Origin of the sequence: Pigmentiphaga sp. NML030171 (assembly GCF_002188635.1) — a bacterium.
GTDB classification, from domain to species: Bacteria; Pseudomonadota; Gammaproteobacteria; order Burkholderiales; family Burkholderiaceae_B; genus Pigmentiphaga; species Pigmentiphaga daeguensis.
On sequence record NZ_NINX01000009.1, the window covers coordinates 1 to 53,092 of the forward strand.

The 53,092-nt window shown below is 67.0% G+C and carries 54 protein-coding genes and 2 CRISPR repeat arrays; of the genes, 36 read left to right on the plus strand and 18 right to left on the minus strand.

Going from position 1 to position 53,092, the window contains the following annotated elements:
- From CDO46_RS01295 to CDO46_RS01320, 6 genes are all read left to right on the plus strand, one after another.
- On the plus strand, nucleotides 1-737 hold a 737-nt coding region (locus tag CDO46_RS01295; protein ID WP_140416817.1), incomplete at its 5' end, for a Tim44 domain-containing protein.
- 135 nt (nucleotides 738-872) lie between these two features.
- Nucleotides 873-1,496 (plus strand): SCP2 domain-containing protein, encoded by a 624-nt coding sequence (locus CDO46_RS01300; protein ID WP_176400631.1) that lies wholly within the window; start codon nucleotides 873-875, stop codon nucleotides 1,494-1,496.
- Between the two features lie 3 nt (nucleotides 1,497-1,499).
- The gene (gene ubiB, locus CDO46_RS01305; RefSeq protein WP_087836771.1) at nucleotides 1,500-3,053 is read left to right on the plus strand and encodes a ubiquinone biosynthesis regulatory protein kinase UbiB; all 1,554 of its coding nucleotides are present in this window, start codon (nucleotides 1,500-1,502) and stop codon (nucleotides 3,051-3,053) included.
- 85 nt (nucleotides 3,054-3,138) lie between these two features.
- Nucleotides 3,139-3,897: a sulfite exporter TauE/SafE family protein gene (locus CDO46_RS01310; RefSeq protein WP_087836821.1), complete on the plus strand. Its 759-nt coding sequence runs from the start codon at nucleotides 3,139-3,141 to the stop codon at nucleotides 3,895-3,897.
- Between the two features lie 154 nt (nucleotides 3,898-4,051).
- Nucleotides 4,052-5,485, plus strand: a complete 1,434-nt coding sequence (locus CDO46_RS01315) for a sodium:solute symporter family protein (RefSeq protein ID WP_087836772.1) — start codon at nucleotides 4,052-4,054, stop codon at nucleotides 5,483-5,485.
- 145 nt (nucleotides 5,486-5,630) lie between these two features.
- A complete protein-coding gene (locus CDO46_RS01320) occupies nucleotides 5,631-6,470 on the plus strand; it encodes a ferritin (protein ID WP_087836773.1) in 840 nt (279 codons plus the stop codon).
- 38 nt (nucleotides 6,471-6,508) lie between these two features.
- Here CDO46_RS01320 and CDO46_RS01325 read toward each other — a convergent pair whose 3' ends face one another.
- The 3 genes from CDO46_RS01325 to CDO46_RS01335 all read right to left on the minus strand — a co-directional run bounded on the left by CDO46_RS01325 (nucleotide 6,509) and on the right by CDO46_RS01335 (nucleotide 10,282).
- On the minus strand, nucleotides 6,509-7,963 hold the full coding sequence (locus CDO46_RS01325; protein WP_087836774.1) for a DegQ family serine endoprotease: 1,455 nt from the start codon (nucleotides 7,961-7,963) through the stop codon (nucleotides 6,509-6,511).
- Between the two features lie 337 nt (nucleotides 7,964-8,300).
- Entirely contained in the window at nucleotides 8,301-9,626 is a 1,326-nt protein-coding gene (locus tag CDO46_RS01330; protein ID WP_087836775.1) for an ATP-binding protein, read from the minus strand.
- On the minus strand, nucleotides 9,623-10,282 hold the full coding sequence (locus CDO46_RS01335) for a response regulator (protein WP_087836776.1): 660 nt from the start codon (nucleotides 10,280-10,282) through the stop codon (nucleotides 9,623-9,625). Before CDO46_RS01335 ends, CDO46_RS01330 begins: the two co-directional genes overlap by 4 nt.
- Nucleotides 10,283-10,402: 120 nt before the next feature.
- Between CDO46_RS01335 and rfaE2 the strand changes: the two genes are divergently transcribed.
- Complete coding sequence (gene rfaE2 / locus CDO46_RS01340) at nucleotides 10,403-10,882, plus strand: D-glycero-beta-D-manno-heptose 1-phosphate adenylyltransferase (RefSeq protein WP_087836777.1); 480 nt, start codon at nucleotides 10,403-10,405, stop codon at nucleotides 10,880-10,882.
- Between the two features lie 6 nt (nucleotides 10,883-10,888).
- Here the strand turns inward: rfaE2 and CDO46_RS01345 are convergent, their stop codons facing one another.
- From CDO46_RS01345 to CDO46_RS01355, 3 genes are all read right to left on the minus strand, one after another.
- Nucleotides 10,889-11,758, minus strand: a complete 870-nt coding sequence (locus CDO46_RS01345) for an SPOR domain-containing protein (protein WP_087836778.1) — start codon at nucleotides 11,756-11,758, stop codon at nucleotides 10,889-10,891.
- Nucleotides 11,759-11,779: 21 nt separating this feature from the next.
- A complete protein-coding gene (locus tag CDO46_RS01350; RefSeq protein WP_176400632.1) occupies nucleotides 11,780-12,628 on the minus strand; it encodes a type III pantothenate kinase in 849 nt (282 codons plus the stop codon).
- A 239-nt stretch (nucleotides 12,629-12,867) separates the two neighbouring features.
- Nucleotides 12,868-13,707, minus strand: coding sequence for a biotin--[acetyl-CoA-carboxylase] ligase (locus CDO46_RS01355; protein WP_176400633.1), 840 nt, complete (start codon nucleotides 13,705-13,707; stop codon nucleotides 12,868-12,870).
- 219 nt (nucleotides 13,708-13,926) lie between these two features.
- On the opposite strand from CDO46_RS01355, the gene CDO46_RS01360 reads away from it, so the two are divergent.
- From CDO46_RS01360 to CDO46_RS01425, 14 genes are all read left to right on the plus strand, one after another.
- Nucleotides 13,927-15,009, plus strand: a complete 1,083-nt coding sequence (locus CDO46_RS01360; RefSeq protein WP_165963025.1) for a VanZ family protein — start codon at nucleotides 13,927-13,929, stop codon at nucleotides 15,007-15,009.
- Between the two features lie 33 nt (nucleotides 15,010-15,042).
- The gene (locus CDO46_RS01365; RefSeq protein WP_087836781.1) at nucleotides 15,043-15,360 is read left to right on the plus strand and encodes a ferredoxin; all 318 of its coding nucleotides are present in this window, start codon (nucleotides 15,043-15,045) and stop codon (nucleotides 15,358-15,360) included.
- A gap of 7 nt (nucleotides 15,361-15,367) precedes the next feature.
- The gene (locus CDO46_RS01370; RefSeq protein ID WP_087836782.1) at nucleotides 15,368-16,027 is read left to right on the plus strand and encodes an alpha/beta hydrolase; all 660 of its coding nucleotides are present in this window, start codon (nucleotides 15,368-15,370) and stop codon (nucleotides 16,025-16,027) included.
- A gap of 267 nt (nucleotides 16,028-16,294) precedes the next feature.
- A complete protein-coding gene (locus CDO46_RS01375) occupies nucleotides 16,295-17,455 on the plus strand; it encodes a D-alanyl-D-alanine carboxypeptidase family protein (RefSeq protein WP_254914538.1) in 1,161 nt (386 codons plus the stop codon).
- 153 nt (nucleotides 17,456-17,608) lie between these two features.
- Nucleotides 17,609-18,472, plus strand: coding sequence for a D-amino acid aminotransferase (locus tag CDO46_RS01380; RefSeq protein ID WP_087836784.1), 864 nt, complete (start codon nucleotides 17,609-17,611; stop codon nucleotides 18,470-18,472).
- A gap of 6 nt (nucleotides 18,473-18,478) precedes the next feature.
- Nucleotides 18,479-18,757 carry a DUF493 family protein gene (locus tag CDO46_RS01385; RefSeq protein ID WP_087836785.1) on the plus strand — a complete coding sequence of 93 codons (279 nt, stop codon included), beginning with the start codon at nucleotides 18,479-18,481 and terminating at the stop codon, nucleotides 18,755-18,757.
- Nucleotides 18,758-18,763: 6 nt separating this feature from the next.
- Nucleotides 18,764-19,450 (plus strand): lipoyl(octanoyl) transferase LipB, encoded by a 687-nt coding sequence (lipB, locus tag CDO46_RS01390; protein ID WP_087836786.1) that lies wholly within the window; start codon nucleotides 18,764-18,766, stop codon nucleotides 19,448-19,450.
- Nucleotides 19,451-19,510: 60 nt separating this feature from the next.
- Complete coding sequence (gene lipA / locus CDO46_RS01395) at nucleotides 19,511-20,515, plus strand: lipoyl synthase (RefSeq protein WP_087836787.1); 1,005 nt, start codon at nucleotides 19,511-19,513, stop codon at nucleotides 20,513-20,515.
- Between the two features lie 258 nt (nucleotides 20,516-20,773).
- A complete protein-coding gene (locus CDO46_RS01400) occupies nucleotides 20,774-21,766 on the plus strand; it encodes a tripartite tricarboxylate transporter substrate binding protein (protein WP_176400634.1) in 993 nt (330 codons plus the stop codon).
- Nucleotides 21,767-21,786: 20 nt separating this feature from the next.
- Nucleotides 21,787-22,155, plus strand: a complete 369-nt coding sequence (locus tag CDO46_RS01405; protein WP_087836789.1) for a cupin domain-containing protein — start codon at nucleotides 21,787-21,789, stop codon at nucleotides 22,153-22,155.
- Nucleotides 22,156-22,157: 2 nt separating this feature from the next.
- Entirely contained in the window at nucleotides 22,158-22,952 is a 795-nt protein-coding gene (locus CDO46_RS01410) for an HpcH/HpaI aldolase/citrate lyase family protein (RefSeq protein ID WP_087836790.1), read from the plus strand.
- Entirely contained in the window at nucleotides 22,949-23,881 is a 933-nt protein-coding gene (locus CDO46_RS01415) for a DUF6282 family protein (RefSeq protein WP_087836791.1), read from the plus strand. The genes CDO46_RS01410 and CDO46_RS01415 overlap by 4 nt, the downstream gene beginning before the upstream one ends.
- 8 nt (nucleotides 23,882-23,889) lie before the next feature.
- On the plus strand, nucleotides 23,890-24,756 hold the full coding sequence (locus CDO46_RS01420; RefSeq protein WP_087836792.1) for an IclR family transcriptional regulator: 867 nt from the start codon (nucleotides 23,890-23,892) through the stop codon (nucleotides 24,754-24,756).
- 38 nt (nucleotides 24,757-24,794) lie between these two features.
- A complete protein-coding gene (locus CDO46_RS01425) occupies nucleotides 24,795-25,847 on the plus strand; it encodes a hypothetical protein (RefSeq protein ID WP_087836793.1) in 1,053 nt (350 codons plus the stop codon).
- 41 nt (nucleotides 25,848-25,888) lie between these two features.
- Here the strand turns inward: CDO46_RS01425 and CDO46_RS01430 are convergent, their stop codons facing one another.
- The 4 genes from CDO46_RS01430 to CDO46_RS01445 all read right to left on the minus strand — a co-directional run bounded on the left by CDO46_RS01430 (nucleotide 25,889) and on the right by CDO46_RS01445 (nucleotide 29,705).
- Complete coding sequence (locus CDO46_RS01430) at nucleotides 25,889-27,163, minus strand: O-acetylhomoserine aminocarboxypropyltransferase/cysteine synthase family protein (RefSeq protein WP_087836794.1); 1,275 nt, start codon at nucleotides 27,161-27,163, stop codon at nucleotides 25,889-25,891.
- An 82-nt stretch (nucleotides 27,164-27,245) separates the two neighbouring features.
- Nucleotides 27,246-28,229, minus strand: a complete 984-nt coding sequence (locus CDO46_RS01435) for a tripartite tricarboxylate transporter substrate binding protein (RefSeq protein ID WP_087836795.1) — start codon at nucleotides 28,227-28,229, stop codon at nucleotides 27,246-27,248.
- 47 nt (nucleotides 28,230-28,276) lie between these two features.
- Nucleotides 28,277-28,555 (minus strand): muconolactone Delta-isomerase, encoded by a 279-nt coding sequence (catC, locus tag CDO46_RS01440; protein ID WP_087836796.1) that lies wholly within the window; start codon nucleotides 28,553-28,555, stop codon nucleotides 28,277-28,279.
- A 25-nt stretch (nucleotides 28,556-28,580) separates the two neighbouring features.
- Nucleotides 28,581-29,705, minus strand: coding sequence for a muconate/chloromuconate family cycloisomerase (locus tag CDO46_RS01445; RefSeq protein ID WP_087836797.1), 1,125 nt, complete (start codon nucleotides 29,703-29,705; stop codon nucleotides 28,581-28,583).
- Between the two features lie 97 nt (nucleotides 29,706-29,802).
- Between CDO46_RS01445 and CDO46_RS01450 the strand changes: the two genes are divergently transcribed.
- Complete coding sequence (locus CDO46_RS01450) at nucleotides 29,803-30,714, plus strand: LysR family transcriptional regulator (protein ID WP_087836798.1); 912 nt, start codon at nucleotides 29,803-29,805, stop codon at nucleotides 30,712-30,714.
- Between the two features lie 2 nt (nucleotides 30,715-30,716).
- Here CDO46_RS01450 and CDO46_RS01455 read toward each other — a convergent pair whose 3' ends face one another.
- On the minus strand, nucleotides 30,717-31,487 hold the full coding sequence (locus tag CDO46_RS01455) for a phytanoyl-CoA dioxygenase family protein (RefSeq protein WP_087836799.1): 771 nt from the start codon (nucleotides 31,485-31,487) through the stop codon (nucleotides 30,717-30,719).
- A gap of 478 nt (nucleotides 31,488-31,965) precedes the next feature.
- On the opposite strand from CDO46_RS01455, the gene CDO46_RS01460 reads away from it, so the two are divergent.
- From CDO46_RS01460 to CDO46_RS01530, 13 genes are all read left to right on the plus strand, one after another.
- On the plus strand, nucleotides 31,966-32,544 hold the full coding sequence (locus CDO46_RS01460) for a nucleotidyltransferase domain-containing protein (protein ID WP_254914539.1): 579 nt from the start codon (nucleotides 31,966-31,968) through the stop codon (nucleotides 32,542-32,544).
- A 556-nt stretch (nucleotides 32,545-33,100) separates the two neighbouring features.
- Nucleotides 33,101-34,533: a CRISPR direct-repeat array (repeat unit 29 nt; unit sequence GTGTTCCCCGCGAGAGCGGGGATGAACCG).
- A gap of 223 nt (nucleotides 34,534-34,756) precedes the next feature.
- The gene (locus tag CDO46_RS01470; RefSeq protein WP_254914540.1) at nucleotides 34,757-34,942 is read left to right on the plus strand and encodes a CopG family ribbon-helix-helix protein; all 186 of its coding nucleotides are present in this window, start codon (nucleotides 34,757-34,759) and stop codon (nucleotides 34,940-34,942) included.
- 26 nt (nucleotides 34,943-34,968) lie between these two features.
- Nucleotides 34,969-35,211: a type II toxin-antitoxin system RelE/ParE family toxin gene (locus tag CDO46_RS01475; protein WP_217896287.1), complete on the plus strand. Its 243-nt coding sequence runs from the start codon at nucleotides 34,969-34,971 to the stop codon at nucleotides 35,209-35,211.
- Between the two features lie 531 nt (nucleotides 35,212-35,742).
- Entirely contained in the window at nucleotides 35,743-38,499 is a 2,757-nt protein-coding gene (locus CDO46_RS01485; protein WP_087836803.1) for a CRISPR-associated helicase/endonuclease Cas3, read from the plus strand.
- A 238-nt stretch (nucleotides 38,500-38,737) separates the two neighbouring features.
- The gene (casA, locus tag CDO46_RS01490; protein ID WP_176400635.1) at nucleotides 38,738-40,366 is read left to right on the plus strand and encodes a type I-E CRISPR-associated protein Cse1/CasA; all 1,629 of its coding nucleotides are present in this window, start codon (nucleotides 38,738-38,740) and stop codon (nucleotides 40,364-40,366) included.
- On the plus strand, nucleotides 40,366-40,869 hold the full coding sequence (casB, locus tag CDO46_RS01495) for a type I-E CRISPR-associated protein Cse2/CasB (RefSeq protein WP_087836805.1): 504 nt from the start codon (nucleotides 40,366-40,368) through the stop codon (nucleotides 40,867-40,869). The genes casA and casB overlap by 1 nt, the downstream gene beginning before the upstream one ends.
- 59 nt (nucleotides 40,870-40,928) lie before the next feature.
- Nucleotides 40,929-42,026: a type I-E CRISPR-associated protein Cas7/Cse4/CasC gene (cas7e, locus tag CDO46_RS01500; RefSeq protein WP_087836806.1), complete on the plus strand. Its 1,098-nt coding sequence runs from the start codon at nucleotides 40,929-40,931 to the stop codon at nucleotides 42,024-42,026.
- Nucleotides 42,027-42,029: 3 nt separating this feature from the next.
- Nucleotides 42,030-42,743 carry a type I-E CRISPR-associated protein Cas5/CasD gene (cas5e, locus tag CDO46_RS01505; RefSeq protein ID WP_087836807.1) on the plus strand — a complete coding sequence of 238 codons (714 nt, stop codon included), beginning with the start codon at nucleotides 42,030-42,032 and terminating at the stop codon, nucleotides 42,741-42,743.
- A 1-nt stretch (nucleotide 42,744) separates the two neighbouring features.
- A complete protein-coding gene (cas6e, locus tag CDO46_RS01510) occupies nucleotides 42,745-43,404 on the plus strand; it encodes a type I-E CRISPR-associated protein Cas6/Cse3/CasE (protein WP_087836808.1) in 660 nt (219 codons plus the stop codon).
- A 72-nt stretch (nucleotides 43,405-43,476) separates the two neighbouring features.
- Nucleotides 43,477-44,364, plus strand: coding sequence for a type I-E CRISPR-associated endonuclease Cas1e (gene cas1e / locus CDO46_RS01515; protein ID WP_087836823.1), 888 nt, complete (start codon nucleotides 43,477-43,479; stop codon nucleotides 44,362-44,364).
- Nucleotides 44,364-44,663 carry a type I-E CRISPR-associated endoribonuclease Cas2e gene (gene cas2e, locus CDO46_RS01520; protein WP_087836809.1) on the plus strand — a complete coding sequence of 100 codons (300 nt, stop codon included), beginning with the start codon at nucleotides 44,364-44,366 and terminating at the stop codon, nucleotides 44,661-44,663. Before cas1e ends, cas2e begins: the two co-directional genes overlap by 1 nt.
- A gap of 64 nt (nucleotides 44,664-44,727) precedes the next feature.
- Nucleotides 44,728-45,794: direct repeats of the CRISPR family, unit length 29 nt; unit sequence GTGTTCCCCGCGGGAGCGGGGATGAACCG.
- Nucleotides 45,795-45,902: 108 nt separating this feature from the next.
- On the plus strand, nucleotides 45,903-46,160 hold the full coding sequence (locus tag CDO46_RS01525; RefSeq protein ID WP_087836810.1) for a type II toxin-antitoxin system RelE/ParE family toxin: 258 nt from the start codon (nucleotides 45,903-45,905) through the stop codon (nucleotides 46,158-46,160).
- A gap of 35 nt (nucleotides 46,161-46,195) precedes the next feature.
- On the plus strand, nucleotides 46,196-46,537 hold the full coding sequence (locus CDO46_RS01530) for a helix-turn-helix domain-containing protein (RefSeq protein ID WP_087836811.1): 342 nt from the start codon (nucleotides 46,196-46,198) through the stop codon (nucleotides 46,535-46,537).
- 68 nt (nucleotides 46,538-46,605) lie between these two features.
- Here the strand turns inward: CDO46_RS01530 and CDO46_RS01535 are convergent, their stop codons facing one another.
- Both CDO46_RS01535 and CDO46_RS01540 read right to left on the minus strand, forming a co-directional pair.
- Nucleotides 46,606-47,580: a tripartite tricarboxylate transporter substrate binding protein gene (locus CDO46_RS01535; RefSeq protein WP_087836812.1), complete on the minus strand. Its 975-nt coding sequence runs from the start codon at nucleotides 47,578-47,580 to the stop codon at nucleotides 46,606-46,608.
- 79 nt (nucleotides 47,581-47,659) lie between these two features.
- Nucleotides 47,660-48,622 carry a tripartite tricarboxylate transporter substrate binding protein gene (locus CDO46_RS01540; RefSeq protein WP_087836813.1) on the minus strand — a complete coding sequence of 321 codons (963 nt, stop codon included), beginning with the start codon at nucleotides 48,620-48,622 and terminating at the stop codon, nucleotides 47,660-47,662.
- Nucleotides 48,623-48,745: 123 nt separating this feature from the next.
- Between CDO46_RS01540 and pcaQ the strand changes: the two genes are divergently transcribed.
- Nucleotides 48,746-49,705: a pca operon transcription factor PcaQ gene (pcaQ, locus tag CDO46_RS01545; protein ID WP_087836814.1), complete on the plus strand. Its 960-nt coding sequence runs from the start codon at nucleotides 48,746-48,748 to the stop codon at nucleotides 49,703-49,705.
- A gap of 40 nt (nucleotides 49,706-49,745) precedes the next feature.
- Here pcaQ and CDO46_RS01550 read toward each other — a convergent pair whose 3' ends face one another.
- From CDO46_RS01550 to CDO46_RS01570, 5 genes are all read right to left on the minus strand, one after another.
- Nucleotides 49,746-50,630: a Kdo hydroxylase family protein gene (locus tag CDO46_RS01550; protein WP_087836815.1), complete on the minus strand. Its 885-nt coding sequence runs from the start codon at nucleotides 50,628-50,630 to the stop codon at nucleotides 49,746-49,748.
- Nucleotides 50,631-50,634: 4 nt separating this feature from the next.
- Nucleotides 50,635-51,174 carry a TlpA disulfide reductase family protein gene (locus tag CDO46_RS01555; protein ID WP_087836816.1) on the minus strand — a complete coding sequence of 180 codons (540 nt, stop codon included), beginning with the start codon at nucleotides 51,172-51,174 and terminating at the stop codon, nucleotides 50,635-50,637.
- 113 nt (nucleotides 51,175-51,287) lie between these two features.
- Complete coding sequence (locus CDO46_RS01560) at nucleotides 51,288-51,962, minus strand: BON domain-containing protein (protein ID WP_087836817.1); 675 nt, start codon at nucleotides 51,960-51,962, stop codon at nucleotides 51,288-51,290.
- Entirely contained in the window at nucleotides 51,962-52,552 is a 591-nt protein-coding gene (locus tag CDO46_RS01565; protein WP_087836818.1) for a phosphoheptose isomerase, read from the minus strand. Before CDO46_RS01565 ends, CDO46_RS01560 begins: the two co-directional genes overlap by 1 nt.
- A 163-nt stretch (nucleotides 52,553-52,715) precedes the next feature.
- Nucleotides 52,716-53,090 carry a YraN family protein gene (locus tag CDO46_RS01570; RefSeq protein WP_087836819.1) on the minus strand — a complete coding sequence of 125 codons (375 nt, stop codon included), beginning with the start codon at nucleotides 53,088-53,090 and terminating at the stop codon, nucleotides 52,716-52,718.
- Nucleotides 53,091-53,092 lie beyond the last annotated feature (2 nt).

A 53,092-nucleotide genomic window follows, 5' to 3' on the forward strand; every position in this document is an offset into this window, starting at 1 on the left:
CCGCGCGCAGCGGCATGTCGCGCTGGCTGGGCCCCATCGCCGGCATCGCCGCCGGCCTGGGCCTGGCGGCGCTGCTGTCGCACCTGGGCCTGGGCGCGGCCGCGGCCGAGTTCATCGGCAGCCTGCTGCTCATCGCGCTGGCCGTCTTTGCCGTGCTGTTCATCGTTCGCCGGCTGCGCGGCGTCGGTCAGCAGCCGGCGCTCCAGGGCGCGGGCAACAGCCGCTTCCAGCAGCGCAACGACCCGCCTGCCACCATGGCGCGCGAATCGGTGGCGCCGGTGAACGCCGCGCCGGCGGCCGCGCCTGCCGCCTCCGCGGCGGCCACGGGTGCCGCGCCCACCGGCGAGTGGGGCATTCCCAGCGATTTCGACACCGCGAATTTCCTCAGCCACGCCAAGAGCTACTTCGTGAAGCTGCAAGGTGTCTGGGACCGCGGCGACGTGAACGAACTGCGCGACCTGGTCACCGACGACCTGCTGGCCGAACTCAGCCAGCAGATCGGCCAGCGCCAGGGGCAGAACGTGACCGAGGTAGTGCTGCTGAACGCCGAACTGCTCGGCATCGAGACCGTCTCCGACGGCCACCTCGCCAGCGTCCGCTTCTCCGGCATGCTGCGCGAGGCCCCCGGCACCGAGGCGTTCCGCTTCGAGGAAGTCTGGAACCTGTTCAAGCCCAACGACGGCGGTTGGCTGCTCGCGGGCGTGCAGCAGATCCCGGTGCAGGAGCACAACCGGTAACGCGCCGGCGCGCCACCCGGTAAACTTGCGGGGTCGAACCCCGTGGAACGCCCGTCCTCGGACGGGCGTTTTTCATTGGCAGGCCGGATTGCCGGTCGATTCTCCCTACAGGTTTCCGCCTTCCATCCTATGCCCGTGTCCCTGCCGTACCCTTCCGCCGTCGCCATCCGGGCGCTCGACACGCTGCTGCTGCGCGAGCCCTGGGCCCGCGAGCGGCTGCGCCCGCATGCCGGCAAGACGGCTCGCCTGGCCGCCGGTGCCTTCAACGTGACGCTGACGATCACCCCGCAAGGCCTGGTCGAGGCAGCCGTCGCGGATGCCATGCCCGACGTGACCCTGACCGTCGATGGCGGCAGGCTGCCGGAACTGTTGTCGGGCGATGCCGCCCGCAGGATGGGGGCGGTGCGCATCGAGGGCGACGCGGCGCTGGCGCACGTGCTGGGCGACCTGGCGCGGGACCTGCGGTGGGATGTGGAGGAAGACCTGGCCGGGATCGTGGGCGACATTCCCGCCGCCCGCCTGGTCAGCACGGCGCGCGGCCTGGCGGGCGGGCTGCGCGCCGGCGCCTGGCGGCTGGCCGAGAACGTGGCGGAGTACCTGACCGAGGAAAGCGGTGCCGTCGCGTCCTCGCATGCCCTGCAAGCCTGGGGGGGCGAAGTGCGGCGCCTGCGCGACGACGCCGAGCGCGCGGGCAAGCGGGTCGAGCACCTGCGGGCCCGGCTGGCCCGGCTGGAAGCCCGCCTGGGCGCGGAGGGCTAGGCCATGTTCACCTTCCTGCGCCTGATCCGCATCATGTTCGTCAGCTTCCGCTACGGCCTGGACGAACTCGTGATCTCCGGCATCCAGCACCCCTGGACCGAGCGCCTGCTGGTCGTGATGAGGCTGGGCCGCAAGCTGCATGCGCCGCGCGGCGAGCGGCTGCGCCTGGCGCTGGAGACGCTCGGCCCCATCTTCGTCAAGTTCGGCCAGGTGCTGTCGACGCGGCGGGACCTGATTCCCGCGGACATCGCCGACGAACTGGCGCGCTTGCAGGATCGCGTGCCGCCATTCCCGTCCGAGGTGGCGATCGCCAGCATCCGCAAGGAGCTGGGCCGGCATCCGGACGAACTGTTCGCCAGCTTCGAGCGCGAGCCGGTGGCCTCGGCCTCGATCGCGCAGGTGCACTTCGCGGTGCTCAAGGACGGCCGCGACGTGGCGGTGAAGGTGCTGCGGCCCAACATGGCGCCGGTGATCGACAAGGACCTGCGGCTGTTGCGGGCGGCGGCCACGCTGATCGAGAAGATCTCGGCCGACGGACGGCGCCTGAAGCCGCGCGAGGTGGTGGCCGAGTTCGACAAATACCTGCACGATGAACTCGACCTGCTGCGCGAGGCGGCCAACTGCAGCCAGCTGCGCCGCAACTTCGCCCCGGGCGGGCCGCGCGGCGACCTGCTGATCGTGCCGGAAGTGATGTGGGACTATTGCTCGTCGTCCATCTTCACGATGGAGCGCATGCGCGGCATACCCGTCAACCACGCCGCGCGGCTGGTCGAGGCCGGCGTGGACCTGAAGAAGCTGGCGCGCGACGGGGTGGAGATCTGTTTCACCCAGATGTTCGCGGACGGCTTCTTCCACGCCGACATGCATCCGGGCAACATCTACGTGTCGGACGATCCGCGCACGCTGGGGCGCTACATCGCGCTCGATTTCGGCATCGTCGGATCGCTGTCCGAGTTCGACAAGAACTACCTGGCGCAGAACTTCCTGGCTTTCTTCCGGCGCGACTACCGCCAGGTCGCCCGCCTGCACATCGAGTCCGGCTGGGTGCCGCCCGGCACGCGCGAGGAAGAGCTGGAAGGGGCGATCCGCGCCTGCTGCGAGCCCTATTTCGACCGGCCGCTGGCCGAGATCTCGCTGGGGCAGGTGCTGCTGCGCCTGTTCCAGACTTCGCGCCGCTTCAACGTCGAGATCCAGCCGCAACTGGTGCTGCTGCAGAAGACCCTGCTCAACGTCGAAGGGCTGGGACGCGAACTGGATCCCTCGCTGGACCTCTGGAAGACGGCCAAGCCCTATCTCGAGCGCTGGATGAACGAGCGCGTTGGCTGGGCGGCGCTGCGCAACAACCTCCGGCGCGAGTCGCAGCAATGGGCGCAGATGCTGCCCGAGCTACCGCGCCTGGTGCACCATCAACTGGCCCGTCCGGATCGTTCCGCCGATACCCTGGCCGAGCTGCAGCGGCTGCGGGCCGCCCAACAGCAGACCAATCGCCTGATGGCGGTGATCGCGGCGGTGCTGGCGGTGGGCGTGGCCGTGGCGCTGTGGGCGGTCTCGAGGTAGCCCGGGGCCTGGTTCAGGATTTTCCGAAGGCTGGATCGGCGCAATCCGCATTTCCAGCCGGCGCGGCTTGCGGCAGCATGGCGCCATGGACTCCTTGCTCTCTCTCTATTCCGCGGCCAGCTGGCCCCTGATCCTGCTTATCCTGGGTACCTTCTTCGTGGCTGGCGCCGTGAAGGGCGTCATCGGCCTGGGCCTGCCCACCGTCGCCATGGGGCTGCTGGGGTTGGCCATGGTCCCGGCGCAGGCCGCGGCGCTGCTCGTGGTGCCGTCCATGGTGACCAACGTCTGGCAACTGGCCGCCGGCGGCCGCTTCGTGCACCTGGCCAGGCGGCTGTGGCCCCTGCTGGCGGGGGTGGTGGCCGGCACCTGGCTGACGGCGGCGCTGGCCGGTACGGGGTCCCAATCCTGGGCGGTCCGGGCGCTGGGCGTGGCCCTGGTGCTGTACGCGGCCTTCGGCCTGATGGCCTTCCAACTGCGCGTGCCGCCGGGCGCCGAGCGCCGGCTGGGCGCGCTGGCCGGCCTGGCGACCGGCGCGGTGACCGCGGCCACGGGGGTGTTCGTGATTCCCGCCGTGCCCTACCTGCAGGCGCTGGGCCTGGCCAAGGACGAACTGGTGCAGGCGCTGGGCATGGCCTTCACGGTCTCGACGCTGGCTCTGGCCGTGGCGCTGGCGCGCGGCGGCGCGCTGGGCTACCAGCAGATGGCGGCTTCCCTGGTGGCCCTGGTGCCGGCCATGGCGGGCATGTGGGCGGGCCAGTACCTGCGCCACCGCATCAGCCCCGCGGCGTTCCGCCGGGGATTCTTCACGGGGCTCGGCCTCCTGGGCCTGTATCTGTGCTTCTGAACCTGCCCGGGGATGCCGGCCGCGACGCTCCGGCCCCCACCGTGGCGCCCATGCCCACATGCCGTGACTCCCGCCCCGACGGACCTGGAAAGCCCTGGCCCGCTGTGCGATACTCGCGCGGTTTTGGCTTTTTTTCCCGGGTGGGCTCGGCATCATGGTGTTCTGGTTCGTCTTGCTCTACCTGCTGGTTTCCATCTGCATCGGCGTGGTCGCCGCCCGCCGGGTGTCGAACTCAGCCGACTACGCGGTGGCCGGCAGGTCGCTGCCCCTGTTCATCGTGGTCGCCACGACCTTCGCCACCTGGTTCGGATCCGAGGCGGTGCTGGGCGTGTCGGCCGTGTTCGTGCGGGAAGGGCTGGGCGGCGTGGTCGAGGATCCCTTCGGCGCCTCGATGTGCCTGGTGCTGGTGGGCGTATTCTTCGCCGCGCGGCTCTACCGGCACAACCTGCTGACGCTGGGCGACTACTACCGCGAGCGCTACGGCCCCATCGTCGAGGTCATCATGAGCCTGGCGATCATCATCTCGTACCTGGGCTGGGTGGCCGCGCAGGTCAAGGCCCTGGGACTGGTGTTCCACATGCTGGATCCCGGCGTGTTCTCGCAGACCAGCGGCATGATCATCGGCACCCTGATCGTGATGACCTACACGCTGTTCGGCGGCATGTGGTCGGTCGCGCTGACCGATTTCTTCCAGATGATCGTGATCGTGGCCGGCCTGTTCACCATCGCCTATTTCGCCACCGACCTGGCCGGCGGCGTGGGCGTGGTCGTGCACGAGGCGACCAGCCGCGACCTGCTCAACTTCCTGCCGCCCGCCACGACGCACGACATACTGTTCTTCTTCGCTGCGCTGGTCACGATGATGCTGGGCTCCATTCCCCAGCAGGACGTCTACCAGCGCGTGATGTCGTCCAAGGACGTGACGACGGCCCGGCGCGGTCCGGTCATCGGCGGGCTGCTCTACCTGATGTTCGCCTGCATCCCCATGTACATCGGCGTGGCCGCCTTCAGCGTGATGCCGGACACGGTCGGCTCGCTGCTGCAGGAGGACCCCCAGAAGATCCTGCCCACCTTCATACTCGAGCGCATGCCCACGCTGGCGCAGGTGTTCTTCTTCGGCGCGCTGCTGTCGGCCATCATGTCGACCGCCTCGGCCACGCTGCTGGCGCCTTCCACCACCTTCGCCGAGAACATCCTGCGCCACTTCCTGCCCGGCATGTCCGACAAGCATTTCCTGCGCGCGATGCGCGTGTCCGTGGTGCTGTTCGGACTGTGCGTGCTGACGTTCGCGCTCAGCACGTCCGACAGCATCTACGAGATGGTGGCCGGCGCCTACACCGTTACGCTCGTGGGGGCTTTCGTGCCGCTGCTCATGGGGCTGTACTGGCGGCGGGCGACCACGCAGGGGGCGCTGCTGTCCTCGGTAATGGGCGTGGCGGCCTGGCTGCTGGTCAGGGCTTTTGCCGCGGAGGATTTTCCGCCACAATTGGCGGGACTGCTGGCGGGTTTCGTCGGCATCTGGGCCGGCAGCCTCCTTCCCCAAGTGGTGCGGGCGCGCGAGCGGCCCGCACTGCATCCGGTCCTGTAAGTTCTGTTACAGGCGCCTTCCGCGCCACGCCCGGCCGGATCTGGAAGGAGTGTGTCATGCGGGGGTAAGACGCCCCCTGTATCGTTCGCCGACCTTCCGGCGACTTGAAACGCTCAAGCTGCCGGCTTCCATACAAGGGCCCATCATGCTGTACCCGGAACTATTCAAATCCCTGGAGTCCGTGCGCTGGGACATGGGGAAGGACGTGCCGTGGGACCAGTTCGACGCCAGTCTGCTGACCGACGAGCAGGCGCATACGATCAAGATGAACGCGATCACCGAGTGGTCGGCGCTGCCGGCCACCGAGATGTTCCTGCGCGACAACCGCGAGGACAGCGACTTCAGCGCGTTCATGTCGATCTGGTTCTATGAAGAGCAGAAGCACTCGCTGGTGCTGCAGGAATACCTGAAGCGCTTCCGCCCCGACATGCTGCCGACCGAGGAAGAACTGCACCACGTGCGCTTCGAGTTCGACGCCGCGCCCGCGCTCGAGACCCTGACGCTGCACTTCTGCGGCGAGATCCGGCTCAACCATTGGTACCGCCGCGCGGCGCAATGGCACAGCGAGCCGGTCATCAAGGCCATCTACAAGCTCATCGCGCAGGACGAGGCCCGCCATGCGGGGGCCTACCTGCGCTACATGAGGCGGGCCCTGACCGAGCGCGGCAAGGAACTGGCCGACCAGGCGCGCGCGGCCTTCGCCAAGATCGGCGTGCTGATGGCCTCGGCCAAGCGCACCTCGCAGGCGCTGCACCCCACGAACCTGCACGTCAACAAAAGCCTGTTCCCCAACGACACCGTGCAATCCCGGCTGCCCGAGCCGGGCTGGCTCGACCGCTGGCTGGACGACCAGATCCAGTTCGACCGGGAATGGGAAGGCAAGGTGGCCGACCGCATCCTGCACACCATGTCGACCCTGCTCGGCCGCAGCTTCGCGACCGTGCAGGACCTGAACCGCTATCGCAAGGAGCTGGCCGCTGGCTGAGCAGCGGCCAGTCGCGGGGCGATGCGAGGGGCTGGCGATCAGCCGAGCTGCACGGGCACGAAGATCTTGGCGTCGCCTCGCTGCACGAGCAGCGCCACGTTCTTGCCCGACTTCGCGATCAGCGAGCGAACCTGGTCGACGCTCTGTACCGGGACGCCGTTCAGCGACAGCAGCAGGTCCCCGGGCTCGATGCCGGCCTGTTCGGCCGGGCCGCCCACCTGCTCGACGACCAGTCCACCGCTGTCGCCGACGGCCATCCGTTCCTGCGGCGTGAGCGGCCGCAGGGCCAGGCCAAGCCGGCCGTGCGCGGCATCGCCTCGCGTATCGGCGCTGGCCGTGGCTTCGGCCTTGGCGCTGCCCAGCTTGGCGACGATGTCGCGCGGCGATCCATTGCGCCAGACTTCCAGCTTGACGTCCTGTCCCGGCGTGGCCAGGCTGATCACCGCGGGCAGGTCGCCCGAGGCCACCACGGGCTTGCCGTCGATCTTGCGGATGATGTCGCCGGATTTCAGTCCGGCCTTGTCCGCGGGGCTGCCCTTTTCCACGTTGGCGACCAGGGCGCCGGTGGGCGAGTCCAGCTTGAACGAGTCGGCCAGCGCCTGGTTGACTTCCTGGATGGTGACGCCCAGGCGGGCATGGTGGACCTCGCCATGCGCCACGATCTGGTCCTTGACCTTGGCCGCCACGTCGATCGGAATGGCGAACGACAGGCCTTGATAGCCGCCGGTCTGGCTGTAGATCTGCGAGTTGATGCCGACCACTTCGCCGCGCGAGTTGAATAGCGGCCCGCCCGAGTTGCCCGGATTGACGGCGACGTCGGTCTGGATGAACGGCACCGAGCCGTCGTTGGGCAGCGAGCGGCCCTTGGCGCTGACCACGCCCGCCGTCACCGTGTTCTCCAGGCCATAGGGCGAACCGATGGCCAGCACCCATTCGCCCACGCGCAGGTCGTTGGGATTGCCCACGACCACGACCGGCAGGTTGCGCGCGTCGATCTTGATCACGGCGACGTCGGTCTGGGGGTCCGAGCCGAGTACCTTGGCGCGGAACTCGCGCCGGTCGGTCAGCTTGACGGTGACTTCCTTGGCGTCCTTCACCACGTGGGCGTTGGTCAGGATGATGCCGTCGGGGCTGACGATGAAGCCGGAACCCTGCCCGCGCATCGGCACGCTATGCGTGCCGCCGCCACCGCCGGGATAGCCGGGGAAGCCGCGGAAGAATTGCGCGAACGGATCGCCGTCGTCGTCCGATACCTTGGTGGTGCCGGTCACGCTGATGTTGACCACGGCCGGGCCGTAGCGCTGCGTGATCTGCGAGAAATCGGGCGGCGTCACCGCCCCCACGGGCGCGGCCGCCTGGGCGGCCGCGGCGGAGACCGGCATGGCCTGCGTCGTGGAGACGCGCTGGAACGCGGTGGCGCCGGCTACGCCGAACACGCCGGCGGCAACCAGCGCGACGGCCAGATGCGTAGCGGAGAATTTGCGGGTGTTCATGGTGGGCTCCTCTGCCAGGTGATGGAACATGGCGTCATGGTGGAGCGCTTGTCTTAAATGGAGCTTAAGGGGCTCCCCCCTACGCGCTTCGCGCGCCCCCCAGGGGGCGATGCGGGTGGACCGGCGGAGCCGGATCCACCGCATCCTGGGTCTAGTACCGCGGTCTTGGGATGTGGCGCCGGTGCTTCGCTGGCTGCCAGCGGTAGCAACCGTGCTTCAGTTCAAGATAGTTTCCCGAGACCCAGGAAACCGCGGATCTGGCTTTGCCAGTCCGCCGGTTTCGCCCCCTTGAGGGGGCCCGCGCAAGCGGGTAGGGGGTGGGCTTCCCTTGCGCGCGTCAGCGCGTAGGGGAGGGAAACAGCACCCTCGCGCGCAGGCCGCCCAGGGGGGAGTCCAGGAGTTCTATCGTGGCGTGGTGGCGGTCGGCGATGGCCTTGACGATGGCCAGGCCCAGGCCGCTGCCGGGTGTGTCGGCGGTGTGGGCGCGGTAGAAGCGGTCGAAGACGCGGCCGCGTTCGATCTGGGGGATGCCGGGGCCGTTGTCGTCCACGTCCAGCGTGACGCCCTGCGGGCCAGTCGAGAGCCGGACGTCGACGCGTCCGGATTCGGGGGCGTATTTGACGGCGTTTTCCAGCAGGTTGCGCACCAGCAGGACCAGGGCTTCGTCCTGGCCCGCGATACGCGCGCTGGCGGCGCCTTCCATGCCGAGGTCCACCCCGCGCGCGTGGGCCTGGGGCAGGATGTCGGCCAGCGCGGTGCGCACGACGTCGCCCAGGTCCACCGCCGCGAGCGCCGGCCCTTGCGCTTCCTGGCGCGCCAGCGAGAGCAACTGCTCGACCAGCCGGGTGGCGCGGTCTATGCCGGCCGCCAGCCGGGTCACCGCCACCTGGCGGGTGGCGTCGTCCTGGGCGCGGCGCAGCGATTGCAGCTGCAGCTTGAGCGCCGCCAGCGGCGAGCGCAGTTCGTGCGCGGCGTCGCCCACGAATTGTTTCTGCGCGTCGAAGGCCTGGCGGACGCGGCCGAGCAGCAGGTTGAGTTCGTGGACCAGGGGCCGGACTTCGTCGGGCAGGCCGGCCTCGCTGACGGGCGACAGGTCGTCGGCCTGGCGCGAGGCGACCTGGCGGCGCGTGCGATCCACCGGGCCGAGCGAGAGGCTGATCACCCACCAGACGACCAGCATCAGCAGCGGCGCCATGGCCGCGATGGGCCAGATGGTGCGCAGCGCGAGCGTGCGCGCCGTGCCGGTGCGCACGCGCACGTCCTGGGCGACCTGGATGATCTGCAGCGGCGCCTCCATCGAGTACATGCGGTAGGTGGCGCCGTCGGCCTCGACGGTGGAGAAGCCCAGGACGACGCGGTCGGGCAGCACGAGCTTGGGCGTGGAGCGGAACAGGCGCACGCCATCCGGCGTCCAGATCTGGATGATGAGGTCGCGCGCGGCCGGGTCGTCCAGCAGTCCGCCTTCCGGCCCGGTGCTGAACAGCGGATTGCCGTTGCCCAGCGCCAGCGCGGTGCGCTGCAGCTGGTAGTCGAAGATCTCGTCGGTCTGGACCAGCGCGCCGCGATAGGCGATGGCGCCTTGTACCAGCGCGGCCAGGAAGATGGCGGCCAGCAGGAAGGCCAGCAGGCGCGCGCGCAGGGAGTGGCCGGGCAGGAGTTTCATGATTTGGGAATGACGTAGCCCACGCCGCGCACGGTCTGGATGAACTGCGTGCCCAGTTTCTTGCGCAGGCCGTGGATGTAGACCTCGACCGCGTTGCTGCTGATCTCGTCCTTCCAGCTGTAGAGCTTTTCTTCCAGCTGGGCGCGCGACAGGATCAGGCCCGGCCGCGCCAGCAGGGGTTCGAGCACCGCCCATTCCTTGGCGGTGAGCGTGACGGGCTGGCCGTTGACGGTGGCGGTGTGCGTGGCGGGATCGAGGACGACGCCGTCGTGTTCGTACAGCGGTTCGGCCCGGCCCGCGCTGCGGCGGATCAGCGCGCGGATGCGGGCCAGGATCTCGTCCACGTCGTACGGCTTGACGACGTAGTCGTCGGCGCCGGCGTCCAGGCCGGCGATGCGCTGGTCGATGGCGTCGCGCGCCGTGGCGATGATGACGGGGATGCGGGCCTTGCGCGCGCGCAGTTCGCGCAGCACGTCCAGGCCATCGCCATCGGGCAGGCCCAGGTCGAGCAGCACGAGGTCATAGGCCTCGGTGCGCAGCGCGGTGTCCGCGCTGCCGGCGTTCTTGACCCAGTCGACCGCGTAGTGTTCGGCGCGCAGGACGTCCAGCACGCTCTCGCCTATCATCGGATCGTCTTCGACCAGCAGCAGTCGCATCGCATTTCCTCGTCCCGGGCAGGTCCCGGCCATGGACGCGCACAGTGTATCGCCCCGTGCGCGCGCCGCCGCCCGCTACCTCTACAATGGGCCGTTCCACCCTTTCCGTGCCGCCAGACCGTGCCAGCCCGTTTCGAATCCAAGATACTCAGTCCCGCCGCATGCGCGGCCGCCCGCGCGGCCTGGCCGCGCCCGCTGGTCTTCACCAACGGGGTGTTCGACATCCTGCACCGCGGCCACGTCACCTACCTGGACGCCGCCGCGCAACTGGGCGCGATGCTGGTGGTGGCGGTGAACACCGATGCCTCGGCGCGCCGCCTGGGCAAGGGGCCGGACCGGCCGCTGAACAGCCAGGACGACCGCGCGGCGCTGCTGGCGGCGCTGGCCTCGGTGGACGTGGTGACGTGGTTCGACCAGGACACGCCGCTGGAGCTGATCGGCCAGTTGCGGCCCGACCTGATCGTCAAGGGCGGGGACTACGACATGGACAAGCTGCCCGAGACCGCGCTGGTGCGCAGTTGGGGTGGCGACGCGGTGGCCATCGACTTCGAGCACGACCGTTCCACCACCAAGCTCGTGCAGCGCATCCGGACGCGCTGAGCGCCGTCAGCGGCAGTCGCGCACCGTGGGGCGGTCGAACAGGTTGCGCGCCCCTTCGATGGCGCGGCGGCCGGCGGCGGCGACGCCGTCCAGGCGCAGCCAGCTCTTGCCGCCCTGGGCGCCGCGCGCCACGACCTTGGCGTTGCGCACGCCCTGGCCCTGCAGGATCGTGGCCTGTTTCTTCGCCGCGGCCTCGGTGCTGAAGACGCCCAGCGAAATGGCGTGCTGGAGCGGGCCGCCTTCCTGGATCACGAAGTAGTCCTTGACGCCGTTCTTGCCGAGCTGGGCGGCCGCGGCCTGCGCGGCCGAGGCGCTGGGCAGCGGCGGCACGATGACCATCCATCCCTGCTTGCCCGGTTCGCGCCGCGTGCCCTGTTTCGCGGCCGGCAGGTGGTCGTTCGCCCATTTCCTGGCGATGATGAGGTCGGCTTCGCTGAACGCGCCCCATTCCACGCAGGCGAGCGGTTCGGGCGGCGCGGGCGGGCTGGCCGGCGCCGCGGCGGGGGGAACGGTCGGGGGAATCGCCGGCGCCGGCTCGGCGTTGGCCGTGGCGGCCGCGGGAATGACGGCGCCGGCCGGGGGTGTGGTTTGCGCCGCGGAGCCTGGCGCGGCATCGATGTCGGCGGCGCCGGCCGAAGGCTCGGCGTCCGGGGCCGCCGGACTGGATTGCGCCGGTTCGGCGGCGGGCGCGGGCGGCGCTTCGTCGGTGGCGTTGATGCCGGGCAGCCGGGGGACCTGTATGGTGTCGGCGCGCAGTTCCGAGCGCATCCGGGCGGGATCGCGGCCGCGTTCCGAGAAGGGCTGGCCGAACCAGCCGCGATCCAGCGCGAAGAGCGCCACGTTGGCCAGGAGCAAGACGACGAACAGGCTGCGCATGGAAAGCCGGTGGGTAGGGGGTCAGGAAGAGGGGGCGAGCCCCGATTCGGCCAGGCAGGCCAGGCCGTCGAGGACGGGATTATCGACGACCAGCACCTGGCGCGTCGAGCCGGCCGCGCGCATCAGGTGGGCGACTTCCCCGGCGATGGCGGACCAGGCGCCGCCGCTGGCCACCAGCAGCGGTTCCTGCCGGAAGCGTTCGCGCGCGGCCAGCCACTGGCGCGCCACCGCGCCGGCCTGGGCCGCCGCCACGCCGGACATGATGGCGTCGCCGGTGTTGTCGGGAAAAGGCGCGACCTGGCCGTTGGCGCGCGGCAGGCCGGCGGTGCCGGCCGCAAGCGACTGGCGCATCAGGTCGCGCCCCGGAAGGATCAGGCCGCCGACGAAGCGGCCGGAGCCGTCCAGGGTATCCACGGTGGTGGCGGTGCCGAAATGGGCCAGCACATGCACCGGGGCCGCGGCGCCGGGGGCGGCCTGGCGGCGCCAGCGGTTCCAGATCCCCACCAGGCTGAGCCAGCGATCCGCGCCCAGGCGCTCGGGGTGCCGGTAGCCATTCGTGACGCCCAGCAGACGCCGGCCTGCGCGTATCCAGTCCACCGCGCAGCCGTTGCGCGCCAGCAGCGAGGCGATGGTGCGCTCGCTGTCATCGCCGGCCACGTTCGAGCCCAGCGCGGCGCGGGGCCGCAGGCCCGCTTCGTCCAGCCAGGGCAGCAGGGCCTCGGGCACTTCCTCGTGGCGGAACGCGACCTGCAGGGACGTGCGCGGCACGGCCTGGCCCGAGGTCGCGTCGTCGTTCCGCCAGCCGAATTTCACGCGGGTGTTGCCGGCGTCGATCAGCAGCGTGCCCGCACGCTGCGCGGGCGCGTTCACCGGACTACCCTCCTGTCGCTGCGCGACATCCTCCCCGGGGGAGGACGCGCGCCCTTCGGGCGGCCGCGCGGGCGCGCTCACCGGACTACCCTCCTGTCGCTTCGCGACATCCTCCCCGCGGGAGGTCGCGCGCCCTCCGGGCGGCCGCGCGGGCGCGCTCACCGGACTACCCTCCTGTCGCTGCGCGACGTCCTCCCCGGGGGAGGTCGCGCGCCCTCCGGACGGCCGCGCGGGCGCGCTCATGCGCCGGCCGTCCGCACGGAAATGTCGCCCACGGTGACGGCGCGCAGGCCGTCGGCGGCCTGGACCAGCAGCTTGCCGCTTTCGTCCACGCCCCGGGCCGTGCCTTCGAACAAGACGTGTCCGTTGTCCATGACCCGCACCGGCAGGCCGTACAGGGCGTCCCAGCGGGCGAACCGTGCCTGGAACGGGCCGAAGCCCTCGGCGGCGTAGCCGGCGATGGCGTCCTGCCAGGATCTTGCCACCGTGGCGGCCAGGCGCGCCGGGTCGTCGGCGCCGCCGGTCTGCGCCCAGTCGGCGACCTCGCGGCCCAGCGCCTGCGACAGCGCGGCCGCGCCGCGAAGGTTGATGCCGATGCCCAGGATCAGGCCCATGCGCCCCGAGGCCGGCACGGTCACGGTCTCGACCAGGATGCCCGCCAGCTTGGCCGTGTTCCACTGCACGTCGTTGGGCCATTTCAGCGCCAGCGCGCCGTCGGCGCCGCTGCCCAGCAGGTTGCTCAGGGCCTCGCACGCGGCCACGCCCGCCACCAGCGACAGCGGCGGCAGGCGCGCGGGCGGGATGTCGGCCTGCCAGCCGCAGGAGAAAAGCAGCGCGTCGCCCGCGCGGGTGCGCCAGGGCCGGCCGGCGCGCCCGCGTCCGGAGGTTTGCGCGTGGCTGCCCAGCAGCGCCGGCCCGGTGCCGCCGCGGCGCAGGTATTGCTGGAGGTCGGCGTTGGTGGACGCGGTGGCGTCCAGCCACGTCACGGTCCAGTCCGGCAGCAGGCGCCGCAAGCCGGCGGCAAGCTCCGCGGGCGGGGCAAGCCGGGCGTCGGAGAGGGCAGAGTCTGGTGCAACCATGGGTCTTCGTCGAGGGCCGCGCGTGGAACGCGGAAACACGGGATTGTAGGCAGAGCCGGCGGATTTCGCATGCCGGAGCCCGCAAAACGCATAAACTTGAGTCATGTCGTTTACGTTTTGCTCCCGCCGCCCATGAGCACGCCGCCCGAAGGACGTGCTCCCTCCCCCAGGGAGGATGTCGCGCAGCGACACGAGGGCACCCCGATCCCCCCGTCCGCCGTGCCCGTGCCATCGGGCCTGCACGGCGCGCCGCTGGCGCGGCTGGCGCTGTCCATCATCGTCCTGCTGGTCGTCTACGCCAGCCTGTATCCGTTCTCGGGCTGGGTGGACGTCGGCGTGCCGGCGTTCGCCTACCTGCGCGCGCCATGGCCGCAATACTGGGTCGGCTCGGAGATCATCGCCAACGTCGCCGCCTATCTGCCGGTCGGCGCGTTGTTCGTCTGGGCCGTCTATCCGGCCTGCAGGGGCCTGCTGGCCGTTGCCTTGGCCACGGTGTGCTGCGGACTGCTGTCGGGTGCGCTGGAGGCATTGCAGACCTATCTGCCCAATCGCATCGCCTCGAACGTGGACCTCGCCGCCAATACCGCCGGCGCCCTGCTGGGCGCGCTGGCCGGCACCGCCACGGCCTCCTGGCTGATCGGCCATGGCGCGCTGGCGCGCTGGCGCCAGCGGTGGTTCCGCCCCGAGGCCGGCCCTGCGCTGATCCTGGCGATGCTGTGGGTGTTCATGCAGATCCCGCGCCAGCCCATGCTGTTCGGCACCGGCGAGCTGTGGCTGCTGCTGGGCGACTGGGCCGCGCTGCCATCGGACGTGGTGGGCTTCCTGTGGTCGCCCGAGCCGGCGCAGCGCATCGTTGCCGAACAGATCTGCACCGCCGCCGCGGTGGTGGGGGCCGCGATGCTGCTCCTGCACGTGGCGCGCCCGGTGCCGGCGCGCGGTATCCTTCCTCTCGTGCTGGTCGCCTGCGCCGTGCTGGCGAAGGCGGCCCTGCAGCCCCTGGCCGTCCCCGGGCAGGCGCCTGGCGCGTGGGTCACCGCCGGGGCCGCCGTGGGCACGGCGGCCGGACTGCTGCTGGCGACGGGCATGGCCTACCTGAAACCGGCCTGGCAGCGGGCCCTGGGCATCACGGCGCTGTGCGTGCAACTGGGCATCGTCAACCTGTTTCCGTCCGACCAGTATTTCGACATGACGACCGCGATGGCCCGCACGGGCTGGCTGCACCTGGAGTCGCTCACGCTCGGCCTGTCCGTGATCTGGCCGCTGGCGGCCCTCTTTTTCCTGGCCCGGCGGCGTTCCGCCTGACCACCCGAAGTCCCCATTCCTTTGCGAGCCGGTATGGAGTCCTACTACAAACACCACGTCTTCTTCTGCCTGAACGAGCGCGGGGCCGATGCCCCCCGGCCCAGCTGTGCGCGCCAGGGTGCGCAAGCCATGCAGGACTACGCCAAGAAACGCATCAAGCAGCTGGGGCTGGCCGGCAAGGGCGAGATCCGCATCAACAAGGCGGGCTGCCTGGATCGCTGCGAGGAAGGCCCCGTGCTGGTGGTCTATCCCGAGGGCGTCTGGTACACCTACGTGGACCAGAGCGACATCGACGAGATCATCGACTCGCACCTGGTGCGGGGCGAGCCGGTCGAACGCCTGAGGATCTGAGGTTCGCATGGCCATCACCACGGAACACCTGGTCCTGGAGGGCGGCGCCGGTGCCGTCGATTGCGCGCTCGATATTCCCGAAGGCGGCCTGGAATCCGCGCGCGGGTGGGCGCTGGTCCTGCATCCGCATCCGCTGTTCGGCGGCACGCGCGACAACAAGGTGGTCACCACGATCGCTCGCGCCTGCCTCCAGCAGGGGCTGGCGGCGCTGCGGCCCAACTTCCGGGGCGTGGGCGCATCGGCGGGGGAATTCGACAACGGCCAGGGCGAAGCCGCCGACATGCTGGGCGTGGTGGACCAGTTCCGCGACCGTTACCCGGCCCTGGCCGGCGGGCGCTTCGTGCTGGGCGGATTCTCGTTCGGCAGCGCGGTGGCCAGCCAGGTCCACGCCGGCTGCGGACCGCGGAGCGAGCGCGGGCTGGACATCGCGGGCCTGGTGCTGCTGGGGACCGCGGCCAGCCGGTTTTCCGTGGCCAGCGTGCCGGAAGACACCCTGGTCATTCACGGCGAACAGGACGATACCGTGCCGCTGCAATCCGTCATGGACTGGGCGCGCCCGCAAAGCCTTCCGGTAACGGTCATCCCCGGCTCGGGCCACTTCTTCCACGGCAACCTGGTGGTCGTGAAGCGGCTGGTGCTGGCCTACCTGGCCCGGGTCCTGGGATGACCGCCGCGATGCGATCCAGCTGTAGCATTCGGTTGCATCAGGTGTCCGGCACCGCGTCGCCGGCCCGGCGGCCCGGGTGCCTATAATCACGTTTTCCACCCCGCATCGCGGGGCGAGCGCCAGGCGGCCCCAGGGCATGCCCGGCGGCATGCCCCTCTTGCACGACCATCCTCCCACATGAAACTGCGCTTTTTCTCGTCTGGTCCGGGACGTCGGTTCGCACTGGCCACCGTGGCTTCCGCCTGCTTTCTCGCGTTCCCGGCCGCCATGCCTGCCTCCGCCCTGGCCGCCGCCGCACCGCCCGCCACCACTTCCACCGCGACGCCGTCCGCGCCGCCGATGTCGACCGTCGGCCTGCTGGCTTCCGTGCCGGCACCCGCGATCGCGGCGCGCGCGTGGGTGACCATCGATGTCACCAGCGACCAGGTCCTGGCCGAGGAACGTTCGAGCGAACGCATCGAGCCCGCCTCGCTCACCAAGGTCATGTCGGCCTACCTGGTGTTCAACGCGCTCAAGGAAAAGCGCCTGACGCTGGCCCAGACGGTCAACGTGTCGCAGAAGGCGTGGCGCACGGGCGGCTCGCGCATGTTCATCGAGCCGCGCAAGCCCGTCACGGTCGAAGAACTGATCCGCGGCATGATCACGCAGTCCGGCAACGACGCCACCGTGGCGCTGGCCGAGGCCGTGGCCGGCAGCGAGGACGCGTTCGTCGCGCTGATGAACCAGGAAGCCGCGCGCCTGGGCCTGAAGGAGACGCACTTCACCAACTCCACGGGCCTGCCCGACCCGCAGCACGTGACCACCGTGCGCGACCTGGCCCTGCTGGCCAAGCGGCTGATCCAGGATCATCCCGATTACTACGGCTACTACAAGGAACGCCAGTTCACCTACAACAAGATCACCCAGCCCAATCGCAACCGGCTGCTGTGGGTGGATCCGTCGGTGGATGGCATGAAGACCGGCCATACCGATGCCGCGGGCTATTGCCTGATCGCCTCGGCGATGCGGGGCGACCGTCGCGTGCTGACGGTGCTGGTGGGCGCCTCGAGCGAGAACGCCCGGGCGCAGGAAAGCCTGAAGCTGCTGAATTGGGGCTTCCAGAACTTCGATACCGTCAAGGTCTACGACGCCAAGCAGGCGGTGGTGGAGCCCAAGGTCTGGAAGGGCAGCGTGGGCAAGGCCAAGCTGGGTTCGCCGTCGGCGATCTGGGTGACCGTGCCGCGCGGCCAGGCCGGCAACGTCAAGTCCACCATCGAACGCACCGATCCCCTGGTCGCGCCGCTGCAGGCGGGCCAGCAGGTGGGCACGGTCAAGCTGACCCTGAACGACAAGCCGGTGCGCGAAGTGCCGCTGACCGTGCTCGAACCCGTGGACGTGGCCGGCATCTTCGGCCGGGCGTTCGACGCGGTTCGTCTCTGGTTTCAGTGATCCCCCCTACGCGCTGACGCGCGCCCCCCAGGGGGCGATGTGGGTGGACCGGCAAAGCCGGATCCACCGCATCCTGGGTAACACCGGGGTGATGGCGGGTGTAGGATGGTGATCGTGCGGTATGTTTGTCCGGGCTCTCATTGTGGGGTTGGAATGATTCCTGGTATCGAGGGTGATCCTCGGGTCTATCTGAACGGCGAGTTCACGCCGTTGTCGCAGGCCAAGATATCCGTGCTGGACCGGGGGTTCATCTTCGGCGACGGGATCTACGAGGTCGTGCCGGTGTATGGGCGCAAGCCGTTCCGGATGGCGCAGCATCTGGCCCGGCTGGAGCGCAGCCTGGCCGCGATCCGGATTCCGAATCCGCATACGGTTCAGCAGTGGCAGGATCTGGTGGGCAAGCTGATCGAAACCTCGGATGCACAGGACCAGATCGTCTACCTGCAGCTGACCCGGGGCGTGGCCAAGCGTGACCATGCCTTTCCGGCGCAGGTAGTGCCCACGGTGTTCGGCATGAGCAGCCCGTTCGCGCGGCCCTCGGCGCAGGCGCGGGAAAACGGCGTGAAGACGGTCAGCATGCCGGACGAGCGCTGGCTGCATTGCGAGATCAAGTCCACCTCGCTGCTGGGCAACGTGCTGGCGCGGCAGTTCGCGGCCGATCGCGACGTGCCCGAGGTGGTGATGTTCCGCGACGGCCATCTTTCCGAGGGCTCGTCCAGCAACGTCTGGGTCGTCAAGGACGGCCGGCTGCTGGCGCCCCTGAAGGACAACCTCATCCTGGAAGGCATCCGCTACGGTTTCATCGAGGACATGGCCGCGGCCCGGGGCATTCCGCTGGAGATGCGGCAGATTTCCCGGGCCGAGGTCGACGCGGCCGACGAACTGATGCTGTCGTCGGCCACCAAGGAAATCCTGCCCGTCGTATCCCTGGACGGCAAGCCCGTCGGCAATGGCCGACCCGGGCCGGTCTATGCGCGGCTGCGCGAGGGATACGACGAGGCGATCGCAAGGCTTTGATTCATCATGGCAGATTTACCTGAAGTTCCCGATTCGCTGATCGAATACCCGTCGGACTTTCCGATCAAGGTCATGGGCGCCCATCACCCCGATTTCGTCGCGGTGCTGACCGAGGTCGTCCTGCGCCACGATCCCGGGTTCGACCCAGAAACGGTGGAAAGGCGGCCCAGCTCGGGTGGCAATTACCTGGGCCTGACCTTCATCGTGCGGGCCACCTCGCGCGAGCAGCTGGACGCCCTGTATCGCGAGCTGACCTCGCACCCCATGGTCAAGTACGTGCTGTAACGCCGCATGCTGATCCGCTGGCTGCCGTCCCCCGCCGACTACCACGAGACCTGGGAGGCCATGAAGGCCTTCACGGCCGCGCGCGGGCCCGAGACGCCGGACGAGATCTGGCTGGTGGAGCATCCGCCGGTCTTCACGCTGGGCCTGGCCGGCAAGCCCGAACACGTGCTGGCGCCGCGCGACGTGCCGGTGGTCAAGAGCGATCGGGGCGGGCAGGTGACCTACCACGGCCCGGGCCAGGTGGTGGCCTATGTGCTGCTGGACCTGAAGCGGGCGGGGTACTTCGTCAAGGAATACGTGGCGCGGGTGGAGCAGGCGGTGATCGACATGCTGGCCGGCCTGGGCCTGCCCGATGCGCGCCGCAAGCCGGACGCCCCCGGCGTCTACGTCGACTGGCCCCGGCCGCCCCAGGCGGCGCTGGAGCTGGCCAAGATTTCCGCGCTGGGCATCAAGGTCCATCGCGGCTGCACCTATCACGGCGTGGCGCTGAACGTGGCGATGGACCTGTCGCCCTTCACCTGGATCAACCCTTGCGGCTACGCGGGATTGAGGACCGTGGACCTGGCGTCCTGCGGTTGCGGGATCGGCCTGGAAGAGGCCGGCAACCGCCTGGCGCGCCACCTTGAACGGACGCTGACGGCCCGGGCGCCGGCAGGGGCTTTGGCCGCCCCGGCGCCGGCGGCGGTAGAATAAGGGTCTTTACTAATCCCGGCCCCCGGTTCTACCCCGGTCACGCCGAACAGGAACCAGTCGATGAGCTCTGTGCCCGAAACGTCCGCCGTGGGCGGCAATGCCGACGCACCCGTGGCGGCACCGGCCTACGATCCGCTGCAGAAGCAGAAATCCGAATCCAAGGTCTCGCGCATTCCCGTCAAGGTCGTGCAGGTGGAGCGGCTCAAGAAGCCGGAATGGATCCGCGTGAAGGCGGCGTCCCCGGGGTCGCGTTTCTACGACATCAAGCGCATCCTGCGCGAACACAACCTGCACACGGTGTGCGAGGAAGCCTCGTGTCCGAACATCGGCGAGTGCTTCGGCAAGGGCACGGCCACGTTCATGATCATGGGCGACAAGTGCACCCGCCGCTGTCCGTTCTGTGATGTGGGCCACGGCCGTCCCGATCCGCTGGACACCGACGAGCCCCTGAACCTGGCCCGCACCATCGCCGCGCTGAAGCTCAACTATGTCGTGATCACCTCGGTGGACCGCGACGACCTGCGCGACGGCGGCGCCGCCCACTTCGTGGAGTGCATCGCCAAGACGCGCGAGCTGTCGCCCTCGACCCGCATCGAGATCCTGGTACCCGACTTCCGCGGCCGCCTGGATCGCGCGCTGGCCATCCTGAACGCCGGCCCGCCCGACGTCATGAACCACAACCTGGAAACCGTGCCCCGCCTGTACAAGCAGGCGCGCCCGGGTTCGAACTACGAGCATTCGCTCAGGCTGCTGGCCGAGTTCAAGGCGCTGCATCCGGACGTGCCGACCAAGTCCGGCCTGATGCTGGGCCTGGGCGAGACCGACGAGGAGATCCTGCAGGTGATGCGCGACATGCGCGCGCACAACGTCGACATGATCACCATCGGGCAGTACCTGCAGCCTTCCGAGCACCACCTGCCGGTGCTGCGCTACGTGCATCCCGATACCTTCGCGATGTTCGAGCGCGAGGCCTACGCCATGGGTTTCACCCATGCCGCCGTGGGCGCGATGGTGCGTTCGTCCTACCACGCCGACCAGCAGGCGCACGCGGCGGGCGTTGCCTGACGCGTCCGGGTTCCGCCGCCGAGAACGAGGCCTTCGGGCCTCGTTTTTTTTCGCCCGTCGCCTGCGTGGGCGCTTGACACCCCCGGTCCGGCTCTTTACCATGTTTCTTACAAAGAAATTCTTTTCTTTTTAAAAGAACAAATGAGAGACAGGAGCGGGCCCCGTGCCCGCAATCTCCCCCGTCTCTCCCTCGTTCCCGGAATCTCGCGCCCATGCCGTGCAGGCAGGGGGACGCTCACGCTCGAACAAGGAGACACCATGTCATTCCCGCGGTTTTTCCCCGCCACCGTCTGGCGCGGCGGCGCCATCGTCCTCGCCTGCATGTCCGTTTGTGGCGTGTCGGTGGCCCAGACCTATCCCACCAAGCCCATCCGGCTGATCGTGCCGTTCGCGCCGGGCGGCGCGGTCGACATCGTCGGCCGCCTGATGGCGCAATCGCTGAACGAAAGCCTGGGCCAGGCCGTGATCGTGGAAAACCGCCCCGGGGCGGGTGGCCTGCTGGCCATGGAAGAAGTGGCGAAAGCCGCGCCCGATGGCTACACCCTCGCGGTGGGCGCGGCGGGGCCGCTCACGGTCAGCCCGGCCTTGTTCAAGGAGCGCAAGTTCGATCCGCTGGAGCGGCTCGATCCGGTGATCTGGTACGCCAGCACGCCAGGCATCCTGGTGGTGAATCCCGCGCTCAAGGCCGACAACGTGGCCGAGCTGATCGCCTTGTCCAAGTCCAGCCCGCGTCCGCTGGCCATGGGGTCGGCCGGCAGCGGCAGCATCAACCACCTGATGGGGGAGTATTTCCAGCAAGTGGCCGGCGTCAGCTGGATGCACGTGCCCTACAAGGGCAGCTCGCCCGCGCTGACCGACCTGGTCGGCGGCAACGTGCAGGTGATGATGGACATCGTGCCGACCGCCACGCCGCTGGTGAAGTCGGGCAAGCTGCGCGCCCTGGCGGTGACCACGCCCAAGCGTTCCAACATGCTGCCGTCGGTGCCCACCGTGGCCGAACTGGGATATCCCGGCTTCGACGCCAGTTCCTGGCTGTCATTGAACGCTCCACGCGGCACGCCGGCCGCCATCATCCAGAAGCTGAACCGCGCCCTGAACGAGGGCCTGGCCAAGGAGGAGGTCCGGCGCCGCATCACCGACATCGGCGCCGAGCCGGAAGGCGGTACGCCGGAGCGCGTCACGGCGCGCCTGAAGCTGGACATCCCGCGCTGGAGCAAGCTGCTGGAAACCGCGGGCGTCACGGTGCAATGAAGCGAACTCAAGGAGGCGGTATGGCATTGGCGAATCTGCATAACTGGAACGACCTGGCCCGGGAAACCGTACGCAAGGGCGTGGAGCGGGTCGGGTTCCGCGGCGACGACGTGATGTGCGTCATGAACTGGCTGACGCCGGGCATGGACACCAATCCGCACAGCCACACCTTCGAGCAACTGGTGATCATCGTGCAGGGCCGTGTGCGCTTCCACCTGGGCGACGAAGTGGTCGAGGGCGGCCCGGGCAGCATGATCCGCATCCCGCCGCACGTGGTGCACTATGCCGAGCCCGTGGGCGACGAGGTGGTCCTGAACCTGGACGTGTTCGCGCCGCTGCGCGAAGACTACAAGCACCTGGTCGAGTACCAGCGCGCCGAGTTCGAGTGACCATGGCCACCGCGAACCAGGCCTTCCGCGCCCGCCTGCGCGAGCGCGCGCCGCTGGGCGGGACGTTCATCAAGACACCCGCCTACCAGCACGTCGAGATCGCCGGCGGCGCCGGCCTGGACTTCGTCGTGCTCGATGCCGAGCATGCCGTGTTCGATCCGGCGCAGCTGGACCAGTGCGCGCTGGCCGCGCGCGCGGCCGGCACCGCGGCGGTCGTGCGCCTGCCCGACCCCGGTGCCGCCAGCGTGCTGCGCGTGCTGGACATGGGGGCCGCGGGCGTGCTGGTGCCGCACGTGGTCGATGCCGAGTGTGCCCGCGAGATCGTCGCGCGGACCCGCTACGCCGATGGCATGCGCGGCTACAGCAATTCGCCGCGCTCGGGCGGATATGGCGCGCTGCCCATGGCGCGGCACATGCGGGAAGCCGATGCCGGCGTCAGCGTGCTGTGCCAGATCGAGGACCGCGCGGGCGTGGACAACATCGCCGCGATCGCCGCCGTGCCCGGGGTCGATTGCCTGTTCATCGGACGCGCCGACCTGGCGGTTTCCTATGGCGTGACGGAACTCGATCATCCCCTGGTCGCGCAGGCGGTCGACACGGTGATCCAGGCCGGCGCGGCCGCCGGGGTCGCCGTCGGCATTTTCCTTCCCGATGCCGACGCGCTGGCCGCCTACGCCGCGCGCGGCGTCAGCCTGTTCGTGATCGGCTCGGACCAGGGCTGGCTGCGCGCCGCCGCGCTGGGCCTGGGCGGGCGCATGGCCGCGGCCTTTCTTCAAACATCGGAGTGCAACCCATGAATACTTCTGTCGTCGCAACCCCGGCCACCGAGCTGGATCCCCGGGTCGAAAACCTCGTCAAGGGCGCCATCGACCTGCATTGCCACAGCGGCCCGTCGGTGATGGCCCGTTACCTGGACCACCTGGAGGCCATGCGGGAAGCCTCCGAGGCCGGCCTGAAAGCCGTGCTGCTGAAGGACCACTATTACTCGGCCACCCCCGTCACCTATCTGCTGAACAAGCATTTCAGCAACCTGGGCGTGCTCATGCTGTCCGGCGTGCCGCTGAACAACGCGGTGGGAGGCCTGAACGTGCACGCGGTCGAGCACGGCATCAAGCTGGGAGCGCGCCTGGTGTGGATGCCGACCTTCTCGTCGGCCAATCACATCGACCACCACAAGCAGGATCACAAATTCACCGAGAAATTCCCGCAGACCAAGAAGAAGATGATCGACCCGGTGCCGCTGACGGTGCTGGATGCCGGCGGCAAGCTCAAGGACGAGGTCAAGGACATCCTCGACCTGATCGCCGAGGCCGACGTGGTGCTGTCCGCGGGGCACCTGCACATCTCGGAGATCTGGCCGCTGTTCGACGAAGCCCGCAAGCGCGGCGTCAAGCGTCTGCTGGTCAACCATCCCACCTACGTGGTGGATGCCACGCTCGACGACATGAAGGTGCTGGCCCGCGACGGCGTCTACATGGAGCACTCGATGTGCATGTGGGTGCCCGGCTCCAAGTTCAAGTTCTACGAACCGGAGTTCCTGCGCCAGATCATCGAGGCCGGCACGGTGGACCGGACCATACTGGGCTCGGATCTCGGCCAGCAGGGCAATCCGCGGATCGTGGACGGTTTCCGCCACGTGATCCGGACCTGCCTAGACCTGGGCTACTCCGAGGCGGATGTTCGTAAAATGACCTCCACTAACGCATCCGCCCTGATGGGTATCTGAGGAGAAGCATGAGGACCAGCGCCGCAAAGAAGACGGAACCGGAAGCACCCGCGACCTCGGCCAAGGGAGCGGGGCCCGCGCTGCTGGAGTCGGTGGCCATCGTCTTCACGATACTCGACCAGTTGGCCGCGGCACGGCGTCCGCTGGGCGTGACCGAGCTGGCGCTGGCCATCGACGAGCCCAAGCCGCGCGTCTACCGGCACCTGGCTTCCCTGCGGCAGATCGGCATCGTCGAACAGGATCTGGTCAGCGAGAAATACCGGCTGGGCGCCAAGCTGGTGTCCTACGGAATCGCCGCGGGCGAGCAGTTCGACCTGCGGCTGATCGCCGATCCCTACCTGACGCAGCTGCGCGACCAGACCAGCCAGACGGCGCTGCTGTCCGCGGTCACCGAGGACTCGGCGCTGGTCATCTCATCGGTGGAGTCGACCAACCAGGTCTGCATCACCGTCAAGCCCGGCAACCGCGTGCCGCATCACTGCTCGGCCCAGGGCCGGATCGTGCTGGCCTACTGCGATGCCGCCACGCAGCGCAAGATCCTCCGGCGCGAGCTGCAGGCCTACACCGACCGCTCCATGGTCGAACCTGCGCGCATCCTGGAACGCCTGGCGTTGATACGCGAGCGGCTGTTCGAAGAAGCCAACGGCGAGGTGCTGGAAGGCATCAACGTGCTGGCCGCGCCCATTTTCCGCGGCTCGGAAAAGAGCGACGAGCTGGTGGGCATCATCGGCGTGATCGGCGCGAGCAAGGACGTGCCTTCGCCGCCGCCGCCCGGCATGGTGAAGCTGGTGCAGCAGGCCGCCGCCGCGCTGACCGAGCGCCTGAACGGGGTTTCCTACAAGCACCTGGGGCTGGCCGGCGCCGGGAAGAATTGAAGCGGCCGCGTGCCCGGCCGACATCCGAAGAGAATTCGATGTCCAGACTCGAAGTGGCGGTGGGATCGCTGCCCTTGAAGAACCCCGTGATCTGCGGATCGGGGGAACACACCATGACGGCCGACGGTATCCGCGCCGCCCTGCGGGCGGGCGTGGGCGCCGTGGTCGCCAAGTCCGTCAATGAATCGGCCGCGGCCAGGCAGCAACTGGACCGTACCGACTACGCGCTGCTGGGCAGCGACTGGCGCCGGCTGCCTTGGAACTTCGCGCCGCCCGCCGACGCGCAACTGCTGTGCCGCTCGGGCCTGATCCAGCTGGAGTTCGAACCCTGGATGGAGCAACTGGTCGCGCTGGATCGCGAAGCCGCGGCGCAGGGCGCCTACGTCATCCCCAGCCTGATCCTGAGCGATCTCGACCAGTGCGCGCGCTATGCGCGGGCCATCGAGCAGATGGGCCTGCGGGTGCTGGAAGTGAACATCGGCGCGCCCCACGGCGAGGAGGCCGCGCGCGGCGCCATCGTGCTGGAACGCAGCAGCGAACGCATCACGACCATCGTCCGCACGCTGCGTGCCGCGACCCGGCTGCCGCTGTGGATCAAGCTGACCGGGCAGAGCGAGGACGTCGCGGCCCTGGCCGAGGCGGCCAGACAGGCGGGCGCGGACGCGGTGGTGATGATGGGACGCTTCATGGGCTTCCTGCCCGATCTCGACACCGAGGCGCCCGTGCTGGGCACGTCGGCCGCGCTGGGCGGCGGCTGGGCGCTGCCGCTGACGGCACGCTGGCTGGCGCTGAGCCGCAAGCGGCTGGGGCCGGACTACCCCCTGCTGGCCACCAACGGCGCGCGCAGCGGCCTCGACGTGGCCCGGTTCCTGCTGGCGGGCGCCTGTGCCACCGAGATGACCTCGGCGGTGTTCACCGGGGGGTACGAGGTGCTGGCGCGCAGCGTGCGAGAGCTGGACGAGTACGTGCAGGGCCGGGGCAAGCGCGCCGCCGACCTGCTGGGCGTGGCGGCCGACCGGCTGGCGTCCTATGCCGACCAGGCCTCGCGGCCCGGGTACTGGCAGACCTTCGTGCCGCCCGCGGCGGCCTGAGCCGTCGCAACAGGCAGCCCTGGGGCTGCCTTGTTCCCGGGTCAGGCCGCGGCCAGCGCCTGGTCCAGGTCGTCGATCAGGTCATCCAGGTGCTCGATGCCGATGGACAGCCGCAGCATGTCCTCGCTCACGCCGGCCTTCTTCAGCTCGTCGGCATCCAGCTGGCGGTGGGTGGTGGACGCGGGATGCGTGGCCAACGAACGCGCATCGCCGATGTTGACCAGTCGCGTGAAGAGCTTGAGCGCATCCAGCACCCGGGCGCCGGCCTCGCGGCCGCCGGTCTTCAGGCCGAACGACAGGATGCCCGAGGCGCGTCCGCCCATGTAGCGCTGCGCCAGGTGGTGGTCGGGGTGGCCGGACAGGCCGGCGTAGTTGACCCAGCCGACCTTGGGGTGGTCCTGCAGGTATTGGGCGATGGCCTGGCTGTTGTCGCAGATGCGGTCCATGCGCAGGGGCAGGGTCTCGATGCCTTGCAGCACCAGGAAAGCGTTGAAGGGCGACAGCGCGGCGCCGGTGTTGCGCAGCGGCACGACCCTCGCGCGGCCGATGAAGGCCGCCTCGCCCAGGGCTTCGGTGTAGACCACGCCGTGGTACGAAACGTCGGGCTCGTTCAGCCGGCGGAAACGATCCTTGTGCTTCGCCCAGGGGAACTTGCCGCTGTCGACGATGGCGCCGGCCATGCTGTTGCCGTGGCCACCCATGTACTTGGTCAGCGCGTGCACGACGATGTCGGCGCCGTGCTCGAACGGCCGGCACAGGTAGGGGCTGGGGACGGTGTTGTCCACGATCAGGGGGATGCCGTGGGCGTGCGCGATGTCCGCCAGCGCGGCGATGTCGGTGACGTTGCCCAGCGGGTTGCCCACCGACTCGCAGAAGATGGCCTTGGTCCGCGCATCGATCAGCGGGGCGAACGACGCGGGATCGGACGGGTCGGCGAAGCGCGTCTCCAGGCCCTGCTGCGGGAAAGTATGGGCGAACAGGTTGTAGGTGCCGCCATACAGCGTGCTGGCCGCGACGATGTTGTCGCCGGCTTCGGCGATGGTCTGTATCGCGTAGGTGATGGCCGCCATGCCCGATGCCAGCGCCAGCGCGCCCACGCCGCCTTCGAGCGCGGCCACGCGCTTCTCCAGCACGTCGGTGGTGGGGTTCATGATGCGGGTGTAGATGTTGCCCGGCACCTTCAGGTCGAACAGGTCGGCGCCATGCTGCGCGCTGTCGAAGGAGTAGGCGACCGTCTGGTAGATGGGCACGGCCACCGCGTGGGTCGTGGGCTCGGGGCTGTAGCCGGCGTGTACCGCCAGGGTTTCTATTTTCATGGGGCTGTCTCCGCAGTTCCGCTTCGATGAACGGCGCATTATGCGCGAGGATGCGCTTCGGAGACAGCCCCGGGTTCGCGTATCACTCCATCCTGATTCCGCGCGATTCGATCAACTCGCGCCCGCTCTTGATTTCCGAGGCGAGATAGTCGCGCAGTTCGGCGGGCGATCCGCCTATGGGCTCGGCGCCGATCGAGGCCAGCGTGCCTTGCACCTTGGGCGTCTTCAGCGCGTCGCGCATGGCGCGGTTCAACTTGTCGATCACGGCGGGCGGCGTGCCGGCCGGCGCGAAGGCGGCGAACCACGGCGTCAGTTCATAGCCGGGCAGGCCGGCCTCGGCCACCGTCGGCACGTTGGGCAGCGCGGCCGAACGCTTGCTGGTGGTGACCGCGATGGGGACGAGCTTGCCGGCATCGATGTGCGGCTTGGACGAGGTGATGCTGTCGAACATGTAGTCGACCTGTCCGCCCAGCATGTCGGCGATCGCCGGGCCGCTGCCCTTGTAGGGCACGTGCAGCATCTGCACGCCGGCCATCTTGGCGAAGAGCTCGCCCGCCAGGTGGATGGAGGTTCCCACGCCGGCCGAGGCATAGGTGTACTTGCCGGGATGCGCCTTGGCGAGCGCGATGACTTCCGGCACGGTCCTGGCCTGGATGCGCTGGGGATTGACCACCAGTACGTTGGGCACGACGGCCAGCAGCGAAATGGGCGCGAAATCCTTGACGGGGTCGTAGGCCATGTCGGGATACAGCGCGGGGTTCACCGCCATGCCGTTGGCCACGATCATGATGGTGTAGCCGTCCGGCCTGGCGCGCGCCACCGCGGTGGCGCCGATGTTGCCGCCGGCGCCCGCGCGGTTCTCGATCACGAAGGACTGGCCCAGGCTCTTGCCCATGGCTTCGCCCAGCGTGCGCGCGATGTTGTCCATGGCGCCGCCCGGCGGGAAGGGAACGATCCAGCGGACCGGGTGGTCCGGGTAGCCGTCGCCCGCGGCCGCCGCCGCGAGCGGCAGGGCAAACAGGGCGGCCAGGGCCAGGGCGGACGTCGTCTTGTGCAGGGGTTTCATCGTTGTCTCCGATATGGATAGTAGATGCGGATGGGCCGCCGGGACGCTCAGTGAATGGACGAGGGGTGGCGGGCCAGCGGCGTGACGTGGATCTCCATGTAGGGAAACAGCGGCAGCGACGACAGCAGGGTGTGCAGCTCGTCGTTGTCGGCCACGTCGAAAATGCTGTAGTTGGCGTACTCCCCCACCACGCGGTAGAGGTGCGGCCATTTGCCCTGCCGCTGCAGGCCTTGGGAATAGGCTTTCTCCGTGGCCTTCAGCGCATCGGCTTCTTCCTTGGGCATGGAGGGCGGCAGGCGGACATCCATGCGGACGAGGAACAACATGTGACTCTCCTGGTGATAGGGCGCTTCAACGGTCGCGGCGGTAGCGCGTCAGTTTTTCTTCATCGAGCGCCAGTCCCAGCCCCGGCGCGGTGGGCAGCGTCATCGAGAATTCCTGATAGGCAGGACGTTGCTGGACGACGTCGTCCACCAGCAGCAAGGGGCCGAACAGCTCGGTGCCCCATTCAAGACGGGGCAGGGTGGCGAAGGCGTGCGCGGCGGCCACGGTGCCTATGCTGCCTTCGAGCATGGTGCCGCCGTACAGCGCCATGCCCGCGGCATCGCCGACGGCGGCGGTGCGCAGCACGTCGTAGAGGCCGCCCGACTTGGAGATCTTCAGGGCCAGCACGTCGGCTGCGCCCAGGCGGGCGAGGTCCATGGCGTCCTCAGGGCTGTGGACGGCCTCGTCGGCCATGATGGGCACGACGAAACGCGCGGCCAGCCTGGCCATGCCGGCGCGATGGGCGCGGGGAAGCGGCTGCTCGATCAGATCCACGCCGGCCGCTTCCAGCCGGGCGATGCCGGTGGCCGCCTGCGACTCGCTCCAGGCCTGGTTCACGTCCACGGTCACGCGTGCCCGCGTACCCAGCGCCTGCTTGATGGCGCACACGTGGGCCACGTCCTCGGCCACGGAGCGGCGGCCGATCTTCAGCTTGAAAGTGTCGTGCCGCCGTGCGGCCAGCAGGGACTCGGCCTCTTCGATGTCGCGCCGGGTATCGCCGCTGGCCAGTGTCCAGAGCACGGGAACGGCGTCGCGCACGGCGCCGCCCAGCAGCTTCGAGACCGGTACGCCCAGCCGCTTGCCCTGCGCGTCGAGCAACGCCGTCTCGAGCGCCGACTTGGCGAAGGTGTTGCCGCGCGCCACCCGGTTCATGCGCCGAGCGGCGGCCAGCACGTTCGAGGCATCCTGCCCCAGCAGCGCCGGGGCCAGGTAGGTGTCGATGGCGAGCTTGATGCCTTCGGGGCTTTCCTCGCCGTAGCTCAGCCCGCCTATGGTGGTGGCTTCTCCCAGCCCCTCCGCGCCGTCGGAGCAGCGCAGGCGCACGATGACCAGCGTCTGCACGTTCATGACCGTCATCGCCAACTGATGGGCACGGATGGTGGGCAGGTCGACCAGGATGGCCTCGATCGACTCGATACGTGGGAAAACCATACTTTTCCGGTTTGTTTGGTTCGGGAAGCCAGTATGGGATTCGATTTTTCCTGAGTCCAAGACTATATTTGGCGTTTTCAATACCCTGAAGGTATCGATGGACGTCAGGCAACTCCGCTACTTCCAGGCCGTGGCGCAGGAAATGAACGTGACGCGCGCGGCCGAGAAACTGCACATGGCGCAACCGCCGCTCAGCCGCCAGATACGCGCGCTGGAAGACGAACTGGGAGTGCTTCTGTTCGAGCGCACCGGCCGATCGCTGCGATTGACCGAGGCCGGCCGCTTCCTGCTCGAACACTCGCTGCAATTGACCGCGCGCCTGCAGGAGATCACCGAGGCCACCCGGCGCCTGGGCCAGCAGGGACGGCGCTGGTTCGGCGTGGGCTTCGTGCCGTCCACGCTGTACGGATTCGTGCCGGAGCTGATCCGCCGCCTGCGGGGCGCGGACCGGCACGTCGAGGTGGGTCTGTCGGAGCTGACGACATTGCAGCAGATGGAAGCGCTCAAGGCGGGCCGCATCGACATCGGCTTCGGGCGCATTCTTTTCGACGACCCCGACATCGAACGCAAGGTACTGATGGCCGAGCCGCTGGTCGCGGTGGTGGCGCGCGCCCATCCACTGGCCCGGCGCGCGCGCCGCGGGGTGGATGCGGCCGAGTTGGCCGCGCAGCCTTTCATCCTGTATCCGGCGCGGCCGCGGCCCAGCTACGCCGATCACGTGCTGGGCCTGTTCCGCGCGGCAGGCCATGGGCTGGACGTGGTCCAGGAGGCCAACGAACTGCAGACCGCCATCGGACTGGTCGCCGCCGGCCTGGGCGTGACCGTGGTGCCCGCGTCGGTGCAGCGCCTGCAGCGCGAAGACATCGTCTATGTGCCGCTGGACAGCCCCGGATTCACCTCGCCGGTGATCGTAAGCCGCCGCCGGGACGACCGGTCACCGTTCCTGCTGCAGGCCGGCGCGCTGGCCGATGAGCTGGCGGCCGAGGAACTGCGCGCGCATGCGCGCTAGGTTCATGCGCCTTCCAGGCTGATGCTGCCCTTGGCGGCCGAACGGGTGCCGGGCAGCGGACGGTTGCTGGCGGCGTGGTAGGTGAACACCGCCGAGAACTTCACCTCGTCCGTGGCGTTGCGGTCGGCCGCGTGCAGGGTATTGCAGTGGAAAAACATCACATCGCCCGCATGCAGCTCCGGCACGATGGCGCGCTCGATGACCGCGCGGTTGGCGGGCAGGTCGTCGCGGAAGAACTTGCGTTCATCGAAGCGCGAGGCATCGAAGCTTTCCCGGTGCGATCCCGGCACCAGGTGCAGCGCGCCGTTGCGGTCCACTTCGTCGCCCAGCGCCAGCCAGATCGAGACCATGTCGTCGCGCTGGAACGACCAGTAGCGGAAGTCCCGGTGCCAGCCCGTGAGCGTGCCGTAGCGCGGATGCTTGGTCATGACGCAGTTGTGATGGGCCAGCGACAGCTTGGCCGGTTCGCCGAAGTACGCCGCCATCCAGTCGCGGATGGGCGCACAGGTCGCGTACTGCCGATAGGCCTCGTCGCGCGACCACGCATCCAGCAGCCGCCGCACCGTCCGCCCGCCCTCGGCCTCGCGCGAAGTCGGCGCGCCCGGATAACCCAGGTCCGCCTCGTACTCGATGGGCTCGATATGGGCATTGAGCTGCGCGCGCGCGATCTGCAGCAGCGCCGCGCAGGCGTCGTCATCCAGGAAATTGCGCACCACCACCAGACCATCCCGGCGCAGTGCCGCGATCTGTTCATCGCGTGACAGGCTAGCCATGCTGCTCTAACACAAAAGAAGAAAAATCAGCTGCCTAGGATACGCTGAATTCCTTCGAAAAACGCTTGCGCCCTTGCCCGTCTGCTGGATCTGGCGGGCTGGGTTTTCGCGGGCTGGCGGTCCAGCGTGGGTTTGAAGGGAGGACGAGTCCCGATCGGCGCGCGTGAATTGGATAGAAGCGGGGCGGGTTGAGTATGATGGTTTGGCGATGACAGCGGTTGTTCTGTTGGGCGGCGTGGATCGTTGAAAAAAAACGGTGGATTTTGTGAGGACGGTTTTTTCTTTTTAAAACAAGTGCTTAGGGTTGGTTGGTGTTCCCCGCGAGAGTGGGGAGGTTACTCGGGTGTATGCCTGATCTTGGCCAAGGGTGCATTTGTGCAGTAGCCAATTCGCCTGTAGAAATACCTTGAATTAAATACCCATATTGGGTAAATTCATTCCCAATATGGGTATGTTTTGCTTCACCATGCACTCTAACTTGGCCGATGCCCTATTCCCTCGAACCAAACAGCGCGTGTTGGGATTGCTGTTCGGCCAGCCTTGGCGCAGTTTCTATGCCAGCGAGGTGATGGGAATCGTGGCCAGTGGCTCCGGCGCGGTTCAGCGTGAGTTGGCGGCCTTGGCTCAGAGCGGCCTGGTCACCGTCAAGGCTGTTGGCAATCAAAAGCACTATCAGGCCAACCCAGACTCCCCGATTTTTGAGGAACTGTGTGCGATCGTGCAGAAGACGATAGGGTTGGCAGAACCTTTGCGCAGTGCTCTTCGGCCTCTGGAGCGTCGAATCACCGCGGCGTTTGTCTACGGTTCTGTTGCGAAGAAAATGGACACGGCGCGAAGCGACATTGATCTTATGCTTGTGAGCGATGACGTGAGCTACGGAGATGTCTTTGAAGCATTGGAAGAGGCAAGCCACACACTGGGGCGGCCAGTGAACCCCACTATCTTGACTCGCGCGGAATTCTTGAAGCGGGTGACCGTACAGGAGTCTTTCCTTTCCCGAGTGCTGGATCAGCCCAAGCTCTGGATCCTGGGAGGCCCCGACGACCTCCCCGTTTGAGAGCCTGACCGGCCCAGGCAAGCCGCTCAAGGCGGAGCCGCCGGACGCCAAGGAATTCGACGGCTTGAAGAGGTCAGGTCATGCGAGGCTGAAGGACGCACTCAATTCGTCCCTGTCCATCGAGAGCCGTTTCGATCTGGCCTACAACGCCGCCCACGCACTTTGCCTGGCTGCGCTGCGATGGAACGGGTATCGGTCAACAAATCGCTATCTGGTTTTCCAATTGCTACCCCACACATTGGGTCTCGGACCGGCGGTCTGGCGAGTGCTCTCGAAGTGTCACGACATCCGTAATCTCGGTGAGTATGAAGGAGATTTGAGTGTCGATGATCGGATCGTCACAGACCTTGTGGCGGCGTGCCAGGTAGTGGCTGACAAGGTCGATGCCCTTGCTCCGCTAGGTTCTGTCCGCTGAGAAATAAGCTGCAATGTCTGGTTGACATGACGAGTTGAAGCCTGTTCTTTCGGCTTTCTAACGAGTTGAGTTTCCTGGAAGAAAGTTGGTAGATTTTTGGCGTCCGATTTTCTCTTTTGAAAACAATCGGTTATGTTTGGTGTGTTCCCCGCGAGAGCGGGGATGAACCGGTTTCATCGAACGCCTGCCCCATTGCTTCTAGGTGTTCCCCGCGAGAGCGGGGATGAACCGTACAGCGCACGCTCCATGCCGGTGAACCCCATGTGTTCCCCGCGAGAGCGGGGATGAACCGTCATCGCTCCCATTCCGCAGCCATGGCCTCCCGTGTTCCCCGCGAGAGCGGGGATGAACCGCCCGCCGGCGCAACGAGCAGGTGGAGGCCGCAGTGTTCCCCGCGAGAGCGGGGATGAACCGAGGACCGACATGACCTACATCGTGAACACCAGGTGTTCCCCGCGAGAGCGGGGATGAACCGTGACGGAAATTGGAATACTGCACGTAGAAATCGTGTTCCCCGCGAGAGCGGGGATGAACCGCCGGCGCACGTTCTCCCGGCGGCGTTTGATGAGTGTTCCCCGCGAGAGCGGGGATGAACCGTCAACTTGAATGATGACGTGCGCGCGGTGTTTGTGTTCCCCGCGAGAGCGGGGATGAACCGCCGTACCCGATCAGCTGGGCCGAACAGGCCACGTGTTCCCCGCGAGAGCGGGGATGAACCGCGGCGGACGATTTCCTCGATTTCGGCATCGGTGTGTTCCCCGCGAGAGCGGGGATGAACCGGCTATCGGATGTGCGAATCGAGCCGAAGTCGCGTGTTCCCCGCGAGAGCGGGGATGAACCGTGTGGGAATTCAATTGGCGCGATGCGGTGTGGGTGTTCCCCGCGAGAGCGGGGATGAACCGCTACGCAGGACCACGGCGCGGTGCTCGGTGAGGTGTTCCCCGCGAGAGCGGGGATGAACCGGCGATGGCGCCCAGGGCGGTCAGCGACACGCCGTGTTCCCCGCGAGAGCGGGGATGAACCGATGAAATCCTGAAGTACCAGAAAAGTGACTGCGTGTTCCCCGCGAGAGCGGGGATGAACCGTTGAAATATTCGCCAGCCTTGGTGACACAGGCGTGTTCCCCGCGAGAGCGGGGATGAACCGCCGGGACCGAGGTCACGATCGCAACCGGTTCCGTGTTCCCCGCGAGAGCGGGGATGAACCGCACGTGCGCATGACCTTCGGGAATGTGTCCGCGTGTTCCCCGCGAGAGCGGGGATGAACCGAACAGCGCGGCGCCGCCGGCGAACGCTTCGACGTGTTCCCCGCGAGAGCGGGGATGAACCGATCTCCGGCCAAATCGCGGGGAACCAAATCGCGTGTTCCCCGCGAGAGCGGGGATGAACCGCTGTATCGCTGGGAGAACAGCAGGGCGCTGACCGTGTTCCCCGCGAGAGCGGGGATGAACCGTCCAGCCGTTCCGCGTTGAAGCGGGCGAGCACGTGTTCCCCGCGAGAGCGGGGATGAACCGAATCAAGCACTTACGATTGCTTGTGACAACCCGTGTTCCCCGCGAGAGCGGGGATGAACCGATCCATATGGCCAGAGTCTTGTCCGTGGCCCTTTCTGTGCGTGAGCCAGCATAAGCCACTGCCACACGCCGTAGACGGACACTCGCACAAGGATTATGGTATTCACTAGTATTACCTTCGAATATACATCCCATCATGGCCAAGACCATCAAAGCTCAATGACGACTTGAAAGCTCGCATACATCGCCTTGCAGATCAGCGGGACCGTTCGGCCCACTGGATCATGCGCGAAGCAATCACGCAGTACGTGGAGCGCGAAGAAAAGCGCGAGGCGTTCAAGCAGGATGCGATGCGTGCATGGAATGACTATCAGGCCAACGGATTGCACGTGACGCTTGAAGAAGCGGATGCCTGGCTGGCGAAGCTCGAAGCGGGTGAGGATGCGGAGCCACCCAAGTGCCACGAGTGATATGGACGCCACTGGCACTAGACGATGTGCAGAACCTATATCGCTTTCACGCGCAGAAGGATATAAGCGCCGCGCGACGTGCCGTACAAGCAATCCGCACCGGGGTGGGGATGCTTGCCAAGCAGCCGCGCGTCGGTCGTCCGATCAAAGACATGGACGCGGAGTTTCGTGAATGGCTTATCGATTTCGGGCAACGCGGCTATGTTGTCCTATATCGATTGCATGGCGAAACCGCGTCCATTTGGCTGTGCGCCCTCAAAAAGAAGTAGGGTATTGAGAAGAAGTTCTCTGCGTGAGCGGGCAGTCCGGGACAAATAACGAAGCCGGCTTGCTGTAACCTCCAACGGCCCGGCAGGATTGACTGGCGCCGAGGCTGCCCAACTGGTCGGCCTATCCGACAGTCGTACCGTTCGCCGTTGGACCGGCGGCCAATCGGATATCCCGTTCGCCGCCTGGGCGATCTTTGCGAAGCCGCAGGCTTGGGAATCATCTGGTGACGGGCTCGTGTGGCGTATTCCGCTCTGGATGAATAGTAGGACGGTGTCCAGAGTCCACGACGAGGCGGGACACTCTGTTCTGTTCGCACGTTCTACCCCGCAATCCCAAGACGGCGATAAGCCATCTTGCGGTCTCTAATCCGTTGGTGGCTGGCTAGCTCCTGCCGGGATAACCCGATTTGTATCCGCTTTTATCAAAATGTTATCTTGATGAAAAACCATCATTGAACCGTCATGCCCTCGCCGCCGTCATGCGGCCCTTTGATGGCGTAATGAAAAACGGAGTCTCCGCATCGTGTAGTCATGGCTGACCTGTCGCTGAAATACTGGGGGAAAGCGAAGCCGTCGAAGAACGGTTCGATCGGTTGGCATCTGTTGCCATACCACTGCCTGGACGTGGCCGCTTGTGGCGTCGCTTATCTCCGGCGCGCTTCGTCGCTTCGCCGCCTGCTTTGTGCCCGCCTGGCCATGAACGCCGAGCAGTTGGAAGGGTGGGTCGCTTTCTGGCTCGTTCTGCACGATCTGGGCAAGTTCGCCACGACTTTTCAGGGCCAGCGCAACGATATCCTGCTGAAGCTGCAGGGCCGGGAAAGCCGCCATGGCTATTCGATCCGGCACGATACGCTTGGGCTGGTCTACTGGTCGTCGGTGCTGGAGGGCGAAGCGATCGGCGAGGGCTGGTTCGGTCCCAACAGCGTCTCGCTGATGCGCGCGATTGATCATTGGGTGCGCGCAGTGACTGGCCATCATGGCCAGCCTCCTTCCGAGAGCGTGGAGAACCCCTGGCCCCACTTCGTGAATCCGGACGATCATCGGGCCATTCGGCAATTCGTCGATCACATGCGCGAATTGTTTCTCGCGGACATGGATTGGGAAGCTCCTTGTTTTGTCGATGTCGACGCGTTCGAGGACGCCAGCCGTGAGCTCTCCTGGTGGATAGCCGGGGTGGCAGTACTTGCGGATTGGGTCGGCTCCAACCAGGATTATTTTCCGTATCGGGACGACGAGGTTTCGCTTGCGGAGTATTGGACGCGGGCGCAGGAGCTTGCTGCCGACGCTTGTGAAGCTATCGGTGTTCTGCCTGTCGAAGCCCGCCAGCGGGCCACCTTCATCGAGTTGTTCCCAGCGTTGACGCAACCGTCTCCATTGCAAGCCTGGGCGAGCGAGGTTTCCTTGCACGGCGGTCCGCAGATTCACCTGTTGGAAGACGTCACCGGCGCGGGCAAGACCGAGGCCGCCATGATGCTGACCCACCGGCTGATGAGTGCCGGGGCGGCAGACGGTTTCTTCATCGGCCTGCCCACCATGGCCACGGCCAACGCCATGTACGGCCGCCTGAGTCATTTCTATGTCCGGCTATTCGAGGGCCTGGCCAGCCTGGTGCTGGCGAACGGCCAGCGCGAACTGGTGGAGGCCTTTGCCGCCTCGGTCCTGAGTCCCGGGCCCGCCGAGCACGATCAGGCGCAGGGGGATGAAACGGCCTCGGCCCGTTGCACTGCCTGGCTGGCCGACCACAACAAGCGCGCGCTGCTGGCGCCGGCTGGCGTGGGCACCATCGATCAGGCCTTGATGGCGGTGCTGCAGGGCAAGCATCAGTCCTTGCGGCTGTTGGGCCTGTTCCGCAAGGTACTCATCATCGACGAGGTTCATGCTTGCGATGCCTACATGCAGGGCGTGTTGGAGGTCCTGCTCCGCGCGCATGCGTCGGCGGGCGGCAGCGCGATCCTGCTTTCTGCCACGTTGCCCGAGCGCATGAAGCGTGCCTTGCTGGCGGCGTTCGCGGCGGGCTGTCGTCACGACCCACCCGAGTTACCCGTCGAGGCGGACTATCCCCTGATCACGAGCTGGCGCGCGGACCAGCCGCGGCAGGTGGCGACCCGTTGCGTGGAAACGCGGGCGGACGTCAGCCGGACGGTGAAGATACGCTACGTATCGGACCAGGACGAGGTGGTTGCCGGCATCCGCCGTGCGCTGGCGGCGGGGCGCTGTGTTTGCTGGGTGCGCAACACGGTCGCGGATGCCATGGCCGCCCATGCGCTGTTCGCCGATGAGCTGGACGCAGAGCATCTCATGCTCTTTCATGCGCGCTTCACCTTGCGCGATCGGTTGGACATGGAGGCGCGCGTCCTGGATCACTTTGGCGCGTACAGCACCGCGGAACAGCGCCGCGGACGGCTGGTCATCGCGACGCAGGTCGCCGAACAATCACTTGATGCCGACTGGGACTGGATGATCAGCGATCTGGCACCCATCGATCGTCTCATCCAGCGGGCGGGTCGCCTGCAACGCCATCGGCGCGACGCATGGGGCAATCGCCTGGCCGATTCCGCTGAACCCGATGGCCGCGATCAGCCGTGCCTGTGGGTGTTGGGGCCGGCCTGGACGGAGGAGCCCGGTTCGACCTGGTTCAAGGATGCCTTCCCCAAGTCGGTGAAGGTCTATCGCCATCATGGCCAGTTGTGGTGGACGGCCCGCTTCATGCAGGAAGGCCAACTGCGCATGCCTGCCGATGCGCGGCGGTTGATCGAAGGCGTGTTCGCGGAGGACGTGGAAATGCCGGCTGGTCTGCAGTTCACGGCCAATGAGGCGATCGGCGCGGAGAGCAGCGAGGCCTCTCACGCGCATCGAAACACCATCAAGCTGGATGTCGGTTATGTCTGGCGAGGAGAGCACTGGTGGTCGGATGCGCAGACCCCCACGCGTTTGGGCGAGCCCAGTGCAAACGTGGTGCTGTGCAGGTGGGAGGGTGATCGCGTGGTGCCATGGAGTGTTCACGAGCAACTCCGGCATGCCTGGTCCTACAGCACGGTACGGGTGCCGGAACGGTTGGTCGCGGAAGCCGTTCCGCCGGAAGACCCGCAGCGCTTGCAGGTTTGGGAAGCCGCCCGGTTGACGTTGCCGGATCAGGGGAAGTGGTCGGTGTTGCTGGTTTTGGAGCGGGTGGGGGGCGATTGGGTGGGGAGCGCTATGGGGAGGGAGGGGGACGAGAAGTTGGTGGTGCGACAGTGGGTTTATGACGGGAGGTTCGGGTTGCTTGCACTCCCGTTCGGGAGAGAGTGAACGAGGGTAGGGGACACCCTCGTTCCATCCCCGCTCGTGCGGGGAACAGTTTGCCCGTAGCAACGCATACGGTTCATCCCCTTGTGTGTTCGCCTGCTGTAGGGGATCCCCTAATTATCGCACTCTCGGATATCGCCCCCTCCTCAAATATTTTCGAGCAACGCATACTTAGTTTCTGTTGACGAATCGAGAGTGCGTGTCTAGAATGCCTCCATTGTTCAAGATAGGGGGGAGTGCGATGTCACTGCTAACCGATGCATGGATGCCCGTACGCGACCGTTCAGGAAAGCGCCGCTGGATCGCCCCCAGCGAGCTGACGTCCCCGGACCTGATCGCCTTCGACGCGGATCGCGCGGATTTCAACGGTGCCCTGGCTCAGTTCGCCATCGGCCTGTTGTCCACGCACGCTCCCCTGAACAAGGCTCGCGACTGGGAGCGCTGGTTCGCTTCGCCTCCCGACGCCAGCAAGCTGCAATCCTGGTGGGAAGGCAACATTGCCTATTTTACCTACGACGGTGACGGCGCGCGTTTCATGCAGGATCACGCGCTGGCGGCCAAGGCCGATTTCGGAATCTCGGGGCTGTTGATCGATTCCCCGGGCGAGAACGCGATCAAGAACAACAGCGACCATTTCGTCAAGCGTGGCCGCATCGAGCGCCTTTGCCCGCACTGCGCGATAACGGCCTTGCTGACCTTGCAGATCAACGCTCCCGCGGGGGGCGCCGGACACCGCACGGGCTTGCGAGGTGGGGGGCCGCTGACGACCTTGCTGGCCTGCGAACCGGCCAGGTCGCTGTGGCACGATCTGTGGCTGAACGTCATGGAACCGCCGGAACGCGATGCGCACGGCGGCGACATCAAGAAGTTCGCGCCGCACTTTACCTTCCCATGGCTGGCGCCGGTCGAGGCGATCCAACCCGATCAGGGCGAGACGAATCCCGTCCAGACCCATCCCATGCATATCTTCTGGGCGATGCCGCGGCGGATCAGGCTGGATTTCGACAGTACCGTCGAAGGCACATGCGACATCTGCCATCGGACCCATTCCGGGCTGCTGACCCAATATGCCACGGCCCCCTATGGGTTCAACTACAAGGGGCCTTGGGATCATGTGCTGTCGCCCTACTATCAGCTCAAGGGCGATTGGCTGCCGTTGCATCCGCAACCCGGGGGATTCGGCTATCGCCATTGGCTGCCCTGGCTGGTGGGAGTGAGCGATGACAAGGCCTCCCAGCGTCCGGCCCGTGTGGTGGCCCACTTCCGAACCAGCCACAGGGAGCGCCAGGCGGGAGCCACTCTCAGTCTGTGGGCCTTTGGTTTCGATATGGACAACATGAAGGCCCGATGCTGGTACGAAGCGCGATTGCCCGTGTACAGCCTTGAGGATTGCGGCCCGAGTGAAATCAAGCGTTTGCAATTCACTCTTCAAAGCTGGCTGGCTGGCGCCAGGGATAGCGTCTATGTCCTGCGCAGTGCTGTCAAGACGGCCTGGTTCAGCGGCGAGGCCCGAGGCGATTACAGCGCGGTGGACGCTGCGTTCTGGAACCGAACCGAAGCGGCATTCTATGAACTGCTCCGACAACTGATCCACGCCATCCGTTCGGGGGCGAGCGACGTCGATCTGGAAGGGCTTGGCCAGTCGTGGCTGAACACATTGCAGCAGGCCAATTTTGCTCTGTTCGATGACGTGTTCGTCGGGGCGGGAGCAATCGACCGCAGCAATCCGCGCCGCGTTGCGGCGGCCAACAAATTGCTGCGCGCCACCATGTTCGGCGAAAAACTGAGGAAAACACTGAACCTGCCTGTCGAGCCTGCAAAGCCCGCCGCAAACAGGCAGTCCAAAACCCAGCATGAGCAGGAGGCGTGATGCCCTTGACCCTGAATTCTGATAGCCCCGAAGGGCAATCCATCCGGCGCTGGCTGGCCTATCTGGACGAATACGACAAAGGGGGGCGAGCGCAGTTGCGCCGAGCTTCTTCGGTGCTCGATGCCATCATGTGCCCCGCAGTGCATCGCTTGCGCCACCAGTTGGAGGAACTTCATCCGGGAGCGTTCAGTAATCAACGCGCCGATCGCCTGGCCATGGCTTGCGCGTTGATGGCGCGTCTGAAGCAGCCCGTCGGCCGCCTTGCCTTGCCGTTGGCCATGAGCGAGCGTGTGGCGGGCTCTGATCGCAATGCCGTCAGCGAGTTACGTTTTCGCCGACTGCTCGATGCACACAACGACGAAGCTTTGTTCACGGGGCTGCGTCGGATGCTGCCCTTGATCGATGGTCTCGTATGCCCGGTTCTGCTCGCCCGCGATGTCGTGTTCTGGGGCGACAAAGTGAAACGCGCCTGGGCGTATGACTATTACCGCTGGCCCAACTAGGCCAGCCTTGCCCACTCGCCCATCCGCTTCATCCCACTTGCGCTGTACAGAGGAACGCCATGTCCGACTTCATCCAATTGCATATCCTGACTCACTATGCGCCCGCCAACCTGAACCGCGACGACACGGGCCGCCCCAAGACGGCGCTAATGGGGGGCGCCTTGCGGTTGCGGGTCTCCTCGCAAAGCCTCAAACGCGCCTGGCGTACCTCCGATCTGTTCCAGGCCGCGGTGGGAGAACACCTGGGAACGCGTACCCGCCTGCTTGGAAAAGACGTGCATGACGCCATGCTGGCCCAGGGGCTGGATGCGCAGAAGGCCCTGGAGTGGGCCCGCCAGATCGCCGCCGCTTTCGGCTCCCTGGAAGTCGAGAAGCCGGAGTCAAAGAAGAAGAAAGCCGACGGCGAAGGCGCGCAGGAACCGGACTTGAAGAAACTGCTGCAGATCAAGGAGATCGTGCACGTTTCACCTGCGGAGCGACAGGCTGCGCTGCAATTGGCAGCGAGTTGTGTTCAGCGCGGTAAAGGCCCCGAGGCCGCCGAGCTCAATCTACTCAGCAAGGACGCTACTGCCGTGGACGTTTCCATGTTCGGCCGCATGCTTGCCAGTGCCAATGAGTTCAATGTGGATGCGGCCGTGCAGGTTGCGCACGCTTTCACGGTGCACCGTGCGGAAGTCGAAGACGATTATTTCAGCGCCGTGGATGATTTGGACACGGACACTGGGGCGGGTCACATTGGCGAACGAGGTTACGGTGCGGGCCTATTCTATTTGTACGTGTGCGTGAACCGCACGCTGCTGCAAGAAAATCTGCAAGGCGACAAGACCCTGGCGAACCGGGCGATGGCTTCCTTGCTGGAGGCCATCGCCAAAGTGAGCCCCACCGGCATGCAGAACAGCTATGCCTCGCGAGCTTATGCCGCCTACGTGCTGGCGGAGAAGGGCGCTCAGCAGCCACGCAGTCTTTCTCAGGCTTTCCTGCGGCCCGTGCAGGGTAGCGACGATCGATCGATGCTGACCGAGGCCATCGAGTCCCTGCAGAAGCAGCGCGCGAATTTCGACAAGACCTACGGTGCCTGCTCGGATGCCAGCCTGGCGATGGATACCGATGCGGGCACGGGTTCGCTGCAAGCCTTGATCGACTTCATCCAGGACTGAGCCATGGCGTACCTGGTCTTTCAACTGCAAGGCGCCATGGCGTCCTGGGGAGAAGCGGCCGTCGGCGAATACCGGGGCACGCACGACCTTCCCACGGTCTCGGCCCTGGCGGGCTTGCTGTGCGCGGCACTGGGTCTGCGACGCGATCAGGAAGAGGAGATCCAGGCTGTCCACCGGCACTACCTGATGGCGGTCGGCGTGTATGCCTGCGGTCCGATGCTGCGCGACTACCATACCGCACAGGTCGCTTCGCGCAGCCAGCTCAAGGGAACGCGGCATGCCACTCGCAAGGATGAGTTGGCATTTCGCAGAACGGAGTTGAACACCATCTTGTCCACGCGCGATCACGTGCAAGGCGTCCGGTATCGCGTCGCCGTCCAGGCCGACGACGAGGCGCCTTACCCGCTGGATGCCTTGCGCCAGGCCTTGTTGACTCCAGCTTTCGTGCCCTACCTGGGACGAAAATCGTGCCCGCTCGAGGCTCCCATGGCGCCTTGCCTGATGGACGTCGACGACGTGCTGGCCGCATTGTCCGGGTACCCGCACGCCGCGGACGGATCGACCCGTCGCCCCTTCAAGCTGACCTGGTGCGATGGCATGACACCGGGCGTCGAATCCAGTTTGACCGTTCGCCAGCGTGACCGCTTGATTCATCGGGGCGCCTGGCAGTACGGCGAACGCACTCAGCACGTAGCGATGCTGCCCCAGGAGGCCTGACATGCATTTCAGTGTCATCACCCCCACGCCGGGCCGGGAAAACGAGGCCACGCACCAGTTGTTCCCGGGGGTCTATGCCGAGCACCAGTGGCTGTGGCGCTTTTTCCCTTCCGAAGCCGGCTCGGCCCGGGACCATATCTTCCGCCGGGCGGACCAGGGGCAGGCCATGCGTTTCTACGTGGTCTCCAAGCGTCCTCCCGTGGCTTTCAGCGACGCCTGGTCCGTGAAAACGCGGCCCTATGCTCCCAGGCTGCAAGCCGGTGACGAGCTGGAGTTCGAACTACGAGCCAACCCCGTGGTCACCCGTAAGCACGAGGACGGCAAGAGTCGCCGCCACGATGTGGTGATGGATGCCAAGCGGCGGGCCAAGGAGGAAGGCTCGGAGCGAGCGTCGGGCTATTCGCTGGTGCGATCCGCATGTACCGCGTGGCTCAACCAGCAGGGTGGGCAGCACGGCTTTCTGATCGACGAGGTGGGGCTGTCCGTGGACGGCTATACCCAGCATGTCGGCAAGGCGGACAGTATCCGCTTCAGCTCCGTGGATTTTCGTGGGGGACTGCGTGTGACCGATCCCGAAGCCTTCGCGGCTACCTTGACATCGGGGCTGGGGCATGCCAAGGCCTTCGGGTGCGGCCTGATGCTTGTTCGCAGGCCGCTATGACGGTTCTCCTGAACGTGTGAGGGGGTGGGCATGGCCGGCAATCACTTGCTTCCGCCCCTCAAGCCTTTGCCCATGAAAGACCGCATTTCGATGATCTTTGTCCAGTACGGTCAGATCGACGTGCTGGATGGAGCGTTCGTCCTCATAGACAAGACCGGCGTGCGCAAACACATTCCGGTCGGCTCGGTGGCGTGCATCATGCTCGAACCGGGCACGCGTATTTCCCACGCGGCGGTCAACCTTGCCGCCACCGTGGGTACGCTGCTGGTCTGGGTAGGCGAGTCCGGCGTGCGTCTGTATTCGAGCGGACAGCCCGGCGGCGCACGAGCCGACCGCCTGCTCTACCAGGCCAAGCTTGCGCTGGACGACGACCTGCGCCTGAAAGTCGTACGCAAGATGTACGAAGTCCGATTCGGCGAACCGGCTCCCGCCAGGCGCAGCGTCGAGCAACTGCGCGGCATCGAAGGCGCGCGCGTGCGTGGCACCTACAAGCTCCTGGCGCAGCAGTTCAAGGTGAACTGGCAGGCCCGCAACTATGACCGCCAGCAGTGGGATGCCGCGGACATTCCCAATCGCTGCCTGTCCGCCGCCACATCCTGCCTGTATGGCATCACCGAGGCTGCCGTGCTCGCGGCGGGATACGCGCCGGCGGTCGGCTTCATCCACACTGGAAAGCCGCTCTCCTTCGTCTACGACATCGCCGACCTGTACAAATTCGAAACCGTGGTACCGCTCGCCTTTCGCATCGCGGCCAAATCCCCCGAAGCGCCCGAGCGCGAGGTGCGTCTGGCCTGCCGGGACTTGTTCCGGTCGGACAAACTGCTCGGACGCATCATTCCGCTGATCGAAGATGTACTCGCGGCCGGCGGCATCCTGCCACCCGAGGCTCCTCCTGAATCCGTCCCTCCAGCCATTCCGAATCCGGAAAGCGATGGCGACGTCGGACATCGGAGCCGCTGATGAGCTTCCTTGTGGTCGTCACCGAAAACGTCCCGCCAAGATTGCGGGGGAGATTGGCCATCTGGTTGCTCGAGGTCCGAGCCGGTGTCTATATCGGTGACGTCTCGCGGCGCACGCGGGAAATGATCTGGCAGCAGCTCGACGCGGGGCATGAAGACGGCAACGTCGTGATGGCCTGGGCCAGCAACAGCGAGTCCGGTTATGACTTCCAGACGCTTGGGGCGAACCGCCGGGAACCGATCGACTACGATGGGTTGAGGCTGGTTGCGTTCATGCCGCCAGAGGGGTCGGCTCTTTAACAAGAAAGTTGGTGGGTTTTCGGCATCCGATTTTTTCTTTTGAAAACAGTCGGTTGTGTTTGGTGTGTTCCCCGCGGGAGCGGGGATGAACCGATGGGCGATGCGCAGACGCTGCGCGTGTTCGCGTGTTCCCCGCGGGAGCGGGGATGAACCGTTCTTTGCGAGCATCGCGCTCCCCGCTCTTGGGTGTTCCCCGCGGGAGCGGGGATGAACCGTACGCAAACATGACGCCGACAACCGAGGTTATGTGTTCCCCGCGGGAGCGGGGATGAACCGCGCCAGAACCCAGGGTTTCTCCTGTTCAACACCGTGTTCCCCGCGGGAGCGGGGATGAACCGCGCACACCTGCAACCGAGAAGGGGGCGCAGCCGTGTTCCCCGCGGGAGCGGGGATGAACCGTCGTCGCGATCTTTTGCCTTATCGGGTGGTCGGTGTTCCCCGCGGGAGCGGGGATGAACCGCCGGCGGCCAGCTCGTAACGGCAGGGTGGACCGTGTTCCCCGCGGGAGCGGGGATGAACCGCAGGAATACATTCGCCGCGGCTATGTCCGCGAGTGTTCCCCGCGGGAGCGGGGATGAACCGGTCGCCTCGAGGAAACACCTCCAACGCCGTCTGTGTTCCCCGCGGGAGCGGGGATGAACCGTGTTTGATCTCGCTTGTTTCGGTGTCCTCGATGTGTTCCCCGCGGGAGCGGGGATGAACCGAGCCTGACAACCCCTGGCTGTGGTGCCCGCACGTGTTCCCCGCGGGAGCGGGGATGAACCGGCCATCATCGCGCGCCCGCGCAACACGGCCCGGTGTTCCCCGCGGGAGCGGGGATGAACCGACCATGGACGAAGATCAGATCTCTGCCGAAGAGTGTTCCCCGCGGGAGCGGGGATGAACCGCCCAAACCCTCCTTGCGGCGGCCCCGGTTGCCGTGTTCCCCGCGGGAGCGGGGATGAACCGCAAAAAGAATTTCGTGAGGTAAACCGGAACCTGTGTTCCCCGCGGGAGCGGGGATGAACCGCTACGCGGCCGATGCCGTTGTACTCGGTTCCTGTGTTCCCCGCGGGAGCGGGGATGAACCGCATGCTGCCGATGAATTTTTTCACCAGCAGCGGAGTTCCCCGCGGGAGCGGGGACGAATCATGTTTCGCGCTCACGCATGAGCCCGGTGCGCTACCTGCTGCGCGATCCCCGAGTCATGGATTTTATATAGGTTTTCCTATAAAATAACCTATATCCGATAAGGCATAGATGTACACCATCAACTGGATGAAGAAGGCTCGCAAGCAATTGGCAACGGTTGGTACGCAGAAGGCCCGCGAAGCGATTGTTGATGCCGTGTCCACGTTGGTGGACTTGCCCAACGCCCAGAATGTGAAAGCCCTCACGAAGCATCAGTACGGTTACCGCCTGCGCGTCGGTAAGTATCGAGTGCTATTTGACGCGGATCATGAAATCCGAATCGTCGAAGTGCAAGAGGTGAAGAAGCGCGACGACCAGACGTACTGAAACCCCATCCGGGCAATAGCCCGGCGGAGAATGCGATGAGCACGAATCACACCATCATCAACACTAGCGACGGCCGGCCAGCCTTCGTTGTGCTTCCCTACGACGAATACATTGCGCTGACTGGCAATAAGCCGCGCATCCCCGCGGGGGAGGCGGTGCCCCATGAGGTGATCAGCCTTCAGGTCAAGAACGGATGGAGCCTGATCCGGGCGTGGCGGGAGTACCTTGGGATCACCCAGGCGGAAATGGCCGCGCGTCTTGAGGTGCGGCAACCGACCTACGCGAACATGGAAGGCCCCGATGCCCGGCCGCGCAAGGCGACCCGGGCCCGCATTGCCCAAGCGCTCGGGATTTCGCTCGATCAGCTTGATGCCTAGTGTTCCCCGCGGGAGCGGGGATGACCCGACAGTGGGCGCTTGTCCGCCGCAGCCACGGGAAGCTCCTCTTACTCCACCGTGATCTTGTTCGCCGTCGCCAGCTCCTTCCAGCGGCGGGTCTCCCCCTGGATGAACGTGGCGAACTCGGCTGGCGTGCCGCCCACGGTGTCCAGCCCGAGCTTGTTCAGCTTGGCGCGGGTATCCGGATCCGACACGGCCGCCTTGACCTCCTTCGCCAGGCGGTCGACCACTGCCGGCGGCGTGCCCTTGGGCACGAAGAAGCCATTCCATTCCAGCACTTCGAAGTTCTTGAAGCCGTTTTCCGCGATGGTGGGCGTATCGGGCAGCGCGGCCATGCGCTTGGCGGAGGTGACGGCCAGCGCCTTGAGGCGGCCGGACTGGACGTAGGATAGGCCCGACGCGGCGTTGGCGAAGTAGGCGTTCACCTGTCCTCCCATCACGTCGGCCAGGGCCGGAGCGCCGCCCTTGTAGGGCACGTGCAGCATGTCGATGCCGGCCTGGTTCTTCAGCAGCTCGCCCACGAGGTGGGCGGGGCTGCCGGCGCCGTACGAGGCGTAGCTGACCTTGCCCGGATGCTGGCGGGCGTAGTCCACGAATTCTTTGAAGCTCTTGTAGGGGGCGTCGGGGTGGACGACCAGGATGTTGGGCACGGTGACCGCCAGCGACACGGGCACGAGGTCCTTGTCCGGATCGAAGGGCATCTTGCGCAGCGCGGGGTTCACCGCGTAGGTGGAGGCGTCGTACAGCACGGTATAGCCGTCGGGCGTGGCCTGGGCCACCGCCTGCGCGCCTATCATGCCGCTGGCGCCCGGCCGGTTGTCGATCACGACCTGTGTGTGCAGTGCCGTGCCCAGCCGCTGCGCGATCACCCGCGCCGCATTGTCCGCGCCGCCGCCGGCCGAGTAGGGGACGATGACGCGGATGGGACGGCTGGGATAGTCCTGGGCGTGGCCGGGCGATGCGACGGCCGCGGCAAGCGTGGCAACGATGCCGGTGGCGGCCAGACGGGTGAATGCGGGCATGGGGGTCTCCGGGGGCAGATATCTTGTCGGCGCGGCCGCTGCGTCGCGGCCTGCCCCCGTAGTGTAGTAGTCAGGCGGCCTATTCCTTGATATCGATGCGTTTGACCACCTCGGCCCACTTGGCCGTGTCGCGCTTCAGGGTTTCTGCGGCCTGCGCGCCCACCTGGCCCACCGGCGTCAGGTCCAGCGAGGTCAGGCGCTGGCGCACGGGCGCTTCCTGCAGCGCGGCCGTCACGGCTTCCTGCAGGGCCTGGAGCACGGCGGCCGGCGTGTCCTTGGGCGCCATCAGGTACTGGTTGAACGAAGCGTCGATGTTGGGCAGTCCGACCTGCGGCAAGGTGGGCACGGTGGGCGCCATGGGCGAGGGCCGGGCCGAGGACACCGCCAGCGCGGTCAGCCGTCCGGCCTGGACGTTGGGCAGGACCGTGGGCGTCGCCAGGAAGCCGCAGTCGACCTGGCCGCCCATGACGTCGGTCATCGCCGGGCTCGGACCCTTGTAGGGCACGTGGGTCATGGCGACGCCGGCCTTGCTCAGGACCAGTTCGGCCGCGAGATGGCCGGGCGAGCCCTGGCCGCCGGATGCGTAGGTCATCGGCGTCTGCCGGGCGCGCGTGATCAGTTGCTCCATGGACGTGAGCTTGAGCGCGGCGCCGCACACCATCATCTGGTTGAAGTTGGCCACCAGCGAGACCGGCACGAGATCGGTGCGCGGGTCGAAGTCCATCTTCTTGTAGACGAAGGGATTGACCGTGACCACGGTGTCGGGCGTGACCAGCAGCGTGTAGCCGTCGGGCGCGGCCTTGGCGACCTGTTGCGCGGCCAGGCCGTTGTTGGCGCCGGCGCGGTTTTCCACGACGAAGGTCTGCTTGAAGCGGCTGCCCAGGCGTTCGGCCAGGACACGGGCGACCATGTCCGAGGGCGCCCCCGGCGGCGAGCCGACCAGGACGCGTACAGGCTTGGTTGGGTAGTCGGATTGCGCGTGCGCGGCGGGATAAGCGGCAAGCATGGCGACGGCCAGCAGGGCCGGTCGAAGAACGGGCATGGGTCTCGCTCCTGATACTGATGTTTTGCCGCAGTGTATTTAGTTATTTTGGTTATGAAAAATGAAAAATAAGAAGCGATGATTTCCTTTTAGTTATGATTCGCACTGGTCAGGGGAGGGTTCATGCAGGAACACGGCATATCCATGGGACTGGGCCGCATCAAGCTGCGGCATCTCCAATGCCTGGTCGCCATCGCCGCGTACCGGCAAATGGGGAAGGCTGCCGATGCGCTGGGCATCTCGCAGCCGGCCATCTCCAAGACCCTGGCGGAGCTCGAGGACGTGGTGCAGGCGCAGCTCGTGGTCCGCGGCAAGCGCGGCGCGTCGCTGACGGACAAGGGCCGCGTGCTGTTGGGCTACGCCGGCAGCAGCCTGCGTACGCTGCGCGAGGGCCTGGATCATGTGTCGTCGGCCGTGCGGGACGACGCGGCGGTGATCGCGATCGGCACGCTGCCCACCGTCGCCCCCACCATCGGGCCGCAGGCTGCCAGCCTGTTCAAGCGCCAATGGCCGTCGGTGCGGCTGAGCGTGCATACGGGTGTGAATGCGGGCCTGCTGGCGCTGCTCAAGCAGGGCGAACTGGACCTGGTGCTGGGGCGTGTGGCGGAGCCCTCGGAAATGCTGGGCCTGTCATACGAGCACTTGTACGAGGAACCGGTGGTGGTGGTCGCGCGGCCGGGGCATCCGTTGGCGCGGGCCCGCCGCGTGGAGCCCGAGGAGATCGCCGCCTGCGGCATGGTGGTGCCGCTGCCGGGCACGGCCATCCGCCACACCATCGACTCGTACATGGTCCGTCATGGCGTGGGCGTGGGACGCGAGGCGATCGAGACCCTGTCCGATGCCTTCGCCCGATCCTACGTGGCCCACACCGACGCGGTCTGGATGATCGCGCTGGGAGTGGTCGAGCACGACCTGCGCGCCGGCAGCCTGGTCCGGCTGGCCTGCGACACGCAGCACACCTCGGCCTCGGTCGGGCTGACGCTGCGCAGCGACGCGGTGCCTTCGCACGCGGTGCGGGCGCTGATCGAATGCATACGCGCCGCGGCCGCGCAGCGGCGCGAGCAGGCCGAGGGAAATGCCTGAAACGGCCGCGCGGGGCGCGGCCACGGGAAGGGCGCTAGTGCTAGTGCGCCGCGGCGACCTGCCGCGCCAGCACGCGCTGGGGTGAAAGGTCGGGCCGGGCCATGGCCGAGACCGGCAGCAGGTAGGTCTGCTCCAGCATGAACTGGCCGGTCATGGCGGCGTGCGGGGTCTGGTCCGAGAAGCAGATCCAGGTGCTGCCGGGCGGGAATTCGATGCTTTCCTGTATGCCGTCGCGCTGGTAGCCGGCGTCGGCCTTCATGCGGTCGTGCAACTGCAGCATGAAATGGTCATAGGCGCTGCGGCGGCTCTTGGTGATGTGCAGCTTGTGCAGCAGCCAGGCCACGCCGGGCCGATAGGCCGGCATCTGCGGCAGGTAGCGCGCCGACAGCGTGTCGAAGGCTTCGCCCACCCGCCACAGGCGGGTATCGCCGTGCGGGTTGATGTTGTTGAAGACGCGCAGGATGCGCTGCTCGCCCACCGGCCGCGAAGGGAAGGCATCCACGTGCAGGCGGGTGTCGTCCTTGCGCCAGGACATCTTCCAGGTGCCGATGCGGTGCAGGCGCAGGCTGGTGGTGGGCGCGTGCAGGTGCGAGGCGTACTCGGGCAGCAGGCGGTCCAGGAAGCGGCGCGTGGTTTCGTAGTAGCGGCGCACCAGCGCGCCGATGGCGGCCTGGCGCTCGTCTTCCACGGCCACGCCGGTCAGCTTGCCGGTGGTGGCGTTCAGGCTGATGTTCTTGCGCTTCGGATCGACCAGCGCGGGGTCGAGCAGGCCGGTTTCGGCCTGGCTCAATTCGAACCGCAATTCGGGGAAGTACAGGACCTTGCCTTCTTCCAGTTCGGCCACGGGCGTGGACGCGCCGGCCTGGCCGGGCGCGTCGTCCCAGGAGCGGTGGTCGATGCGGACGATGCGGGAGGGCGCGCTCATGGCGTCAGCTGGCCAGCGCCTTCTCGATCGTGGCGTGGAACTCGGCCACGTTGGGCTCGCCCAGGTAGCGCTTGATGATGCGGCCCTGCTTGTCGATCAGGAACGAGGTGGGCGTGAGCTTGACGTCCTGGAAGCTGCGCGCGATCTCGCCCATCGGGTCGAGCGCGACCTTGAAGGGCAGCTCGCGCGACTGCGCGAAATTGAGCACGTAGTTGGCCGGGTCGTAGCTCATGGCCACCGCGACCATCTCGTAGCCCTGGGGCGCGTACTTCTTGTAGGTCTCGACCATCATCGGCATTTCCTTCACGCAGGTCACGCAACTGGTGGCCCAGAAGTTGACCAGCACCACCTTGCCGCGCAGGCTTTCGGTGGTGAACTTGTCGCCGTGGATGGAGGTGAAGGTGGTGTCGGGGGCCTTGGCGGCGGGGGCCAGCGCGAACCAGGCGCCGGCGGCGGCCAGCAGCGCGACCACGAGGATGGCGGCCAGCTTGGCGGCGCCGCGCTGGGCGCGGGCGGATCCGTTGACGGGGGCTGAAATCGACATAGGGGGCGATCCGTTGCGTGGCGGGCAGGGCGGCGCAAGTCCGCGCCCGCGATGCGACCCATTATAGGCCGGGATGCGCGACCCGCCCGCCTTGCGCCGGGCGGGGACGCCGGTCAGCGGTTGCCGGACGAACCGGTGGCGGCTTGCGACTGGTCCTGCTCGGCCTTCACCTTGGACAGGTCCTGCAATTCTTCTTCGGTGATGTAGTCGAACACCTTGACCACCTTCTTGACGCCGCTCACGCCGGCGGCGATCTCGGCGCCGCGCTTGCCTTCGCGTTCGGTGACGCGGCCCATCAGGTAGGCCACGCCGTTCTCGACCGTGATACGGAAGGAGTTGGCGAAGAGATCCTTGGCATCCACCAGCGAAGCCTTGATCTTGCCTTCGATGAATACGTCGTTCGAGCGGGTGGCCAGCGAGGTCGGGATGCCGATCTGGAGTTCGTTCACGATGGCGCGGACGTTCTCGACGCCGCGCGCCTGTTCCTCGGCATCGCGCTTGGCGGCCTCGTCCGGGACTTCGCCGGTCAGCAGCAGCTTGCGGTTGTAGGCATTGGCGTTGATGTGGCCCTTGTCGCCATAGCGGCCCGACAGGCGGCTGGAGGCCTTGAGCTCGATGTTCTTGTCTTCGACCTGGATGCCCACGGTACGGCGGTCGGTGGCGGCCATCGTGCCGACGTAGGCGCCGCCCAGGACGATGGGCGCGCAGGCGGACACCGCCCATGCCGAGCTTGCGACCACGAGGGCCAGGACCAGGGGGCGTACCGCAGCGGCCGGTTTGCGAAACATCAGAGATCTCCCAGCAGTTGAGCGTCGATGCCGTCGCACATGGCGTGCAGCAGCAGGATGTGGACTTCCTGGATGCGCAGGGTGCGATCGTGCGGCACGCACAGGTGCACGTCGTCTTCCGTCAGCATCTGGCCGATGCGGCCGCCGCCCTTTCCCGTCAGCGCGATGACGCGCAGCTCGCGGGAATGGGCGGCCTCGATGGCCTCGATCACGTTGGCCGAGTTGCCGCTGGTGGAGATGGCCACCAGCACGTCGCCCGGCTGGCCCAGCGCATTGACCTGCTGGGAGAACACCCGGTCGTAGCCGAAGTCGTTGCCGACCGCGGTCAGGATGGAGGTGTCGGTATTGAGCGCGATGGCGCCCAGCGGTAGCCGTTCGCGTTCGAAGCGGCCGACCAGTTCGGCGGCGAAGTGCTGCGCATCGGCGGCGGAGCCCCCATTGCCGCAGGCCAGGATCTTGCCGTTGTTGGAAAGACTGAACACCAGCGCGTCCACGGCGGCCGCGGTGGGCGCCGCGAGGGTGTCCTGGCAGTGTTCGAACAGCGCGACGGCGTCGCGGAAATGGGCGGATATGCGGGCGATAAGGTCCATGCCGGGATTATCTCATGCAGGGGAAACGGCCGGCTCGCCGGCCTGGCCGGCAAGTGTGTCCGCTGTAACCGGCCGTGACGCTTCGGTTGCGGGGCGGCGGTCAAGACTTGGAGCGGCTTCGGCAATGATAGTTTCCCTGACTCGCCGATGGGAGTCCGCCCCGCTATCGGAAACCAGGCAGTGTCTCGAGCGAAAAGGCGTGGCGTATCCAGCGGGGTGGCGCGTCGGCCTCGAAGGCCAGGACGTCGAAGCGGCAGGGCGGCAGCGGTCCCTTCCAGCGGGTGCGCAGGAAATGGGCGGCGGCCCGCGCCAGGCGCACCCGCTTGGCCGGGCCCACGCTGGCGGCCGCGCCGCCGTAGCGTCCCAGGGCGCGCGCGCGGACCTCGACGAAGACCAGGACGGGGCCTTCGCGCATGACCAGGTCGATTTCGCCGGCGCGGCACGCCACGTTGCGGGCCACCAGGACCAGCCCCGCGGCGCGCAGGTGGGCCAGTGCCGCGTGCTCGGCCCGGTCGCGGCCTGCTGCGTGGGCCTTCAGCG

Bases quoted from the DNA above. Each gene is read 5' to 3' on its own strand.
- CDO46_RS01310 (WP_087836821.1), top strand. From the start codon at position 3,139: ATGGACTCCTTGCTCTCTCTCTATTCCGCGGCCAGCTGGCCCCTGATC.
- CDO46_RS01540 (WP_087836813.1), bottom strand. From the start codon at position 48,622: ATGCCCGTTCTTCGACCGGCCCTGCTGGCCGTCGCCATGCTTGCCGCT.
- CDO46_RS01415 (WP_087836791.1), top strand. From the start codon at position 22,949: ATGAATACTTCTGTCGTCGCAACCCCGGCCACCGAGCTGGATCCCCGG.
- CDO46_RS01315 (WP_087836772.1), top strand. From the start codon at position 4,052: ATGGTGTTCTGGTTCGTCTTGCTCTACCTGCTGGTTTCCATCTGCATC.
- CDO46_RS01385 (WP_087836785.1), top strand. From the start codon at position 18,479: ATGGCAGATTTACCTGAAGTTCCCGATTCGCTGATCGAATACCCGTCG.
- CDO46_RS01400 (WP_176400634.1), top strand. From the start codon at position 20,774: ATGTCATTCCCGCGGTTTTTCCCCGCCACCGTCTGGCGCGGCGGCGCC.
- cas5e (WP_087836807.1), top strand. From the start codon at position 42,030: ATGGCGTACCTGGTCTTTCAACTGCAAGGCGCCATGGCGTCCTGGGGA.
- ubiB (WP_087836771.1), top strand. From the start codon at position 1,500: ATGTTCACCTTCCTGCGCCTGATCCGCATCATGTTCGTCAGCTTCCGC.
- CDO46_RS01550 (WP_087836815.1), bottom strand. From the start codon at position 50,630: ATGAGCGCGCCCTCCCGCATCGTCCGCATCGACCACCGCTCCTGGGAC.
- CDO46_RS01420 (WP_087836792.1), top strand. From the start codon at position 23,890: ATGAGGACCAGCGCCGCAAAGAAGACGGAACCGGAAGCACCCGCGACC.
- CDO46_RS01535 (WP_087836812.1), bottom strand. From the start codon at position 47,580: ATGCCCGCATTCACCCGTCTGGCCGCCACCGGCATCGTTGCCACGCTT.
- CDO46_RS01435 (WP_087836795.1), bottom strand. From the start codon at position 28,229: ATGAAACCCCTGCACAAGACGACGTCCGCCCTGGCCCTGGCCGCCCTG.
- CDO46_RS01485 (WP_087836803.1), top strand. From the start codon at position 35,743: ATGGCTGACCTGTCGCTGAAATACTGGGGGAAAGCGAAGCCGTCGAAG.
- CDO46_RS01330 (WP_087836775.1), bottom strand. From the start codon at position 9,626: ATGAAACTCCTGCCCGGCCACTCCCTGCGCGCGCGCCTGCTGGCCTTC.
- CDO46_RS01470 (WP_254914540.1), top strand. From the start codon at position 34,757: ATGCGCGAAGCAATCACGCAGTACGTGGAGCGCGAAGAAAAGCGCGAG.
- CDO46_RS01555 (WP_087836816.1), bottom strand. From the start codon at position 51,174: ATGTCGATTTCAGCCCCCGTCAACGGATCCGCCCGCGCCCAGCGCGGC.
- CDO46_RS01365 (WP_087836781.1), top strand. From the start codon at position 15,043: ATGGAGTCCTACTACAAACACCACGTCTTCTTCTGCCTGAACGAGCGC.
- CDO46_RS01445 (WP_087836797.1), bottom strand. From the start codon at position 29,705: ATGGTTTTCCCACGTATCGAGTCGATCGAGGCCATCCTGGTCGACCTG.
- CDO46_RS01455 (WP_087836799.1), bottom strand. From the start codon at position 31,487: ATGGCTAGCCTGTCACGCGATGAACAGATCGCGGCACTGCGCCGGGAT.
- CDO46_RS01410 (WP_087836790.1), top strand. From the start codon at position 22,158: ATGGCCACCGCGAACCAGGCCTTCCGCGCCCGCCTGCGCGAGCGCGCG.
- CDO46_RS01530 (WP_087836811.1), top strand. From the start codon at position 46,196: ATGAGCACGAATCACACCATCATCAACACTAGCGACGGCCGGCCAGCC.
- CDO46_RS01405 (WP_087836789.1), top strand. From the start codon at position 21,787: ATGGCATTGGCGAATCTGCATAACTGGAACGACCTGGCCCGGGAAACC.
- CDO46_RS01370 (WP_087836782.1), top strand. From the start codon at position 15,368: ATGGCCATCACCACGGAACACCTGGTCCTGGAGGGCGGCGCCGGTGCC.
- lipB (WP_087836786.1), top strand. From the start codon at position 18,764: ATGCTGATCCGCTGGCTGCCGTCCCCCGCCGACTACCACGAGACCTGG.
- CDO46_RS01375 (WP_254914538.1), top strand. From the start codon at position 16,295: ATGCCTGCCTCCGCCCTGGCCGCCGCCGCACCGCCCGCCACCACTTCC.
- CDO46_RS01345 (WP_087836778.1), bottom strand. From the start codon at position 11,758: ATGCGCAGCCTGTTCGTCGTCTTGCTCCTGGCCAACGTGGCGCTCTTC.
- lipA (WP_087836787.1), top strand. From the start codon at position 19,511: ATGAGCTCTGTGCCCGAAACGTCCGCCGTGGGCGGCAATGCCGACGCA.
- casB (WP_087836805.1), top strand. From the start codon at position 40,366: ATGCCCTTGACCCTGAATTCTGATAGCCCCGAAGGGCAATCCATCCGG.
- CDO46_RS01430 (WP_087836794.1), bottom strand. From the start codon at position 27,163: ATGAAAATAGAAACCCTGGCGGTACACGCCGGCTACAGCCCCGAGCCC.
- catC (WP_087836796.1), bottom strand. From the start codon at position 28,555: ATGTTGTTCCTCGTCCGCATGGATGTCCGCCTGCCGCCCTCCATGCCC.
- CDO46_RS01525 (WP_087836810.1), top strand. From the start codon at position 45,903: ATGTACACCATCAACTGGATGAAGAAGGCTCGCAAGCAATTGGCAACG.
- CDO46_RS01355 (WP_176400633.1), bottom strand. From the start codon at position 13,707: ATGGTTGCACCAGACTCTGCCCTCTCCGACGCCCGGCTTGCCCCGCCC.
- cas2e (WP_087836809.1), top strand. From the start codon at position 44,364: ATGAGCTTCCTTGTGGTCGTCACCGAAAACGTCCCGCCAAGATTGCGG.
- CDO46_RS01335 (WP_087836776.1), bottom strand. From the start codon at position 10,282: ATGCGACTGCTGCTGGTCGAAGACGATCCGATGATAGGCGAGAGCGTG.
- CDO46_RS01425 (WP_087836793.1), top strand. From the start codon at position 24,795: ATGTCCAGACTCGAAGTGGCGGTGGGATCGCTGCCCTTGAAGAACCCC.
- CDO46_RS01450 (WP_087836798.1), top strand. From the start codon at position 29,803: ATGGACGTCAGGCAACTCCGCTACTTCCAGGCCGTGGCGCAGGAAATG.
- CDO46_RS01325 (WP_087836774.1), bottom strand. From the start codon at position 7,963: ATGAACACCCGCAAATTCTCCGCTACGCATCTGGCCGTCGCGCTGGTT.
- pcaQ (WP_087836814.1), top strand. From the start codon at position 48,746: ATGCAGGAACACGGCATATCCATGGGACTGGGCCGCATCAAGCTGCGG.
- cas1e (WP_087836823.1), top strand. From the start codon at position 43,477: ATGAAAGACCGCATTTCGATGATCTTTGTCCAGTACGGTCAGATCGAC.
- cas7e (WP_087836806.1), top strand. From the start codon at position 40,929: ATGTCCGACTTCATCCAATTGCATATCCTGACTCACTATGCGCCCGCC.
- cas6e (WP_087836808.1), top strand. From the start codon at position 42,745: ATGCATTTCAGTGTCATCACCCCCACGCCGGGCCGGGAAAACGAGGCC.
- CDO46_RS01320 (WP_087836773.1), top strand. From the start codon at position 5,631: ATGCTGTACCCGGAACTATTCAAATCCCTGGAGTCCGTGCGCTGGGAC.
- CDO46_RS01560 (WP_087836817.1), bottom strand. From the start codon at position 51,962: ATGTTTCGCAAACCGGCCGCTGCGGTACGCCCCCTGGTCCTGGCCCTC.
- casA (WP_176400635.1), top strand. From the start codon at position 38,738: ATGTCACTGCTAACCGATGCATGGATGCCCGTACGCGACCGTTCAGGA.
- CDO46_RS01565 (WP_087836818.1), bottom strand. From the start codon at position 52,552: ATGGACCTTATCGCCCGCATATCCGCCCATTTCCGCGACGCCGTCGCG.
- CDO46_RS01380 (WP_087836784.1), top strand. From the start codon at position 17,609: ATGATTCCTGGTATCGAGGGTGATCCTCGGGTCTATCTGAACGGCGAG.